The 57,671-nt window shown below is 47.8% G+C and carries 54 protein-coding genes, 2 tRNA genes and 2 pseudogenes (1 of these 58 running past the window's edge); 36 read left to right on the forward strand and 22 right to left on the reverse strand.

Translation table 11 applies throughout. From position 1 onward, the window contains the following. The 10 genes from MCJ35_RS23465 to MCJ35_RS23510 all read right to left on the reverse strand — a co-directional run. On the reverse strand, positions 1-578 hold the 5' portion of the coding sequence (locus MCJ35_RS23465; protein ID WP_008720830.1) for a V-type ATP synthase subunit D. Its footprint begins 40 nt before the window's first position; only the first 578 of its 618 coding nucleotides appear in the window; its start codon is at positions 576-578; the stop codon falls past the left edge of the window. A 25-nt stretch (positions 579-603) separates the two neighbouring features. Beyond that, positions 604-1,986 (reverse strand): V-type ATP synthase subunit B, encoded by a 1,383-nt coding sequence (locus MCJ35_RS23470; RefSeq protein WP_025485010.1) that lies wholly within the window; start codon positions 1,984-1,986, stop codon positions 604-606. A gap of 14 nt (positions 1,987-2,000) precedes the next feature. Further along, complete coding sequence (locus tag MCJ35_RS23475; protein WP_025485009.1) at positions 2,001-3,767, reverse strand: V-type ATP synthase subunit A; 1,767 nt, start codon at positions 3,765-3,767, stop codon at positions 2,001-2,003. A gap of 1 nt (position 3,768) precedes the next feature. Next, a complete protein-coding gene (locus tag MCJ35_RS23480; RefSeq protein WP_008720833.1) occupies positions 3,769-4,350 on the reverse strand; it encodes a V-type ATP synthase subunit E in 582 nt (193 codons plus the stop codon). Positions 4,351-4,404: 54 nt separating this feature from the next. Continuing rightward, entirely contained in the window at positions 4,405-4,713 is a 309-nt protein-coding gene (locus MCJ35_RS23485) for a V-type ATP synthase subunit F (RefSeq protein ID WP_008720834.1), read from the reverse strand. 4 nt (positions 4,714-4,717) lie between these two features. After that, a complete protein-coding gene (locus tag MCJ35_RS23490; protein ID WP_025485008.1) occupies positions 4,718-5,152 on the reverse strand; it encodes an ATP synthase subunit C in 435 nt (144 codons plus the stop codon). Between the two features lie 68 nt (positions 5,153-5,220). Further along, positions 5,221-7,161 carry a V-type ATP synthase subunit I gene (locus tag MCJ35_RS23495; protein WP_008720836.1) on the reverse strand — a complete coding sequence of 647 codons (1,941 nt, stop codon included), beginning with the start codon at positions 7,159-7,161 and terminating at the stop codon, positions 5,221-5,223. Between the two features lie 17 nt (positions 7,162-7,178). Then, positions 7,179-8,198: a V0D/AC39 family V-type ATPase subunit gene (locus MCJ35_RS23500; RefSeq protein WP_025485007.1), complete on the reverse strand. Its 1,020-nt coding sequence runs from the start codon at positions 8,196-8,198 to the stop codon at positions 7,179-7,181. Positions 8,199-8,202: 4 nt separating this feature from the next. Further along, positions 8,203-8,514 carry a hypothetical protein gene (locus MCJ35_RS23505; RefSeq protein WP_008720838.1) on the reverse strand — a complete coding sequence of 104 codons (312 nt, stop codon included), beginning with the start codon at positions 8,512-8,514 and terminating at the stop codon, positions 8,203-8,205. 250 nt (positions 8,515-8,764) lie between these two features. Next, positions 8,765-9,766 carry an SH3 domain-containing protein gene (locus MCJ35_RS23510; RefSeq protein WP_025485006.1) on the reverse strand — a complete coding sequence of 334 codons (1,002 nt, stop codon included), beginning with the start codon at positions 9,764-9,766 and terminating at the stop codon, positions 8,765-8,767. 199 nt (positions 9,767-9,965) lie between these two features. On the opposite strand from MCJ35_RS23510, the gene trmB reads away from it, so the two are divergent. From trmB to MCJ35_RS23550, 9 genes and pseudogenes are all read left to right on the forward strand, one after another. Beyond that, positions 9,966-10,610, forward strand: coding sequence for a tRNA (guanosine(46)-N7)-methyltransferase TrmB (trmB, locus tag MCJ35_RS23515; RefSeq protein WP_025485005.1), 645 nt, complete (start codon positions 9,966-9,968; stop codon positions 10,608-10,610). Positions 10,611-10,617: 7 nt separating this feature from the next. Then, positions 10,618-10,857, forward strand: a pseudogene (locus tag MCJ35_RS32325) (DUF6783 domain-containing protein). 27 nt (positions 10,858-10,884) lie between these two features. Further along, positions 10,885-11,037, forward strand: a complete 153-nt coding sequence (locus MCJ35_RS23520) for a hypothetical protein (protein WP_008720841.1) — start codon at positions 10,885-10,887, stop codon at positions 11,035-11,037. A gap of 90 nt (positions 11,038-11,127) precedes the next feature. Then, a tRNA-Lys gene (locus tag MCJ35_RS23525) sits at positions 11,128-11,200 on the forward strand. Between the two features lie 202 nt (positions 11,201-11,402). After that, positions 11,403-11,475 (forward strand) — tRNA-Lys (locus MCJ35_RS23530). A gap of 123 nt (positions 11,476-11,598) precedes the next feature. Next, a complete protein-coding gene (locus MCJ35_RS23535) occupies positions 11,599-12,294 on the forward strand; it encodes a TIGR01906 family membrane protein (protein ID WP_025485004.1) in 696 nt (231 codons plus the stop codon). A 78-nt stretch (positions 12,295-12,372) separates the two neighbouring features. Next, a complete protein-coding gene (locus tag MCJ35_RS23540; protein WP_025485003.1) occupies positions 12,373-13,947 on the forward strand; it encodes a D-alanyl-D-alanine carboxypeptidase family protein in 1,575 nt (524 codons plus the stop codon). Positions 13,948-14,032: 85 nt separating this feature from the next. Then, positions 14,033-15,142, forward strand: a complete 1,110-nt coding sequence (locus MCJ35_RS23545) for a sensor histidine kinase (RefSeq protein WP_025485002.1) — start codon at positions 14,033-14,035, stop codon at positions 15,140-15,142. A gap of 3 nt (positions 15,143-15,145) precedes the next feature. Further along, on the forward strand, positions 15,146-15,835 hold the full coding sequence (locus MCJ35_RS23550) for a response regulator (RefSeq protein WP_008720849.1): 690 nt from the start codon (positions 15,146-15,148) through the stop codon (positions 15,833-15,835). A gap of 448 nt (positions 15,836-16,283) precedes the next feature. Here MCJ35_RS23550 and MCJ35_RS23555 read toward each other — a convergent pair whose 3' ends face one another. Further along, the gene (locus tag MCJ35_RS23555; protein ID WP_025485001.1) at positions 16,284-17,231 is read right to left on the reverse strand and encodes a 3'-5' exonuclease; all 948 of its coding nucleotides are present in this window, start codon (positions 17,229-17,231) and stop codon (positions 16,284-16,286) included. Between the two features lie 217 nt (positions 17,232-17,448). Between MCJ35_RS23555 and MCJ35_RS23560 the strand changes: the two genes are divergently transcribed. The 4 genes from MCJ35_RS23560 to MCJ35_RS23575 all read left to right on the forward strand — a co-directional run bounded on the left by MCJ35_RS23560 (position 17,449) and on the right by MCJ35_RS23575 (position 21,338). Continuing rightward, positions 17,449-18,150, forward strand: a complete 702-nt coding sequence (locus MCJ35_RS23560; protein WP_025485000.1) for a hypothetical protein — start codon at positions 17,449-17,451, stop codon at positions 18,148-18,150. A 13-nt stretch (positions 18,151-18,163) separates the two neighbouring features. After that, a complete protein-coding gene (locus MCJ35_RS23565; RefSeq protein WP_025484999.1) occupies positions 18,164-18,721 on the forward strand; it encodes a biotin transporter BioY in 558 nt (185 codons plus the stop codon). 8 nt (positions 18,722-18,729) lie between these two features. Then, positions 18,730-19,863, forward strand: a complete 1,134-nt coding sequence (locus MCJ35_RS23570; RefSeq protein WP_025484998.1) for a thiolase family protein — start codon at positions 18,730-18,732, stop codon at positions 19,861-19,863. A gap of 155 nt (positions 19,864-20,018) precedes the next feature. Then, complete coding sequence (locus tag MCJ35_RS23575) at positions 20,019-21,338, forward strand: AMP-binding protein (protein WP_025484997.1); 1,320 nt, start codon at positions 20,019-20,021, stop codon at positions 21,336-21,338. Here MCJ35_RS23575 and MCJ35_RS23580 read toward each other — a convergent pair whose 3' ends face one another. The 4 genes from MCJ35_RS23580 to MCJ35_RS23595 all read right to left on the reverse strand — a co-directional run bounded on the left by MCJ35_RS23580 (position 21,339) and on the right by MCJ35_RS23595 (position 24,411). Next, the gene (locus MCJ35_RS23580) at positions 21,339-22,427 is read right to left on the reverse strand and encodes a linear amide C-N hydrolase (protein WP_025484996.1); all 1,089 of its coding nucleotides are present in this window, start codon (positions 22,425-22,427) and stop codon (positions 21,339-21,341) included. It abuts the gene before it with no gap. 87 nt (positions 22,428-22,514) lie between these two features. Then, the gene (locus MCJ35_RS23585; RefSeq protein ID WP_008720863.1) at positions 22,515-22,889 is read right to left on the reverse strand and encodes a MerR family transcriptional regulator; all 375 of its coding nucleotides are present in this window, start codon (positions 22,887-22,889) and stop codon (positions 22,515-22,517) included. 97 nt (positions 22,890-22,986) lie between these two features. Then, entirely contained in the window at positions 22,987-23,859 is an 873-nt protein-coding gene (locus MCJ35_RS23590) for a DUF362 domain-containing protein (RefSeq protein ID WP_025484994.1), read from the reverse strand. A gap of 12 nt (positions 23,860-23,871) precedes the next feature. Continuing rightward, positions 23,872-24,411, reverse strand: a complete 540-nt coding sequence (locus MCJ35_RS23595; protein ID WP_025484993.1) for a flavodoxin family protein — start codon at positions 24,409-24,411, stop codon at positions 23,872-23,874. Positions 24,412-24,648: 237 nt separating this feature from the next. Here MCJ35_RS23595 and MCJ35_RS23605 point away from each other — a divergent pair. Then, a pseudogene (locus MCJ35_RS23605) lies at positions 24,649-25,989 on the forward strand (IS30 family transposase). Positions 25,990-26,364: 375 nt separating this feature from the next. On the opposite strand, the gene MCJ35_RS23610 reads toward MCJ35_RS23605, so the two are convergent. From MCJ35_RS23610 to MCJ35_RS23630, 5 genes are all read right to left on the reverse strand, one after another. Further along, the gene (locus MCJ35_RS23610; protein ID WP_081739161.1) at positions 26,365-27,528 is read right to left on the reverse strand and encodes a M20 family metallopeptidase; all 1,164 of its coding nucleotides are present in this window, start codon (positions 27,526-27,528) and stop codon (positions 26,365-26,367) included. Positions 27,529-27,537: 9 nt separating this feature from the next. After that, positions 27,538-29,946: a beta-mannosidase gene (locus tag MCJ35_RS23615; RefSeq protein ID WP_025484990.1), complete on the reverse strand. Its 2,409-nt coding sequence runs from the start codon at positions 29,944-29,946 to the stop codon at positions 27,538-27,540. A gap of 9 nt (positions 29,947-29,955) precedes the next feature. After that, a complete protein-coding gene (locus MCJ35_RS23620) occupies positions 29,956-30,789 on the reverse strand; it encodes a carbohydrate ABC transporter permease (RefSeq protein WP_025484989.1) in 834 nt (277 codons plus the stop codon). Further along, positions 30,782-31,672: a carbohydrate ABC transporter permease gene (locus tag MCJ35_RS23625; RefSeq protein ID WP_025484988.1), complete on the reverse strand. Its 891-nt coding sequence runs from the start codon at positions 31,670-31,672 to the stop codon at positions 30,782-30,784. Before MCJ35_RS23625 ends, MCJ35_RS23620 begins: the two co-directional genes overlap by 8 nt. A 95-nt stretch (positions 31,673-31,767) precedes the next feature. After that, the gene (locus MCJ35_RS23630; RefSeq protein WP_025484987.1) at positions 31,768-33,183 is read right to left on the reverse strand and encodes an extracellular solute-binding protein; all 1,416 of its coding nucleotides are present in this window, start codon (positions 33,181-33,183) and stop codon (positions 31,768-31,770) included. A gap of 222 nt (positions 33,184-33,405) precedes the next feature. Here MCJ35_RS23630 and MCJ35_RS23635 point away from each other — a divergent pair, with 222 nt between their 5' ends. The 20 genes from MCJ35_RS23635 to MCJ35_RS23730 all read left to right on the forward strand — a co-directional run bounded on the left by MCJ35_RS23635 (position 33,406) and on the right by MCJ35_RS23730 (position 55,113). After that, the gene (locus MCJ35_RS23635) at positions 33,406-35,142 is read left to right on the forward strand and encodes a sensor histidine kinase (RefSeq protein WP_025484986.1); all 1,737 of its coding nucleotides are present in this window, start codon (positions 33,406-33,408) and stop codon (positions 35,140-35,142) included. Then, on the forward strand, positions 35,120-36,631 hold the full coding sequence (locus MCJ35_RS23640; protein WP_025484984.1) for a response regulator: 1,512 nt from the start codon (positions 35,120-35,122) through the stop codon (positions 36,629-36,631). Before MCJ35_RS23635 ends, MCJ35_RS23640 begins: the two co-directional genes overlap by 23 nt. Positions 36,632-36,979: 348 nt before the next feature. After that, positions 36,980-38,179 (forward strand): MarR family transcriptional regulator, encoded by a 1,200-nt coding sequence (locus tag MCJ35_RS23645; protein WP_025484982.1) that lies wholly within the window; start codon positions 36,980-36,982, stop codon positions 38,177-38,179. 12 nt (positions 38,180-38,191) lie between these two features. Beyond that, the gene (locus MCJ35_RS23650) at positions 38,192-38,743 is read left to right on the forward strand and encodes a hypothetical protein (RefSeq protein ID WP_025484981.1); all 552 of its coding nucleotides are present in this window, start codon (positions 38,192-38,194) and stop codon (positions 38,741-38,743) included. A gap of 213 nt (positions 38,744-38,956) precedes the next feature. Then, a complete protein-coding gene (locus MCJ35_RS23655) occupies positions 38,957-39,367 on the forward strand; it encodes a hypothetical protein (RefSeq protein WP_025484980.1) in 411 nt (136 codons plus the stop codon). An 11-nt stretch (positions 39,368-39,378) separates the two neighbouring features. Then, positions 39,379-39,687: a hypothetical protein gene (locus tag MCJ35_RS23660; protein WP_025484979.1), complete on the forward strand. Its 309-nt coding sequence runs from the start codon at positions 39,379-39,381 to the stop codon at positions 39,685-39,687. Positions 39,688-39,709: 22 nt separating this feature from the next. After that, positions 39,710-40,420 carry a hypothetical protein gene (locus MCJ35_RS23665; RefSeq protein ID WP_025484977.1) on the forward strand — a complete coding sequence of 237 codons (711 nt, stop codon included), beginning with the start codon at positions 39,710-39,712 and terminating at the stop codon, positions 40,418-40,420. A gap of 13 nt (positions 40,421-40,433) precedes the next feature. Further along, positions 40,434-41,330 carry a hypothetical protein gene (locus MCJ35_RS23670; protein ID WP_025484976.1) on the forward strand — a complete coding sequence of 299 codons (897 nt, stop codon included), beginning with the start codon at positions 40,434-40,436 and terminating at the stop codon, positions 41,328-41,330. Continuing rightward, complete coding sequence (locus tag MCJ35_RS23675) at positions 41,327-42,538, forward strand: C40 family peptidase (protein WP_025484974.1); 1,212 nt, start codon at positions 41,327-41,329, stop codon at positions 42,536-42,538. Before MCJ35_RS23670 ends, MCJ35_RS23675 begins: the two co-directional genes overlap by 4 nt. Positions 42,539-42,573: 35 nt before the next feature. Beyond that, positions 42,574-45,561 carry a VirB4 family type IV secretion system protein gene (locus tag MCJ35_RS23680; RefSeq protein ID WP_025484973.1) on the forward strand — a complete coding sequence of 996 codons (2,988 nt, stop codon included), beginning with the start codon at positions 42,574-42,576 and terminating at the stop codon, positions 45,559-45,561. Between the two features lie 130 nt (positions 45,562-45,691). Next, positions 45,692-46,231: a DUF5697 family protein gene (locus MCJ35_RS23685; RefSeq protein WP_025484971.1), complete on the forward strand. Its 540-nt coding sequence runs from the start codon at positions 45,692-45,694 to the stop codon at positions 46,229-46,231. Further along, positions 46,224-46,889 carry a DUF6100 family protein gene (locus MCJ35_RS23690; RefSeq protein ID WP_025484969.1) on the forward strand — a complete coding sequence of 222 codons (666 nt, stop codon included), beginning with the start codon at positions 46,224-46,226 and terminating at the stop codon, positions 46,887-46,889. The genes MCJ35_RS23685 and MCJ35_RS23690 overlap by 8 nt, the downstream gene beginning before the upstream one ends. Before the next feature lie 134 nt (positions 46,890-47,023). Further along, positions 47,024-48,127: a hypothetical protein gene (locus MCJ35_RS23695; protein WP_240299670.1), complete on the forward strand. Its 1,104-nt coding sequence runs from the start codon at positions 47,024-47,026 to the stop codon at positions 48,125-48,127. Between the two features lie 26 nt (positions 48,128-48,153). Continuing rightward, the gene (locus MCJ35_RS23700; protein WP_034577268.1) at positions 48,154-50,061 is read left to right on the forward strand and encodes a VirD4-like conjugal transfer protein, CD1115 family; all 1,908 of its coding nucleotides are present in this window, start codon (positions 48,154-48,156) and stop codon (positions 50,059-50,061) included. A 29-nt stretch (positions 50,062-50,090) separates the two neighbouring features. Beyond that, on the forward strand, positions 50,091-51,155 hold the full coding sequence (locus MCJ35_RS23705; protein WP_025484964.1) for a S1 RNA-binding domain-containing protein: 1,065 nt from the start codon (positions 50,091-50,093) through the stop codon (positions 51,153-51,155). Between the two features lie 168 nt (positions 51,156-51,323). After that, positions 51,324-51,662, forward strand: coding sequence for a hypothetical protein (locus MCJ35_RS23710; protein ID WP_025484963.1), 339 nt, complete (start codon positions 51,324-51,326; stop codon positions 51,660-51,662). Positions 51,663-51,679: 17 nt separating this feature from the next. After that, a complete protein-coding gene (locus MCJ35_RS23715) occupies positions 51,680-52,264 on the forward strand; it encodes a CD3072 family TudS-related putative desulfidase (protein ID WP_025484962.1) in 585 nt (194 codons plus the stop codon). Next, entirely contained in the window at positions 52,182-53,681 is a 1,500-nt protein-coding gene (locus MCJ35_RS23720; RefSeq protein ID WP_034577266.1) for a Y-family DNA polymerase, read from the forward strand. The genes MCJ35_RS23715 and MCJ35_RS23720 overlap by 83 nt, the downstream gene beginning before the upstream one ends. Positions 53,682-53,704: 23 nt before the next feature. Then, a complete protein-coding gene (locus tag MCJ35_RS23725; protein ID WP_025484960.1) occupies positions 53,705-54,157 on the forward strand; it encodes a YolD-like family protein in 453 nt (150 codons plus the stop codon). A gap of 107 nt (positions 54,158-54,264) precedes the next feature. Then, positions 54,265-55,113, forward strand: coding sequence for a MerR family transcriptional regulator (locus MCJ35_RS23730; protein ID WP_025484957.1), 849 nt, complete (start codon positions 54,265-54,267; stop codon positions 55,111-55,113). A gap of 110 nt (positions 55,114-55,223) precedes the next feature. Here MCJ35_RS23730 and MCJ35_RS23735 read toward each other — a convergent pair whose 3' ends face one another. After that, positions 55,224-56,372: a DUF2812 domain-containing protein gene (locus tag MCJ35_RS23735; RefSeq protein ID WP_025484956.1), complete on the reverse strand. Its 1,149-nt coding sequence runs from the start codon at positions 56,370-56,372 to the stop codon at positions 55,224-55,226. Between the two features lie 183 nt (positions 56,373-56,555). Next, entirely contained in the window at positions 56,556-56,861 is a 306-nt protein-coding gene (locus MCJ35_RS23740) for a DUF6506 family protein (RefSeq protein WP_025484955.1), read from the reverse strand. A 231-nt stretch (positions 56,862-57,092) separates the two neighbouring features. Between MCJ35_RS23740 and MCJ35_RS23745 the strand changes: the two genes are divergently transcribed. Together MCJ35_RS23745 and MCJ35_RS23750 are read left to right on the forward strand one after the other, a co-directional pair. After that, on the forward strand, positions 57,093-57,425 hold the full coding sequence (locus tag MCJ35_RS23745; protein WP_025484954.1) for a hypothetical protein: 333 nt from the start codon (positions 57,093-57,095) through the stop codon (positions 57,423-57,425). Positions 57,426-57,437: 12 nt separating this feature from the next. After that, complete coding sequence (locus tag MCJ35_RS23750) at positions 57,438-57,629, forward strand: helix-turn-helix transcriptional regulator (protein WP_025484953.1); 192 nt, start codon at positions 57,438-57,440, stop codon at positions 57,627-57,629. Positions 57,630-57,671: the final 42 nt, after the last annotated feature.

The raw sequence follows: 57,671 nt of genomic DNA on the forward strand, positions 1-57,671 counted from the left end.
AACTCCTCCCTCTCCTTCTCTTCCAGCGCATCCGAGATGGATTTGCTCAGATCGGTATAGTGGGGAATGGTGATATTCTTAAGGGCATTGGCCCTTTTCTGTGTCTTCTTAATGGAGTTAGCCAGGCGGTAAGCGGAATTTTCCACCATGGACAGCTTGATGGTCAGTTCCTTCACCTTTTCAAAATGGTATCTGGCCTCGTCCAGGGACTCGGTGGTGTTATAAAACCCGTAAGTCAGGGCCAGAGGCTTCACCTCATGCTGCACCAGCGGGATTTCCGTTCCCATGATGCTCCTGGCCTTAATCTTCACCCTGTCATCCACCGGCACGGATGCGCCGATTTCCTGGACATAGTTGATTCCCAGCTCGATGTTGGCCTTCTGCAGCGCGGCATAGGCGGCCCGGAACGTGGAATCAATTTCGGACTGGATGCCCTTTGCCTCGTCAATCAGGCCCATAAGCTCACGGATAAGGATATTCCTCTTCTTATCCATAAGCCCATAGCCCATGTTTGCCAGGTTCAGTGAGTTCTTGGCCGCAATCAGATTACCTTTTGTGGGAAATGTATTTGGATCCATTTACATCACTCCTTATGCTGCCATGTCATTTTTCCTCTGGCTTATAAAACTGGTCAAGTATCTTAGTGTCAATACGGTCAAGCTCTTCCCTGGGCAGCATGCCAAGGAGCTTCCAGCCAATGTCCAGTGTCTCCAGTATGGTCCTGTTCTCATGGCGCTCCTGGCCCACGAAATTCTCTTCAAACTCCCTGCCGAACACAAGATACTTCTTGTCCGTGGGAGACAATTCATCCTCGCCGATAACCGATGCAAGGGCCCTGGCGTCCCCCACCTTTGCATAGCAGGAGAACAGCTGGTTGGCCACGTCCTGATGGTCGGCCCTTGTATACCCCTCGCCGATACCGTCCTTCATCAGACGCGACAGGGAGGGCAGCACATTGATGGGCGGATAGATGGACTGCCCGTTTAACTGGCGGTCCAGTACGATCTGCCCCTCCGTGATGTATCCGGTCAGGTCAGGGATGGGATGGGTGATATCGTCATTGGGCATGGTAAGGATTGGAATCTGGGTAACAGATCCCGGCCGTCCCGCCACAATCCCGGCCCTCTCATAAAGGGAGGCCAGGTCACTGTACAGATACCCCGGGAATCCCTTCCTGGAAGGAATCTCACCCTTGGATGATGAAACCTCACGCAGCGCCTCTGCATAGCTTGTCATGTCGGTCAGTATGACCAGTATATGCATACCCTTTTCAAAGGCAAGGTACTCCGCCAGCGTCAGGGCAATCTTGGGCGTGATCAGACGCTCCACCACCGGGTCATTGGCCAGGTTGATGAACATGGCCACATGCTCGGACACGCCGCTCTCCTCAAAGGTGCGGCGGAAGAAATCAGCCACGTCATATTTAACGCCCATGGCCCCGAACACAATGGCAAACTTCTCATCTGAATTATCCCCCAGGGATGCCTGCTGCACAATCTGGGCAGCCAGCTGGTCATGGGGCAGTCCGTTGCCAGAGAATATGGGCAGCTTCTGTCCCCTTATAAGCGTTGTAAGCCCGTCAATGGCGGAGATACCCGTGCGGATATAGTTCCTGGGGTACTCACGTGTAACCGGGTTTAAAGGCTTTCCGTTGATATCCAGCTTCACATCGGATATGATGTCGCCCAATCCGTCAATGGGCTGCCCGATACCGTTAAAGGTACGCCCCAGCATTTCCTCGGAAACTTCAATCTCCATGGGATGTCCGGTCAGCCTTGTATGGGTGTTGCGCAGGGCCATGCCCTCGGTGCCCTCAAAGACCTGGATGATTGCCTTGTCCCCGTAAATCTCAATGATACGTCCGATCTTGTGGGTACTGCCGTTTACCGTCATCTCCACGATTTCATCGAAAGCCGCATTCTGAACGCCCTCAAGGACGACCAGCGGGCCATTGATTTCACTTAAACCTAAATATTCAATTGCCATATGTCCGTCCTCCTTTACGCGTTCCTCTCCATTACCCTGTCATAGAACGCGTCAATCTGCTGTTTATAATCGTCAAACATATCCAGGCGGTCGTTGGGGACATCATACTTAATGGATATGATCTTATCAAAAATATTCTCTTCCTTTAACACGGAAACAGGCATGCCCATGGAAATCAGCGCCCTGCACTTCTTATTCAGGTACAGGATGATTTCCATCATTTTGAACTGCTTAATCAGGGGCACGGACGTGTCTTCTTTATGGAACGCATTCTGCTGCAGGAAGCCCAGGCGGATTACCCTTGCAATCTCAAGCACCAGCTTCTGATCGTCCGGCAGCACGTCCGCCCCAATCAGCTTTACAATCTCCATCAGGCTGCTCTCCTGGGTCAGAAGCGCCATCAGACGGTTGCGGTAATCCACAAACTTCTTATCCACATTGTCCATGTACCAGGACGCCAGGTCGTTGATGTACTCGGAATAGCTGGTCAGCCAGTGGATGGCCGGGAAATGTCTGGCATAGGCCAGGGATTTATCCAGTCCCCAGAAACAGCGCACGAAACGCTTGGTGTTCATGGTCACAGGCTCTGAGAAGTCACCGCCCTGTGGTGAAACAGCGCCGATGATGGTCACGGAGCCTTCGGTTCCGTTTAAGTTCTGCATCATGCCCGCCCTCTCATAGAACGCGGACAGACGGGACGCCAGATATGCCGGGAAACCTTCCTCTGCCGGCATTTCCTCCAGACGGCCCGAAAGCTCACGCAGCGCCTCCGCCCACCTGGAAGTGGAGTCTGCCATGATGGCCACATGATATCCCATGTCCCTGTAGTATTCCGCCAGGGTCAGGCCGGAATACAGGCTGGCCTCACGGGCAGCCACAGGCATGTTGGATGTATTGGCAATCAGCGTGGTCCTGTCCATCAGGGGATTGCCTGTCTTGGGATCGATCAGCTCCGAGAACTCCTCCAGCACCTGGGTCATCTCGTTGCCGCGCTCCCCGCAGCCGATGTAGATGATCACATCCGCGTCCGACCACTTGGCAACCTGGTGCTGGGTCATGGTCTTGCCCGTGCCGAAACCGCCCGGAATGGCAGCCGTTCCGCCCTTTGCCAGCGGGAACATGGTATCCAGGATACGCTGTCCCGTAATCAGCGGCTTTACGGCAGGGAAACGCTTGGCGGACGGCCTTGGGATACGGATGGGCCACTTCTGGGTCATGGTAAGCTTTTTCTCCGTCCCGTCCATCAGCTGTACGGTGAGCAGCGTCTCCTCAATGGTATACGGTCCGTCCGGCATGACCTCAAGGACATAGCCCTCCACATCCGGCGGCACCATCACCTTATGGGTAATGGCCCTTGTCTCAGGCACCTCGGCGATAATGGTCCCAGGCATCAGGCGGTCGCCCTTCTTTACCACCATGTGTGTCTCCCATTTTTTAGAAGTATCCAGGCTGTCCACGGAGATACCGCGGCTGATATAATATCCGCTGCCCTTGGCAATCTCGCTTAAGGGCCTTTCAATACCGTCAAAAATATTGCTCAGGATTCCGGGGGCCAGTGTAACGGACACGGGCGCGCCCGTACCGGTCACGGTTTCTCCCGGTTTGATGCCGCTGGTTTCCTCGTACACCTGAACCGTTGTTTTTTCTGAAGTAAGTCCGATGACCTCGCCCACCAGGTTCTCCGCTCCCACATAAACCATTTCATTCATCTGGAATCCCGGATCGCCCAGCAAGGAAACGACAGGACCATTAATGCCGTGTATCACACCTGTCTTAGCCACTTTACTTACCTCCTAAATCGAATTTGAACTCATGACGCGCTTCATTTAACTTAGTCTCAAATGAATTGTCAATCAGTATATGTTTACCCGGGATCACGGCCCTGGTACCGCCGTCAAAGGAATATTCGCTGATCTTGATGGATGCGTTGTGATGCAGGGCAATCCTCTGCACCTTATCCACATCAGACGGATCCATATACACAATCAGCTCCTCGTTTCCCGCAAACTCCTTTACCGCCTTCACCTGGCGGTCCAGAAGGCGCTGGTATTCCTGAGTCTCCATGAAATTAGCCAGCTTATCCCTAAGCTCCACAAACAGCTTATCCTTAAGTTCCTCCTGCCTGCGGCTGAATTCCCTCTTAAGGTCCAGCTGTCCGATGGAAAGCCGTTTATTGATCTCACGTTCCAGCTTCTCTGTTTCTGCCTCCACCTGCATGTCGGCCCGCCGTCTTGCGTCAGCGGTATGCTCCTCATAGGCGCTCTCCAGGGCGTTCATATAATCGTCCAGCATCCTGGCGCTGCGCTCCCTGGCATCCTCCATACAGATATCCTGGAAATGCTTCAGCTTCTCCTCTGTTGTCAAGCTGCCTCACCTGCTTTCTCTATTCTTGTCCGTTCAGATATGTCTGAACCCTGCTTACAGTTTCAGTCCAATGGCCTCGTTCACATAGGAGGTGATAAAGTCCGGCTTGCGGCCGGTTCCATGGCGGTCCGGTATCTCGATGATCAGCGGGAGTTTCCGCTCCAGCTTCACGTCATCGATTATCTCCGGGAACTCCCTGCCGAACTTCTCTGTCAGCAGGATGATGCCAATGGATTTATCGGCCAAAACCTTATCCAGCTCATTCTTAAGCTCTTCCCTCTCATGGACCACAGCGCCCTCCACACCTGCCAGGCGCATCCCGGTCAGGGTGTCCACATTGTCGCTGATAAGGTACATCTTCATAGACTTACAGCTTGCCCAGGATCATAAAGGAAATGATCAGGCCATACAGACACACACCTTCGGCAAGACCTACGAAGATTAATGATTTACCAAGAATGGAGCTGTCCTCACTGATTGCCCCAAGGGCAGCGCTGGCAGCAGCGGATACCGCGATGCCGCCGCCCAGGCAGGAAAGCCCGGTTGAAAGGGCGGCTGAAAGATATCCCATGCCTGCCGCGGAGGATCCTGCTGCCTGGGCCCCTGCCTCTGCCGCCTGGGCATTGCCGGAAAACATGACAACCGCTGCAAAGACCATGGTGCCAAAGAACAGGAACATATTGGCTGCCAGCGCCGTCTTATAGCGTCCCTTTGTCTTTTCCCCTGCTGCAAATGCCCCAAATGGTACTGCGATGCTCAAAATCAGTGCTGCGCCCAGTGTAATCTTAACTAATAAACTCATATCTCATTTCTCCTTTTTAATCCCCGGTCCCTCTGGCAGACGCCAGTGTCCGGCAGTATTTTTTATGTTTACTGCTCTCCGGCAGCTTTTCCATATGGTTCAAAGGCCCGGCCGCTGCCGCGGTAGAACCGGCTGAACAGCTCATAATATTCCAGACGGAGTACCTGGATCCCTACAATCAGGCCCTCCATGCCGCACACAAACAGGTTGCCGCCGATGACCACGGCCCAGTTGGTGCTTCCTCCTGCCTCCGCGCCTGCAAGCATCAGCACCACCTGCATCATGGCGGCGTGGCTCACTGCAAATGCGCCCACACGGACAAAGGAAAGTGTGTTGGAAAAATAGCTTAAAAGCACTTCAAACAGTTCAAATATCCCCTGGGTAATGAACATACCCATACCGCCCTCTATCCGTTCCGACTTCTTCTCCACAATGGCCGTAAGAGGTTCCTTGAAGAACATGATGATCAGCGGTATCAAAAACATGACAACCAGTATGAACGTGGCAGGAAGCGCATTGCCCGTCATATAAAGGACCAGCACAACGGTCAGGGCAAGATAAAACACAAACCCGGCCACGCCGTTGGTATCAAAGTAAATCTTCTCCATATCATGGGAACGGACGCTGTTGATGATGTTAAGCACCATACACATCAGGATGATTCCCATACCGATGGCCACAGCCACCACGAACACGGTGTTCAGCTTGCCGATGAAGGGAAGGTTCACCATGGCTTCCTGGGGCCTGAGCCAGACAGCGTCGATGATATCCTCGAACCCGAAGATACTGCCAAACAGGAAACCGAATATGGTGGAGAACACACCGCAGCAGGAAATGATGCCTGCCAGGCGCACCTTCCTGAAACGGTACAGCAGGTATCCCCCGATAAGCAGGCACAATCCCTGTCCCGCATCCCCGAACATGAACCCGAACAGGATGGAGTAGGTGATGCCGATCAGGATGGTGGGATCCAGTTCATTATAGGACGGAAGCCCGTACATCTCCACATACATCTCAAATGGCTTGAACAGCCCGGGATTCTTCATCTTGGTAGGAGGATTGCTCATGATATTATTATGGTCATCCTCAATGATACAGAACGTATCATCATCCCGTTCAATCTCCTTCTGGAAGGCCGCCGCATCCTTCTGGGTCATCCACCCGCACAGGATATAGAAGTTATGGCGGTCATGCTTGGTAACCGCCGCCATCTTGCGCACATCGAAATTAGTGGAAAATGTCCGCACCGTGAAATAGGCGGCAACCAATTCATCCTTCCTGCTGCTGATGGCCTCCACGATTTCCTTGTCAATCCCGTCAATCTCCTTCTGGAAGGCGCTGATACGGTCGTCCAGGATATGTCCGGCCTCCACCGGCGTGCCCTCATATTCATCCGGAAGGTAACAGCGCTCAAAATGCATGGATGCATAGATGGCGTCTATCTTATCAGCCAGCTTTTCAGGCACGAAGTATACCACCCACACATACTCGTCATTTTCCTCACACTTAAACATCACGGTGTCAATGCTGTCATACACATAGGCGTAGAATTTTTCATAATATTCCCTGGAAATGCGGCCGAACCGGAACTTCATGAACCGGAATCCAAGTATCTTCTTCACATCATAATTAAGCCCGTTAAACGGAGCCACCTTGTCCCTGGATGCCTGCAGTTCATCCCTCTGTCCCACAAGCCCGCTTTTTTTATCGGTCAGCTCCTTAAGCTCGCTGTCCAGGGCGTGGATCAGGTCCACCGCCTCCTCCAGTTTAAGCTTCCGGTCCGTGTGTTCAGGCAGCAGCTCATGGTAGCTTTCCACCAGCTCGCCCGCCTTTGCAAGCTCCTCCTTATAAGGATTGGACTCAATATAGGGCCGCAGGTCCTTAACCGTCTTGAGTTCCGACAAGGCGTTCTCCAGGTGGATCTCATATCTGGAAAGATAGGTGTACACCACCCGGTCAATATCTGCCTTGGGACCGGTAATACTCAGGAATTTCATTTTCTCAATCACATCTTAACCCCCTTTAGTCAATTTGCCGCCAGGCCATACCGTATCTTCTCAATGGTATTGATGATATGTGCAATCTCCCTCTCCTTGAAGTAAAGATAGGAGTTGAGTATGGCGATGGAGTATGGGTCTTTTCTTCTGGTCATCTGGTAAATCCTGTCAATAATCTCAAACGTCAGATGGTCCAGATCCGGTTCCTCTGACTGGCGGATGACATCCAGCTTCCCATACCAGCTTCCCCGTATCAGCTCATAGAGCTGTGAAAGGTTCTCGGCCTCAGCCATCTTATTGATTTCCGCCTTGGTCAGATGAAGCTGTATGGGAATCAGCATGGCATATATCTCTCCCGGGGAAAGCTGGTAAAACTTCTTGGAGCGGCACAGCCACTCAAGGTTCAGCATATCCATCCTGGTCCCAAAGCACTGGGACAGGATCCTGCGCTCCTCCTTGGACAGATACTTATCCTTTATCTTCCACATGGTCCTGAAATAAAGCATATCCAGGGCCGTCTCACAGGCCGGCAGGCTGGCCTTGCCGTTCTCAAGCATGAGATTTAACGGGCTGTAATACGGCGACCCTTTCAGGTTGCCCACAAACTCCGCCATTGAACCGGACTGGGACAGAAGAATCAGGTCAATGCTGGAATGGCGCTCGAAAAAGTCCTTAAACATGGACAGGTCCTGGCGCTGTTCCCTGTGTCCCACCGCGTTCCTTAAACAGGTCTTTATGATGCTTATCTCATAGTGCATGAAATACAGGTCCAGGAAACGTCTCTGCTTCAGGTTTGCGAACTTATACAGCTTTGCAAAATCCCTGTACTGTGAAAGGTTCAGGCGCTGCTCAATGCTGCCCCTGTGCATGTCCTTTTCCTCCACCTCTTCGAATATCTCCCTGTAAGGCAGGAAGCGGCGCAGGTAATCCACTGCTTCAGGCACGCTTTCCAACGCGGCCATCTCTTCAAACTGTTCATCCTTAATGCGCCAACGCTCCATGGCTTTCACCTTGGTCGCAATGCCGCTGTAGGTAATCAGGCTGCCCATACGCTCACTCCTTTATCATCTTCTGGAACAGGGCATCTGCATACGCTGTGTGATAACGGTTATAATTATCTTCCAACTGTTTAAGAAGTGTCTCAAAATCCGATTTCTGCCGGGCAAGCATGGCTTCCATATCTGCTTCCATCTTATGCCCGATATCAGCAATCCTGTGGGCTGTTTCCTGTTCAAGGCCGGCATCAAAAGAGGCAGTCTTGTCTTCCATCTCTTTGGCAAATGCTTTCTTGCGCACATTGGCCTCGTCCGCAATCGCACCGGCTGCTTCCTCTATCTCCCATAACTTGTTGATTACAGTATCCATAGAGCTCCTCCTTTATAAATTCATATCACTTCATGATACTACTTTTTTCGAAAAAAACCAGAGGTTTTTTAGAATTAGAATAAAATTTTAACAATTTCCTTATGGCAAAATGCCAAAAAGAGAAAGGATATTTTTTATCCTTCCTCTTTTTACCAGCATATATTCCAATATTTCCTATACAACTTCTACAAATTCCATATTATGGGACATTTCCAGCTTCTGACAGTCCCGTCCGGCTCCTGTCCGGCCCCTACTGTCCGCCTGTCTCCCCGCCCTCAGTTGGCGCCACCTCGGTTTCGGCGACCGGCTCCACTTTTTCCAGGAACCTGCTGGACACATACGCTTCCTGTCCCTCGTAGTTAATCACATCCCAGTCATTGCTGTAGCGCTTAACATAATCCACCTCATAACCGTTGGTAAGCTGGACCAGGATACGGCTGTCCGTGGACGGCTCCTTGCGGACATTCACGCTGTTGCCCTTAATCCGGTAAACCACTGCCGGCGGCTCTGTCTCCGGTTCAGTCTCGGGTTCCGGCGGCGGCGTGGGCGCAGGTTCAGTGGCAGCCGTGGTAACGGTAGGCGCCGTGGTGGTCTTATCCTTATCCTTGCCTCCCTTGGACCCCAAGGTCTGTATGACAACAATCAGCAGCACCACCGCAAGCACGGGAATCAGAAGTCTCCAGATATAATATACGGGGGACACCCGTCTGCGTTTTTTCTTCCTGGGCGCTCCCTGGCGGGAACCTCCTGAACCGGAAGGACGTCCCTGGCTTCTGCCTCCGCCCTGTCCGCCCCTTGAACCGGAACCTGACCGCCCCCCGGAACCGGATGTCCTCACAGGCTGGCGGGAAGAACCTCCTCTGGATGCCTGTGACGGCCTGGATGACCGCCCCCCCGAAAACTCGTTGGCAAACACATAGACCTCCTGGGTCAGCAGCTGGTATGCCTGATTGGCATCATACGCGGCATCATCCCCTTCATGGACAGCCTTGTTGCCCAGGATACGGATGGTATGGTAATTATCCTTGGTTGCCTTATTAATCCACTGGCCCTCATAGAGCTGGTCAATGGTATCCGACAGATCCCCTTCCACCAGGCACGCGCGTTCCGCCATGCACCGCACCATATACTCCAGGACCTGCCTTGCCTTAACCATCACAAGATTATATTCTTTTCGTACAATTAAACGTTCTGCCTCTTTCACGCCCAGTTGAATCTGCTGCCAGCTGGTCGTCCGCTCCATATTCGACATAGCCTTCCTCCTTAGTATCGCAGATATCCGCCTATTATGTATAGTATAATCGATTTTTGGCAATTTTGCACTATTAATTATAAAAAATCAGAAAAATAAGAAAAAAGTAAATTTTGTTGCAAATAGGCACTTCCAATGATAAAATAAGGCCTGCGGTTACTCAATAATAGTACTGTTTTGGAAAGAAAGGAAAAATAACATGCGATTACGCCATATCCGCGGTGCAGAAGAGTCCATTGCATCCAGTCCCTATGTAATCCAGGAGCCGGAGACAAGGCGCGGGAACTGGAACCAGGTCTTCTGCAACAGCAATCCCATCGAGATAGAGGTGGGGATGGGAAAAGGACGCTTCATCATGGAGCTGGCACAGACCCATCCCGATATCAATTATATAGGCATAGAACGCTATTCCAGCGTGCTTTTGAGAGGATTGGAGAAACGTTCACAGCTGGAGCTTGACAACATCTACTTCATGTGCATCGATGCCAAAACCCTGCCCGACATTTTTGCCCCCGGCGAGGTCAGCCGCATCTACCTGAACTTCTCAGATCCCTGGCCCAAGGACCGCCATGCCAAGCGCAGGCTGACTTCCCCTGCCTTCATGGGCGTGTACGGCAGGATCCTGGCCCCCGGCGGCACCGTGGAGTTTAAAACGGACAACCGGGAATTGTTTGAATATTCCCTGGAATCCATTCCCGCCTCAGGCTGGAACATCCTGGCCCATACATTTGACCTGCACGGCAGCCCCATGGCTGAAGGCAACGTGATGACTGAATATGAAATGAAATTCGCAGGAGAGGGCAAACCCATCTGCAAACTGATTGCCTCAAAACCCCAGCCTTAGAGCGTGTTTGAAAATTGCTTTCCGTTGGCTGTGCGTCCCACTTTGTGGGAGATTTGGTCCCGATGATGGAGGCGTAGCGGGCTACGCTGACTGAATCGGGGCCAAATATACCGCGAAGTGGGGCGTGCAGACGGCGGGAATGAATTTTCAAACACGCTCTAGGGAGCGCCGGGGGATGCATGTCCAGACAGGCCCGGTGACGCGGTGTCTGCACCAACTGACAGGGCGCGTCATATACTGTTACTAACAGAACCTTCTGCCGGAGGCGGTTTATATGGCATTGCCACCAGGAATCACAAAAAAGCTGTTACAGGCAACCAGTGACAAAACAGATTTAAACAAGCAGGCGCTCCGCCTGAGCCGTTCCTTTAAGGAAGTGAATAAAATCATTGGTCCTGGTTCCAAAGCAAAGAAAAAAGAAAAATAATTTTTTTGGCGAAAATGGTTGACATTTAACTTTCAAAGAGATATAATGTCGTTCGTGTCACCCGCAAGGGTTGAATGAAAACACGGGCATGCGCCTTTAGCTCAGTTGGTAGAGCAGTAGACTCTTAATCTATTTGTCCAGGGTTCGAGTCCCTGAAGGCGCACTTAAAAGGTCTGATTTTGCAGATATCGGAAGCTGCGGGGTCGGACTTTTTTGTGGCTTTTTTGTGGCATGGAAGCGGCACAGGACGGAACGGGATTTGAAAGAATCTGAAAAATAAATTTTTTCTTAAAATATTCTTGACATTTTCTATGCATGGATATATAATAGTGGACGTGTCACTTAAAGAAACAAAATAAACATATGCGCCTTTAGCTCAGTTGGTAGAGCAGTAGACTCTTAATCTATTTGTCCAGGGTTCGAGTCCCTGAAGGCGCACTAAAAGGTCTGACTTTGCAGATACATGAAGCTGCGGGGTCGGGCTTTTCTTTGTTACGGACAAGTTTTCCTGTTACAGACAAATTTTATTTTAACCAGACTTTATTTTAATTAGGAGGCCTTATGAAATATTTACACAGACTTGCCGGGATTGCGGCCGCATTCTGCATCATGATTGTCCTGTTCATCACTTCTGTGGAGGCAGTGGTCTACTGGACACCTGGATATTTTGAAAAAGAATACACCAAATACAACGTGCTGGACAGCCTTCCGGCCATGACCATGGACGACCTTCTCCATGTGACGGACGAGATGATGGATTACCTGCGCGGGGACCGGGAAGACCTGCATGTGGAAACCACCATGGGCGGACAGCAGCGGGAGTTCTTCAATGAGCGGGAAATCGCCCATATGGAAGACGTGCAGGTGCTTTTCCTGAAGGCCATGTCCATCCGCACGGCCTGCCTCGTGCTCACGGTCCTGCTCCTGGCATTCATGGCAGCCACAAAGGCGCGGATGAGGAAGGTCCTGCCTCCTTCCCTCTGCATGGGCACAGGCCTGTTCTTTGGCCTTATAACGGCCCTGGGGCTTATCATATCCACGGACTTTTCCAGGTATTTCATCATGTTCCACCATATTTTCTTTACCAATGACCTGTGGATCTTAGACCCGTCCACGGATATGCTGATCAACATTGTCCCGGAAGGATTTTTCATGGACACGGCCGCCCGTATTGCCCTTCTCTTCGGCTCATTATCCCTGATCCTCTTCGGTATATGCCTGTTCCTTACCATAAAAAACCAGAAAAAAGCCGCTTAATCCCCATCCAGCCTTTACTTAAATCCAGAAATCTTTTATACTGTACAATAGGCTATTTATATGATTGGAGATTGTTGGATGAAGCGATTATTCTCACTGTTCCTCTGTCTCTGTCTGTCCATTGGTGTTTTTACCATACGTGCGCTGGCTGCGCCGGAGTGGCCCTCCGATGTTTCCATTCAGGCGGACGGCGGTATTGTCATGGACGCGGACACGGGAACCGTACTATACGGAAAGAATATGGACCAGCAGTATTATCCGGCCAGTATCACCAAGATACTGACTGCCTTGATTGTGCTGGAACGATGTGACCTGGATGAAATGGTATCTTTTTCCCATGATGATGTGTATAACGTAGAAGCCGGCAGCAGCAGCGCGGGCATTGACGAAGGCGACGTGCTGACGGTCCGGGACTGTCTCTACGCCCTCATGCTGGCTTCTGCCAATGAAAGCGCCAATGCCCTGGCCTGCCATGTAAGCGGCTCCCGGGAGGAATTTGCAAAGCTGATGAACGAAAAGGCGGCAAGCCTTGGCTGTACCGGAAGCCATTTTGCCAACCCCAGCGGCCTTAATGATGAAAACCATTATACCACGGCCCATGACATGGCCCTGATTGCCAGGGAGGCCATCAAGAATCCTGAATTCCTGGCCATCAACGGCACCCGCAGCTACAAACTGGCCCCCACCAAGCGGACGCCGGAAGGCGGGTACGTGGCCAACCACCACAAGATGCTCAACAAGAATGAATCCGTCTACTATCCAGGCGCATTCGCAGGCAAGACAGGCTATACGTCCCTGGCCGGCAACACCCTTGTGACCTGCGCCAAAAAAGACGGTATGACGCTGATTGCAGTGGTCCTTAACGGACACCAGTCACACTATTCTGACACAAAGGCCATGTTTGACTTCGCCTTCCGCAACTTCCAGTCTTTAAAGGCAGTGGACTATGAGACCCAGTACAGGTCCGTGGAAAATGACATGACCATCGCGGGCATGACGGCCCGGGACAGCATTTCCCTTGAACTGGACAAGAACGGGCGGGTGGTGATTCCCAAATCCGGGGATTTTGCGGATGTTAAGTCCACCCTCACCTATGACCTGGACAGCCAGAGTCCTTCGGACGCAGTGGCCTGCATCCGCTATACTTACAATGAACGCCCTGTTGGCTTCGTATACCTCTGTTCCGCCGGAATCAGGTCTGATACCCGGACCGCCACACCGGCGGACGCAGGCGGGATTGGCGGACCGGTTCCGGACGGCGCCCACACGCCGTCACAGGACGGGGCTGGTAATCCTTCCCCGGCTGCCAATCCGGCCTCCCGGGACCAGACCCCGGCAGCGCCCACACGCCAGGACATCACCACCAAGGAAGGCACTGCCTCCAGTATACGCATACCGGCCAACACGCTGACCATACTGGGAATCGTCTTTTCCCTGTGCGTCATCATAGCAATCGTGGCCGCCGTGAAAATACATGTAAAGCGCAAGGAAGAGGCCGACCTTCTGTTACGGCGGCAGCGGAGGCTTGAGCGTCTGGAGGACATCGGCTATTCCTCCTCTGAGTTTGACCGGCTTCTGGCTGAGCGCAGGGTATCATCCCCATCCACACGCAAAACCAGAAGAAGCCGGCGCAAAAAATCTATTTTCCGTTGAACTTGCCATACCCATAGGTTATAATGTAGGGGGTTATCTGTAACGCCTACTTTAAAAGGAACCGCAGTTTGCAGGGGAGTGTGCAATGAAAATCTTCCATAAGGAAAAGAGTGACCTGAAGGCTGCTGTCATGAACCTGGTTAGGAATCTTCCTATTACCATAGAGTATATGGCCGCAGCCACTTTAGTCTCTACCGTGTTTTTTTATTTCAGCACAAATGTAACCAATATTTCCATCATTTACACCCTGGCCATCATCCTGATTGCCCGTGCAACAAGCTGTTACGGAGCCGGCATACTTGCATCGCTGTTCGGGGTCTTCTGGGTGAATTTTGCATTTACCTATCCTTATATGACCCTTAATTTTACCATGTCAGGATATCCGATCACATTTGTGGGCATGATGCTGATTTCCTGCCTTGCCAGCAGTATATGCATCATGATTACCAAGCAGAACGTACAGCTCCAGGAAAAGGACCGTATGCTGCTGAATGCGGAAAAGGAGACCATGAAGGCCAACCTCATGCGCGCCATGTCCCATGACCTGCGCACCCCGCTTACCACAATCATCGGTTCCAGTTCCACCTATCTGAACCAGGAAGGTTCCATGTCCGCCGAAGAAAAGCGTAAGCTGGTGCAGAACATAGAAGAAGATGCCCAGTGGCTTCTCACCATGGTGGAGAACCTGCTGTCCGTTACCAGGATCCAGGACGAGCGCGGCGTGGCCACTGTAATTAAGACAGAGGAATCCCTGGAGGAGGTCATTTCCTCAGCCGTGGAGCGGTTCCGCAAACGGTTTCCGGATGTCCACGTCCACGTCTCCATACCGGAAAGCTTTATCATGGTCCCCATGGACCCCACCCTCATCGAGCAGGTCATCAACAATCTTCTGGAAAATGCATACTTCCATTCCGGAAGCCATGGACCCATTGACCTGCTGGCGGCAGCGGACGGTCCCTATGCGTCCATCACCATCCGTGACTATGGCAACGGCATCCGGCCGGAACTGTTAGACACCCTGTTTGACGGCGGAGGCGTCTCCGGCAACCAGACCGGTGACAGCCACAAGGGGATGGGAATCGGCCTTACGCTCTGTAAAACCATCATAAATGCCCACGGAGGCCACATAGAGGCCAGCAATTACGAAAAAGGCGCCCTATTTACTTTTACCTTACCAGATTGGAGGGAATATTAGCTTATGAACACAAGAGCCAGTATTATCATCATTGAGGACGAAAAGAACATCTGCAATTTCATAGAAACAGTCCTGACCCCGCAGAACTATCAGGTGACCTGTGCATATACGGGTACGGATGGACTGAAACTAATCAACACCCACAAACCGGATGTGGTCCTGCTGGACCTGGGCCTTCCCGACATGGACGGCCTGGAGATCATACAGGAGGTCAGGGCCTACAGCTCTGTGCCCATCATCGTGATTTCCGCCAGGACCATGGAGCGCAGCAAGGTGGCTGCCCTGGACATGGGCGCTGACGATTACCTTACCAAGCCGTTCGGCACAGCGGAGCTTCTGGCCCGCATCCGCACGGCCCTGCGCCACAGCCAGCGCAATGTCAGCGAAAACTCCAAATACGACGTGGGCGGCCTGCTGATTGACTTCGAGCGCCGTCTTGTCAAGGTGAACGACCAGGAAGTGCATCTGACGCAGATTGAATACAAGCTGGTATCCCTGCTGGCCCAGAACGCAGGCAGGGTGCTGACCTATGAAACCATCATTTCCAAGATATGGGGGCCATTTGCGGACAGCGATAACCAGATACTCCGCGTGAACATGGCGCATATACGCAGGAAACTGGAAGAGAACCCAGCCGAGCCAAAGTATATTTTTACAGAGATTGGGGTTGGGTATAGGATGAGGGAGGAGTAAGGGGGAAAATTGGATTTGACGAGGCAGGGGATTGCGGGGGTACGCAACCTCTGCCTTGTTTTGTTCCCGGAGACAGGGGCGGGAGGCGGACGGGGGTGGGATTCCTGGTTCCGGAAGCCTGGCCTGCTAACTCAAAAAGACGGCAAAAACAGGGCACCGCGCCAACTCCCGAAGAAATCTTGATGATTTTTCGTCCGTGGGCGCTCTGCGCTCGGGCTTGGAAGCCCTCGCTCGACCCTGTTTTTGCCGCCTTTTTGAGTAAGCAGACCGGGCTTCCTCCACAAGGAATCCCACCCCCGCCCGCCTCCCGCCCCTGCCTCCTGCTAAGGTTGTGAAGAGGTTGCTGTGGCTTCCGGGCGCTGCCTGTGAAATATCAATGGATGGAAGATTGATAGTTAAAATTGATAGCTAAGATTCATAGCTAAGATTCATAGCTAATAGGGGTTGCTTAGTGTTTGGCGTTGCGGCGTCTGCGGCCGTCTTCTTTGCGCTGTGTGAGAAGTTCCACATCTTCTTCTCCGGCCATTTTGGTGGTCTTGATTACGTAGTATCTGTCGTCTTCTGATTTTTTGACGCGGATCTTTCCTTTGACATATCCGTGTTCGGGACAGACGGCCAGGCAGAAGTAGAATCTTTGGCTGTAGGGGAACCAGCGGATTTTCTTGCGGAGCATGCGCCTGCATTTCAGACATACCATGTCTGTGATGTTCTTGTCTTTCATGATGTCTTCCCTGGAGTTGAATTCCCTGGATACGAATTTCGTGTATTCGGGGAAAAACAGCCTGTACTCGTTTTCTTTTGTCTCCGGCAGCCCATAATAGTCTACGGATACGTATACACCGTACTTCTCCATGTCCAGCACGGATAGTATTTTCCCGGTGTAATATGCATCGTCCAGCGCCCGGTGGAAGGGCCGGTCCTCCGCCATGCCCTGTAGCTGCACAGCCTGGTCAAGGGACACCTTATTCTTGCCGTCCCCGTACTGGAGGCAGTACAGCTTCTGGATGTCATAATATAAAAGCGGACGGGGAAATGGTATCTCCATCTTGTGGTATATCATGTTCCTCTGCAGCTCCGTCAGATCCATGGACCCCCATGTGCAGAAACGGAAGTCCCCTTCCCCGCACCAGTCCAGGAATTCCTGCATCACTGCCTTGAAGGGCTGACCCTCCTGGCATAGCTTTTTCATGTCCATATGTGTTACTTCTGATATTTTAAAATGCATCTTTTTATATACCTGGGGCTTTATCAGTTTATGGAATTCCCCTGCGGCCCGGAACTGATGGTCCAGCATCACCGCGCCTATCTCAATAATCTCAAAGGGAAGATGCTCTACGGAGTCTTCCTTTCCGTTGGGACTCTGATTCCACTCAAGGTCTAATACAATGTAATTCATATTTTCATCCTGTCACTCTATAATCTCGATTTACCTTCCTATCTTACCATACCGAAAAGAATATGGAAAGGGGCTATCTTCATACATCCGTGTGGTGTCCTTTCCTCCTGGTCCGCGGGCGGATTGTTAACCATATAAGTTTTCGAGTTGACAAATAGGCTGTGCGGCCCTATAATAAATAAAATGTAAACCACATTTTATGAATAGGATGACAATTATGATGCAGATGATACATGCGGCATGTGCCCATGGACAGCGCCAGTTTGATGGGTGGGTGATAGGAAAGGCTTTTTATGGGAAATATGATGGCCAGGAACCTGTGTCCTTTGAGACGCAGACGCAAAGGATGCGGCAGGGTTATGCCAGACTGTCTGCCAAAGGATATGGCAAAGGACGCAATGTCGTACAGAGCCTGGAACTGGTGATGGTCCGGCCGTCTTGCGCGGATGGGGATGCACGGGGGAATGCGTGTGCCGGCGCATTTCCCGGCAGGCATGGATGCAGGCTTTTGCGGGACAGGCTTGAGGCCGGGGACGGCATAAGGGCTGCTGCTGAAGACTCCCATGGATGCCTCTTATCTGGCGCGCCTCATTTCAGGCCCGATGTGCTCACATTCTCTTCAGAGGGTTTAAAACGGTTCTTAAAGGATTCCGGCGATACCAACCCTATTCATTATGGAGAAACAGCTGTTGTGCCGGGATTGTGGATTCTGGAGCGTTTACAGGGCCTTTGGGAATGTAAGGCGGCGCAGGGCGCGGATGCGGCACCAGGCCGTCATGATCTGCCCCAGGGATTCCATATCCGTTTTTTCCATCCGGTATATACAGGACAGCCAATCCGGCTGGTATGCTCTGAAAACACAATCACCGGGGTATGCGGCGGGCTTACTTATTTTCTTTTGCGGACAAACAACTTATGATGTGGAGGTAATCATGAATACAAAATCGAGATTCAATACAATGGAACTGACAAAAATGGGGCTGCTCACCGCCCTGATCTGTGTATCTGCCTATATTGTAATCCCTCTTCCGTTTTCCCCTGCCAGCCTGACTGCCCAGACCCTGGTGGTCAATCTGATTGCCCTTTTGCTGACCCCCAGGCAGGCGGCATTTACCATTATTGTATACATACTACTTGGACTTACCGGGCTTCCCGTCTTCTCAGGCGGCGTGGGCGGCCCAGGCAAACTGTTCGGCCCTACCGGGGGCTATATAATGGCATGGCTTATTGCTGTTATCTTAATGTCGTGGCTGAAAGGGCAGCGCTATAGTTTTGCGCGGTACTGCCTTGTCACTGTGTGCGTAGGAATGCCAATCATCTATCTGCTGGGAAGCGTCTACATGAAGTTCGTGACTGGCATGGACTGGATTTCTACATTTACAGTTGCCGTTCTCCCCTTTATCCCGCTGGACCTGTTTAAATGCGCTGCTGCAGCCCTGATTGCAAAACCTGTCCAGGAAAGCCTTTCAAGGGCCAGATCCGTCATATAGGAGAAGCCATGGACAATGTATATGTATTAGGCGGACTGCGGAGCTATATCGGAATAAGGAACAGCGCCTACCGGCATGTCCCGGCGGAACAGCTGGGCGCTGCCGTGCTGAGGGAACTGGCAGCGCGATATCCATTTGATAAGGCAGATATGATAATTGGCGGGAACAGCGTTGGCTGCGGAGGCAACATCACCCGCCTGGCGGCGCTTAACGCCGGACTGCCTTCTTCCATCCCGTCCCTTACCATTGACCAGCAGTGCGCTTCCTCCCTTGCCGCCATTATCACGGCTGCCGCCATGATTGAAAGCGGACTGTCCGGTCTTGTCATCGCAGGCGGATTTGAAAGTACATCCACCCAGCCCCTGCGTATGCACCATCCGAACCATCCTGATTGTACGGAGGATTCCCGCCCCTACACCACTGCCAGGTTCATACCAGGCCCCCAGCAAGAGGATGTAATGCTTCAGGGGGCTGAACGCACCATATGCCATCATCATATCTCTAAGGAAGAACTGGACAGCTGGACGCTGATAAGCCACCAGAGGGCCCTGCGCGCCCGTGAGGACGGGGTATTAAAGGATGTGGTATGCCCTGTATGGGGCCTGGAGATGGACGAGGGCATCCGTCCGCGGATGAGCCAGAAGCTGCTTGATAAACTTCCCCCTGTCCTGAAGGACGGCAGATATCTAAATGCAGCCAATGCCTGCACCATGAACGACGGCGCCGCCTTCCTCCTTCTTTGCTCCGGACGGTATCTTAAGGACCACGGCCTGACCCCCCGCTGCCGTCTGACCGGCGCCCTCAGTACGGGAGCCGACCCTCTTATGAGTCCTGTATCTGCTGTGGGGTCCATACGGCAGCTTCTGGAACAAGCCCATACCTCCATGGACGATATCGGCTGTGTTGAATGCAATGAGGCGTTTGCTGCCATTGATGTACTTTTTCAAAGGGCATATCCTGATAAATGCAGCCGCTATAACATGTTTGGAGGCGCCCTTGCCTATGGCCACCCGTATGGCGCATCCGGCGCAATTATTTTCCTGCATCTCATGAAGGCCATGGAACTGACTGAAAGCAGGAAAGGAATCTGTTCCGTGGCCGCTGCCGGGGGAATCGGCACCGCGGTGCTTCTGGAACGCTGATTTAGGACGCTGGCCCGGGACGCTGACCTGGGACGCTGACCTGGGATGCTGGCCCGGGACGCTGACCTGGAACGCTGATTTGGGACGCTGGCCCCGGGTCAGCAATCCTGAATACCGCCCATGATATCACGCAATGAACGGACAAGGAGTAACACATGAATTATCTTGAAATGCTGCGGGCTGTCCCGCCCCACCGGACAGCCCTTATTGAAGATTCCAGACAATATACCTACGGGGAAATGGTCATGGATGCCCAACGGTGTTCCGATGAACTTCTATCCCATCAGAAAACGGATAAGGATGGGACAGCAAAAAAGCAGTCCACCGCAGCCGCAGCCGTATCATACCAGGCTGGTCTTCCCCTGCTGGCATGGATTAAATCCCCTTCTGTCTACACACAGCTTATCTGCTTCCTCGCCTGCGGACAGATTGGGCGGATTCCGGTCATCCTGCCCCCTGATATGAGACATCCTCCCTCCATCCCTTCTGGTTCATCCATTCCTGACAGGGCCTGTATGGGCGTCCTGACTTCAGGCACCACCGGGAATCCCAGGCTGCTGTTCCGTACGTTTGAAAGCTGGCACGGCTTTTTCCCTGTCCAGAACAGCATCTTTGGTGTGGACAGGAATACCAGGATGTTTGTGCACGGCAGCCTTGCATTTACAGGAAACCTGAACATGTACCTGGCCCTGCTGTCCGAGGGCGCTGCTCTTATCACATGTTCCGCGGTCCATCCCCCTGCGTGGAACGGCAGCATTTCCCTGAACCAGGCAAATGCCATCTATCTCATCCCCTCCAAGCTGCGCCTCCTGTCCAGGACCTCCCCCGGGCCTGCGGATTACGTAAAAGCCATCCTGACCGGCTCCCAGAGCATGGATTTAAAGGATATGCATGGGCTGAAGCAGGCATTTCCACAAAGCAGATGTATCCTGTATTACGGCGCCAGTGAACTCAGCTATGTGTCATATCTCTGCGGCAATGAAATGACCGGCAATCCCGCCTGTGTGGGCCGCCCTTTTCCCGGCGTCCATATCACCATACAGGATGGGGAAATCATGGCTGACACCCCTTACCGCGCCCTGGGGGTACGGACTCCCGCAAGCGCCGGGGACATAGGATACCTGGACAGCCACGGGTTCCTGTATCTTCTGGGACGCCGGGATAATGTATACAATATCCATGGCAGAAAAATCCCTGCCGCATTGGTAGAACACGCCCTCACTGACCTGGATGAAATCAGCGAGGCCGCCGTTGTACTGGAACATGGTTCACTGACCGCTTATGTGGTCCTCAACCCAGCATTCCATTCCATGGACGCCCCAAAACCTTCCCCGGACCTCAGCCGCCGTCTAATGGGAAGGCTTCAGGAAACCCTGGAATATTACCAGCTGCCCCGCAGGATACGGTTCCTTGATGCAATTCCAAAAAACAGCAGCGGAAAGCCGATCCTGTCATTGCTTTCCGCTGCTGAGTGATTATTGTGTTAAGCTGAATGTATGGGCCGGCTTATCATACTGACGTCCGGTCACCACCTTTGCCGTAAGGTCGGTGCAATTAAAGACAATGGACCACTGGGTCGCATTTAACCGCCCGGAGGTCTCCGACACATGCCAGTCCTTTGACGCTGCCTGCAGCAGATCCATACCGGCCTGCTCATCCTTTACGACACCGCCGCAGCGGTTCAGGGACGATTCCAGGATTTCATACCGGTCCTGTCCGTTTCCGAAATTGAATTTCTTATCCGAAAGCAGGAAATTGGTCGCCATCTGATATCCCTCGTCCGCCTTCAGGACCACAAATTCATTATCGATGTATTCCACCACCGCGCTGTCCCCTGCCGCGTCTGCAAGCTGGAAATGGTAGCAGCTTCCTGCGGAGGAATGCATGTCGTACTGCTCCAGAAGGCTCACCGCCTCATCCACCGTGGCCGCCTTATCAAGCATCAGCCGGATGGCCGTGGTCGTGGTAATATCCGTCTTCCCCGTATCCTGGTCCGTGGGCTCATCCGCAATGCGGAGCACCGCCACCGCCAGTCCCTTTTCATTTATCCCGTCCAGAGGCGCATAAGGCGCTGCCAGTGTGATAAGCTTCTGCTTCCATGTATCCGGCAGCTTATCCTCCCCAAACCCCAGGAAGGCAAGATTGACCGTGGATATGGAGCGGTATCCGTTATCCGGCGCCGTCTCCACCACCAGGGCCGGCGAGTAGGTAAGGTCAAAATTCCTGCCGAATATACGGTCCCCATCCTCCGTCCAGGCGCTGAACGTGGAACAGCCCAGATCCGGAATGGAAAACTCCAGCGGCAGGCCCCTTAACAGCCTGTCCGTCACAAACCTGACCAGCTCCCCATCGGTGCTGGCGCCTGTGAGCAGGAAATCATCAAAACCATAATCCCCGTCATACTTCATGGTATAAAGCACATTGTCATCTATCTTCTCAAGCGTTGCAAGTGTCTTCAGCTCATGTCTGAACAGAAAGGCGCCTGCCAGGACCGCGGCCAATACAATGCCTGCCGCCCAGACAGCCGCCCATAGCAGCCGTTTTTTCCATCGTGTCTGTGTCATGATTTTCCCCTTGTCCATAGTCCCTGCTTTACAGCAGAATATCCTTAAAATCATAACACCATGTACGGGAAATGTCAAATACACGCCTTACCTTAAATTCTCCTCACACTTAATCATCCGTTCCTCATACCCGTCTAATTTCCAGTCCAGCCTTGCCAGAACAGCCTGAAGCTCCTCAATCCGGGCGGCAATCTGTTCCCGCTGTTCCAGAAGCAGGTTCTTCCTTGCCTGTATGGTTTCATTTCCCTGATAGAATAAGGCCACATACTCCACCAATGTCTCAACAGACACCCCTGCGCTTCTCATACATTTTATATATTCCACCCAGCGGCAGTCCTCCTCCGAATAATTGCGGATACCGCCGGAGGTACGGCCAATGCTTGGCAGAAGGCCCACGCGTTCATAATAGCGCAGCGTATCCGCGGATATATCATAGGCCCTGCTTACTTCTGCGATTGTCATATCACCATCTCCTGATTATCTGCTTTTTATTTTATTGTAACCATATTCATCCACGGAGGCAAGGAAATAAATACATATCAATGAATGTCCGCAGAAATTAACCGATTTTTACCAGTTCATAATCGCGGCTTCCAAGCCCAAGGGCATGCGCCGCCTCCACGGTATGGATTCCATGGCGTGATTCCATCCTTTCAATCAGCGCCGCCTTGCCTGTATCCAGGGAACTGTATACCGCATCCACACACGCCTGGTCCAGTGAAACAGGATCCGTGGATGCAAAAATGCCGATATCGCCCATTTCCGGGTCATGGGGATGGGCGTCACAGTCGCAGTCCACCGAAAGCCGGTTCGCCACATTAATGTAAACAATCTTGCCGCGTCCCACAAAATCCATCACTGATTTATCCGCATCGGCCATGGACTCCAAAAATGAATCATGGTCTGCCGTGAAAGCATCCTCAAACCGTTCACTGGTGGCAGACGTATGGATCCACACCTTGCCCCGTGAAGAAGCAAGGCCGATGGACATATTCTTTAATGCCCCTCCGAATCCTCCCATTGCATGCCCTTTAAAATGGGACAGCATAAGTATGGAATCATAATCCGTCAAATGGCTTCCCACATAATTCTCGCGAAGATGGTACCCGCCTTCCACAGGAATTGCCATGTCCCCGTCCTCATCCAGTATATCGCATGGGGCAATGGCCGCAAATCCATGGTCGCGGATGGTCTGCCAATGGGCCTGCGTGGTATTGCGGCGGCCTTCATAGGCCGTGTTACATTCAACAATTGTGCCGTTCAGCCTGTTAACCAGATCCTTAATCAGATCTGGCTGTAAAAAATTATGCCCGCCAGGTTCACCTGTCGAAATCTTAACCGCCACCCGGCCCGGCAGTGTTACGCCCATTGCTTCATAGATACGCACCAGGCTTTCCGCGGTAATACTGTCTGTCATATATACCTTTGTCATGTTAAATACCTCCTATATCCGTTTTCCCATCTCATACGCCTGCTTCATCGCCGGGCTGCTCTCGATATCTCCCACCTGCCAGGCGCCTGTTCCATAAATAATCCCTTTTTCACGCGCCCCCGGCAGGCAATCCTGGGTGAACCCGCGGAACCCTTCAATGGTGCGTTCCATCATGGACGCCTGCGTATCAGCTGCCGCTACAATGAAATAAAAATCCTTGTCCCTGATTTCCCCATAACGCGGCACCGTGCGGTCAATCAACGTCTTCATCTGCCCATCCATTGTATAAAAATACACAGGCGTTGCCATGACAATCACATCTGCATTTACCATCTTCTCAAGGATGGACGCCATATCGTCATTCTGGACGCACTTATGGGTGCTGTTACAGACACCACAGCCTAAACAATAATGAATCTTACAATCCCTCAGGAACACCTTTTCCGCCTCGTTCCCGCCATCCACGGCCCCTCTCATGAACTCATCACATAACGTATCCGAGTTTCCCTTCCTTCTGGGGCTGCCTGAAAGTATTAAAACTTTTTTATCCACTATAATCTTCCTTTCTTTCTGTTGGTAAAGCCTGTTTTGTAAGTTTTTGTTTTGCATAACTATAGCCTACTACCTGGAGTCGGCTCCAAGTCAACAACTAAATTCATTTTTTTCCGTAAAATGTAATATTAATTTCGTGTTTCACCAACTAAATTCGTGATTGACGATTTTAGTGTTACACTTATCATGGTATGATTATCCTGGTAAGTGGATTCCTCCGTCCAAGGAGGATTATTTATGCCTAAGAAAAAAAGATATGATCACAAACACCTTTCTACAAGCCAGCGCATCTACATCGAAAAAGGATTGAATGATGACCTGTCCTTTGCTGCCATTGCAAGAAAACTAGATAAGCATCCCAGCACCATTGCAAAGGAAGTAAAGAAATACCGTACGTTTCAGCCTCGTGAGAAAGACCCGAAGAAACCGGCCAGATGTGCGCTCTTCAAAGAATGTACCCTGCGTTTCCTCTGTGATGAAAAGGGCTGTGTGAAGATGTGCAAGAGCTGCTATGATGTTAGGCTGCAGGTCTCAAAATGCAGTTATCTGTGTCCTGAATACCGGGAGCCTCAGTGTGCATCCATATCCAAAGCCCCTTTTGTGTGTAATCATTGCGCAAGACAGCGGACCTGAAATAAGAACAAAGCCTACTACATTGCCCAGAATGCAGATAAATCCTCTCAGGAGCTGCTTGTATCATGCAGGCAGGGGATTAACCAGGCTCCTGTAGATATCGCAATGCTTGATAAGCTTATCTCTCCACTGCTTGCTCAGGGGCAGTCACTGGCACACATTTATGCCTTTCACGGACACGAGGTTCCCTGTTCCAGGAAGACACTCTACAATTATATAGACCAGGGCGTTTTTACTGCTAAGAACATCGACCTGCGCCGTAAGGTACGTTACAAATGCAAGCCAAGAAAGACCGGTACAAGGGTCAGCCTGGCTGCAAAGGAATTCCGTATAGGACGGACCTACGAGGATTTTCAAAAATTCATTCAAAAGAATCCTGACATTCCTGTTGTCGAACTCGATACGGTCGAAGGCGGACGGGATAACAGTACCCAGGCCTTCCTTACCCTCTTTTTCCGTAACTGTTCCCTCATGCTTATTTTTGTGCTGCAGGAGAAATCACAGGACCAGGTCATTAAAATTTTCGATTATTTGACAGAAAAACTCGGAATTGGGGTATTTCAGGAACTGTTCCCTGTCATCCTGACCGATAATGGTGTGGAATTTCAATTTCCAGAACGGTTGGAATGTGATAAAAATGGCGGGATCCGCACAAAGATCTTTTACTGCAATCCGAACTCTTCCTGGCAAAAAGGACGGATTGAGAAAAATCATGAATACATCCGGTATGTGATCCCCAAAGGTCAGAGTCTGGATAACTATAAGCAGGGAGATGCCTGCGTACTTATGAATCATATCAACAGTGAAGCCAGGGACAGCCTGAACGGCTGCACTCCATTCAGGCTGTCTAAGATGCTTTTAAATAACAGGTTACACAGACTTTTATGTCTTCAGGAAATACCTGCAGACCAAGTCAATTTAAAACCATCGTTACTTAAAAAATAGAATTAGAATCAAGACGGAATCCACTGCCGAATTTAATCTTACAAAAATTTGGCATGTGGAATTTAGTCCTGCACACTGACCCAGATGCCTGTTTACCATGCTTGTACTCATGAAAACAGGCTCCTGTAAGGTCATTATAGCTCTATTTTTGTCACACGTAAACCGAAATGAGGTGAATTAAGTGCTGCAAAATCAATGTTTTGTAGAAATCACGAATTCACTTTGAAATTTTACCAATTCATTTTTTTCCGTAAAATGTAATATTAAATTCATCTTTTCATTTTTTACTGTTTTATTTATACTGTAGCATAAGCAGCAATACAGCAGGACATGCCTGTATTTTAGCTGTCCTGCTATATATAGATATTGCATAGTCTATGATTTTGGCGTGAACATAAGCATTCCGTAAATTGCTGTCCCCTGTACCAAATCCTCAATGGATATGTACTCGTTTACAGTGTGGGCCTGTTTAATATCACCCGGTCCAAAGGTAATTGCCGGAGTCCCCAGGTATTGGGTCAACAGCCCCGCCTCCCCAGATGCGTCAAAAGCTTTCAGCACTGCTTCCTTCCCTGTAACTGATTTCACGCATTCTTTTATGCGTCCAATCCTCTCATGTGCTTCACTGCACAGTCCAGGAGGGCAATAAGTAGTAACATCCATCCGGCACCCGCACCCGCTCTCCTGCTCCACCTCCTTGAGCAGCCGGTTCAGCTCTCTTTGTACGCTTACATCATCCTCTCCGTCAGTCAGTCTCCTGTCAATCATGACCTGGCAGGTTTCCGGAATCATATTCACCTTCCTACCTGCCTGAATCATGGTTATTTCCATGGAACTCCTACCCTGGTATTTCACATTTCTCCCATCCAGTATGGTTTGGTATCCATCCACCTTTTTCTGTAAAAGGGCGGCTGCGCGTATGGGGTTTATCCCATAATCGGGCTGTGCTGCATGGGCGCTCTTTCCCACAATCTCCACCCTGAAAGCCATGACTCCCCTGTGGCCCATAGCCAGTTCCAGTGAGGTGGGTTCCCCCACAATAATAAAATCCGAAACAATCGGATCTGTTAAAAAAGTCCGGACTCCCAGATTATGATTCTCCTCATCTATATCGAAAAACAGAAGTAGGTTCTCCAGGGGTACTATTTTTCCCTTTGCCGCCAGTTCTGCCAGATACAGCATGCATCCGATGCTTCCCTTCATGTCTGCACTACCTCTTCCATACAGCCGTCCCTTGCGGATCTGCGGCTCGTAGGGAGGTGAATCCCATCCATCCGTTCCAGCAGGCACCACATCCAAATGACCGCAATACATGATTTCCTGTTTCTCGATTCCGGGAATCCTGGCTAGTACATTGAACCTTCCATCCCCACAATCCTGTTTCCACGGTTTCAGCCCCAAATCATTCAGAAAACCATACACATACTGCGACATGCATTCATCACTTCCCGTAGGCACCTCACTTGGGCATGAGATACAGTCCGAAACAATTTGAACCAGTCTCTCCCTGTCAATCAAATTAATTATGCCATTCCTCATCCTTATCACCTAGCGGATATCGTAAACACTTCTCACCTTCAGGTGTTTTGCATTCCCTTCCAGTACAGTAAGTGTTACCGTCCCGGCCTCCATATCAAAAAAGTTATCACTCAGGACAAAATCTTCTATATGGGAATAAATTTCAACGGATTTTGCATACGCCTCTGCCTTAACAGTCACCTGATTCCCATCTAAAGTTACGGAGAGCATGGGATTCTGGAAATAATAATGTTTCGGTGCTGTAAATAACACGGTTCCCGATGAAAGGACATTCCCGCCAACAACAAACTCAAAATATAGATGATTTCTCCTGTAATCCATGTCACCAAAATCCATCTGCTCCAGCCACTCGCTGCTGAATGCTTCCACCTCTACTTCCTTCGCACCCTCCATCACAACTTTGCTATCAGGAGTCATTAATTTCCATCTGACTTCGCCAGATACAGCATTCCATGTTTCATTCGCAACACAGAGCCTTGCAGTATTTACCACTGCTCCCGGTTCCATGACAACAGAAGTCCTGGCTGTTGTCTCACATACCTCCTCACAGGATATCATCACCGGCGCAAAGAAACGGCGGGCGCAATAGTGCAGCGCCTTCAGTCTTCCAAAGTAATCTACCGATGACCAGGAAGCCACCGGCCATATATCGTTCAGCTGCCAATAGATGGCTCCCATGCACCGTCCCCTATTCCGTCTCCAATGCTCTACCCCATACCGGATGGCATCTGCCTGAAGGAGCTGCGAGGTATAAAGGAGGGTTTCAAAATCATTGGGATACAGATAGGTTTTGGACAGGTATTGAAGGATTTTTCCATTGGCCCCCTCATTTCTCTGGTGCATTTCCATTACTCTGGAGAAAATATTTCTGTCCGACTGCAATGTAAAGGATTCAACTGTCTTTAATGATGGAAAAGACTGAAAACCAAATTCAGACGCATATCTGAAAAAGTATTTCCGATACTCTGAAAAAGGAACCCCGCCATGCCATACTTCCCAGTAATGTACATCCCCGCGGTCAGGCGCATTGGGTTCATCAAAGGAACCGCCTGAGGAAGGGGAAGCCGGCCAGTAAAATGTATTTGGATCTTCTCGTTTCAGTATATGAGGTATGATATGCTCATACATACGGATATAAAATCCCCTTGTGATGTCATTTCCATCGTATTCTCCAACTTTTGCGAACATTTCCATCTCATTATTGCCGCACCATAACCCCAAAGAAGCATGATGCCTGATTCTGCGGATGTTATCCTCAAGCTCTCTGGTAATATTCTCTTCAAATGTGTCCGTAAGATGATAATTGGCGCAGCAGAACATAAAATCCTGCCAAACCACCAGCCCCAGTTCATCACAGATATCAAAGAACTCATCTGACGGATAATTTCCGCCTCCCCATACCCGGATGGCATTAAAATTTGCAAATTTGCATTTTTCCAAAAGCTTTCTTGTACGCTCCGGCGTAATCCGCTGAAATAGATTATCCTCAGGAATATAGTCAGCTCCCATTGCAAAGAACGTCTGTCCATTGACACAGTGTGCAAAACTCTCGCCCCACTGGTCCTTTTCCCGAACCACAGTCATGGTCCTCAGCCCGATTCTTCTAACCATGCTATCCACAACTACATCTTCCTGAAGCAGTTCTATAGTAACCTCATACAAAGGCTGGCTTCCCAGTCCATTGGGCCACCATAGCTGCGGATTCTCTATAGCAACCTCCGTCCTTCCGCCCTCATATATGATTTCCCCTTTCGGATTCTTGATTGTTACCTTTATATCTGCTTCTCCCGTATGTCTGATTCTGAATGACAGCCCTACTTCATCCCGTCCATGCTGCTGCTCAATATAGACATCCTGCAGGCGCGCATCTTCAAATGCCAGGATATTAATCTGATTCCATATCCCGGCATCAGGAAGTCTGGGACCCCAGTCCCATCCAAACATGCAGTGAGGTTTTCTCAGATGGGGAAATCCCCTCATTGCATGGCGTGATCCCCCCAAATGATAAGCCTTATCCTGCTCCTTAATATAATTGATCGGAGATGATATATGGATGACAAGTTCATTCCCATCCTCCCTAATCATATCCTTTATATCGAACTCCCATATCCTGTGGAAGTTATCTGCACTCCCGATTTTTGTTCCATTCAGATAAAGCTCACATAGGGTGTCAAGCCCATCACAATGCAGCAGGACATGGCTGCTCCTGCAGATTGTTTCCGGAACTTTAAACTTTTTCTTAAACATAAAATCCTGTTTCATGATTTCCAATGCACTTAATTCATTATCCCGGTAATATGGGTCTTCCATATATCCATTTTCAAGAAGAGCGGAATATACGGAACCGGGAACTGTGGCGGTCATATCGTGACCATCGGCATAGACCTGCCATATTCCTGCTAAACTGTAACTTTCCATTATAATCTCCTAACCTTTCACGGCACCAGACATCATGCCTTTGATGATATTCTTGCTAAATAACATATAGGTTACCAATGCCGGTGCGATTGCAATTGCCATTGCAGCCATCAGCATTGGGTAGTTGGTGGTATAAGAACCCTTAAATAGCGCCAGCCCCAAGGGAAGTGTCCTAAGCGTTTCCCTGGTAGTAAGAATCAATGCAAAGCTGAACTCGTTCCAGCAATAAAAAAATGCAATGATACCAGCCGCGGTCATAACCGGTTTCGCCATTGGCAGAACAATCCTGAACAGCCTCATATCAAAGGATGCACCGTCAATCGCTGCTGCCTCCTCCATTTCCCTGGGTATGCTGTGAATGTAATTCTCCATCAGATAAAGGGCAATGGGCATCTGAAAGGCCAGATAGGGGATTACCAAGGTAAACCTGTGGTCGTTGATGTGAAGCTTGGAAAAAATAATATAGATAGGTACCATCAGGGAATGGATGGGAATCAGCATTCCTATGAGGAATCCCCCATAAATCAGGTTTCTGAACCTGAAATCATACCTGGCCAGGAAATATCCAATCACAAAGCTGGTAACCAGAATAAGCATGACTGTTATCACGGAAATCATGACTGAGTTGAGCATATACTTAGGCATTGAACTTACTGTCAGCACCTTTTTGTAGTTATCCAGGGTGGGATTTACCGGCAATGCAATCACATTTGTGTCAAACTCCGCAGAAGTCTTGAGGGTAGAATATATGAGCCATATAATAGGAAAGACACAGGTAAAGGATATCAATATCACGAACAGATTCGCCGCTGCCTTCTTTAAGGCGGACAATACTTTATACACCGCTCTTTTCCCCCTTTCCACCTGCTATCCTCCTGCTGAGCAGGGTAATTAACAGGCTGATGATCAGGATTCCTATGGAAATGGCACTGCCATACCCCATTTTATATCTTACAAAAGAATTCTGATACGCATACAAAGACATTACCATGGTGGAGATGCCCGGTCCTCCTCCTGTCATTACATAAATATGGTCAAAGGTCTTCAGGTTTCCGGAAATACAAAGGGTAAGACACACAATCAATGTTCCGCGGATTAATGGAAGTGTAATGTATCTGGCCCGCTGAAATCCAGTGGCCCCGTCAATTTCAGCCATCTCTAAAACGCCCGGGTCAATGGATGATAGGCCGGACAGGATAATGACCAGGTAATAGCCTATGTACTGCCATATGAGCGGCAGCGACACCAGAAACAGCGCCAGCTTCCTGTTGCTGAGCCAGGCCTGCTGTAAACTCTCCATGCCAAACACGCCAAGCAGCGTATTCAGCAATCCGTAATTGTAATCATAAATCATGGACCAGATAAAACCTATGACCACTGCTGAAAGCGTAACAGGAAAATAGCTTACCACCCTGTGGAACTGCTTCATCTTTACATATCTGGTATTCAGCAGCATTGCCATCAGAAAAGCGATTCCAATCTGTCCTACAATACAGATCATGGTAAGGACCAGATTATTCTTTAACGCCTGCCAAAACGTCTCATCATGGAGCAAGGTGACATAGTTTTGCAGACCCGCAAATGTTTTTTTAGGCCCGCCCATCCAATCAAACATACTGTAATACAGGGCGCCCAGCACGGGTACAAACACGGCAAATACATACAGCAATATACCTGGCAGCAAATATATGGCAAATTTAAACTTAGGAGGTCTTAAATTATTCATACCATCCTCTCCTTCCTTTATTTGAATGCTGCCCTAAGTCATGAAACCTGCGTAATCCGGCAGGTTTCATGCATTTGTTTCTGATGTTTAAATGCTCAGTTTGCATATTGGGCACATATGGTTTCATATTCCTGCTGAATCTTCCCAGCAGCAGTCTCTGGGTCTGTGGAGCCGCTCAGCAGTTCCACAAACTGGTCATTCATGGTAGCTATGACCGAGGCATTAATCCTTGCATCGTAAATCACGCATGTGTTCTCTGCATTTGCTACAAAATCCAGATATTTCTGATTGATGGTGCTGAATGTTGAGGGATCCTTTGCCACAGTGTCACAAGTACTTACCAGCCCCACATCTGTCATTCTCTGTGATAAGGCCGGGCCGGACATATACATTGCCAGGTCTAAGGCCTTCTCAAGGGCCTCTCCCTCCAGTTTGCTGTTTACTCCTACAAACCAGCCGCAGCCGGCTGCAACCGCGTCAGGCTGTCCCTTTCCACCTTCCACTGCAGGTAATACTGCCAGTTCTATCTTATCCAGCATCTCCTGGTCTGCATTTGATGCCGTATACTCCACATTCCAGTATCCGTCAATGGTGGTGGCTGCCTTGCCTGACAAAAGCATGGCGGATGCCTCCTGGTTCCCAATGCTTTCATAATCAGGATTCAAGGCATTGGAATCTCCTATTTTACTGGTAAGTTCCAAAAATTTAACAAAATCCTCATCCGTAAAGCTGGCGGTCCCATCCATATCGATGATTGACTGGGTCCAATCAGATCCCGTATAGCGGTCTGCCAACGCCGAACACCAGGATGAATTGTACTGCCATTTGTCAAGATTTCCTAATGCAATGGTCTGTACGCCCATTTCCTGGAACTTGGGAACTGCTGCCAGAAGTTCATCCCAGGTTGCAGGGAAGCTGTCATACCCTGCCTGTTTCCATAAATCCTTATTGTAATACACAATAGTTGTGGCAGAATACTGCATGGGAGCGCCAATAATCTTCCCATCTTTTGTTGTCACACCATCAAACAGATAAAATTTATACTGGTCTTTCCATTGGCAGTTATTAACCGCATCCGTCATATCTGCCAGCAGGCCGCTGGCATTAAAATTTTCAACCCAGGACCCCTTCATGGTGAATACATCCGGAAGATCATCCGCTGCTGCCAGTGCCTGAAGTTTTGTCTCATAGTCATCATGCTGTACCTCGGTCACTTCCACCTGAACAGAATCCTTGTTATTTTCCGCCCACTCGAGAACTGTTTCCCTTGGCATTTTTCTTGTATTATCACCGCTGTCCGCCTCTTCTTTGGTGTATGCATGCATTATGGATAATTTTACCTTTTCCCCTCTTTCTGTCTTTTCTGCCGGCTCTTCTGTCTTTGCTGCAGCCACTGTGCCGGCAGCTGTTGTGTCAGCAGCTGTTGCCGATGTCCCGGCAGAACTTCCGCAAGCCGTTAAAAGCATTGCAACCGACAGTAAAGCAGCATACATTCTGAATGATTTCTTCATTTCCATAACCCTCCTTGTTTTTCAGTACTTATGATTGATATATCCATAGTAACAAAATAATCCTGGATATAAAACCGTGCTTTTTGTATGATTTATCTAATTATTTTATTGATTTTGTTGATTTTTAAATAGAATAGACGAAAGTAATATCCTGTTTTTTTGACTTTATCCTGCTTTTTTGTTATACTTATATGAATATACAAAGAAGGGACAGGATGCCGCATGAAATTAAATATCCGCCTGAAGCTGATTTTGATTTTTATTGTCATCTTCACCATCCCCATGGTAATCTCACAGATTGTGTTTGCCCGGTATGCTAAGAATTTTGCAAAAGACAGCACCACCACCCTGAATATACAGAACATACACTCCATTGGCATATCCTGTGATCAGACATTTAATTCCCTGTATGACTTTGGCCTATATGCCACTTTTGAAACCAATATCACCGGTTTTCTCACAACACCTCTGGACTCACCCGATTTTAACCAGAAAAAGATTAACGTACAGAATACCCTGGCTCTTCTCCCCTATTCAAATGAAAATATTGAAGGAATTGCAGTATGGGGCAAGGATGGCCAATATGTGAGAAGCGGGGAGCGTATCTACCTATCAGAAGATGAAATTGATACCTTAAATCAGAACAAAGGATATCCCCTATGGAATTTTGAATCAGATTCCAATGGAAACACCCAGATATATTTTGGGAGGCTCCTCAGGATTCCCACCAACCTGAAAGCTGAGATTGGGTATTTAAAAATCCGAATGAATATAAAAGCGCTGGATACCCTCTTTCCCCAAAAAGAACCCATTGATACAAATTACTATATCATGGACAGACATGGAAATCTGATATACCAGAATGGGGACACAGTACAGAAAGCAACAGATGTCTTAAACACCATGACCGCTGACCTGCTGGATACCTATAATGGAAGCTGCCTTTACCTGAAGGATTATGACTGCTATATAACGCCTTACTCACTATCCAATGCAGGCTGGTATCTGTTTGGCATCAGCAGCAATGGCTTTGAGAATTCGGTTCTGAACAGCCTGAATGCTACTTGGGGAATCTTTACCCTGTGCTGTACTGCAATCTGTCTTTTTCTGTCCTACGCATTTACTGCACTAATCGTATCCCCCTTAAAAAAGCTTGGGAATTCCATGGAACGCATTACCACAACCGAAGATTTTTCTACCCGGGCTGAAGTAACGGGACATGATGAAATTGCAACACTTGCCCTCCAGTTTAATGAGATGTGTGAAAAGCTTCAGATTTCTTATAATGAGGTGTATCTTAAAAATATGAAACTAAAGGATGCCCAGCTATCCATCCTCCAGTCACAGATTAATCCACACTTTTTATATAACACACTGGATACCATCTACTGGATGTCTGAGTTTAACATGACAAAAGATGTAAGCCAGATGGTATCCTCCCTGTCCAAACTCTTCCGCCTTTCCCTTGCCGGAGACGAAAATGACATGGTTCCCCTTTCATCGGAACTGGAGCATGTAAGTTGTTATCTCTACATACAGCAGGTACGACACCAGGAACAACTAAAATATGAAATTGATACCCAGGTAGAAGCATCCGACTATATGGTCATCAAATTAATTCTTCAGCCCCTTGTGGAAAATGCCATCCTGCACGGTATTGATGTGACCGGATCAGGCACCGTAAAAATCCACATTTTCTGCAGTAATGATTGTCTGATTTATGAAGTGCGGAATACCGGTACTGATGTTAATATTGATTCCATTCAGGAAATACTTAATAAGCCTATTTCCGCTGAGAAAGGAATCGGCATCCGCAACATTAATGACCGTATCCGTTTGAGACATGGCAATTCCTATGGAATCAGCTGCACAGTGGAATTTGGCGAGACCATCTTCAAGGTGACCATGCCCGTCATAAGAAAAGAGGAGGTGCCTTATGACAACACTGATGATTGTTGACGATGAAACCATTATACGAAGGGGAATCCACTTCCATATCAACTGGTCTTCCCATGATATCGAAGTTGTGGCAGAAGCTGTGAACGGTGAAGACGGACTACAAAAGGCCATCAAACATCATCCCGATATTATCATCTCTGATATCAGGATGCCGGTAATGAATGGCCTTATAATGGCAGAAAGAATCAAGGAACTGCTCCCTGATACAAAAATAATATTTATCAGCGGCTATGATGACAAAGAATACCTTCTGGGTGCCATCCGCAATGGTGCTGTGGATTTTGTGATGAAATCCGCTAATTCCAGCGATATCCTTCAGGCTGTTTTGAAATGCAAAGAGAAAATTGATACCGCCTTCCATGATGATGCAGTATCAGATACCTCTTCTTTGATGGAATACTGTTTCCAGAACATACGTGTCAATTTTATGGACGATATTATATCCGGTAAAATGGAAAGCGGACTGCTTCTTGAACAGGCCCAGCTTCTAGAGGTAAACCTGGCTGGTCCATACTACTTTCCTTTATTGCTTCATACAGAGAATGGAGAGGATGTAGACAGCTTGATTATGAGCCTGCTGTTTTCCTTTTCCGCCAGTTCTCCTTTTCTTGTGTGGAAAAAAGACGTGGGAATCATCGGAATCCTGAACCTTTCATCAAATTTAATTCCTTTAGACCAATGTGAGGCTGTCATGGATGGCTTTATCCAGAAACATGAAAAGGCCCAAATGCTTATTTCACATAGGGCTGGAACAATTGAAGATCTGCCTTATCTGCTGGGCCGCCTGGTCAGGTCAAAAGAACACCTATGCTGGCATGCAGGTGAAAAACTAATTTTGTTGAGTGAAGCTCCTCCCGAGAAGGTGAATCTGGACCTCCTCATGACGCTGGAACAGGAAATCTTACATTCCTTTTCAATACATAATTACATTGATGTATTTGGAAAACTGGAGCAATTTTTTTCCTTTTTCCAGCAGCGCCAAGTTCCCTTTTGCCAATACAGGGCATCCATGGAACGGATTACAATCGGTATATTCAGTGTATCAGGCAAATATGAACAGGCCCTTCCATATTTAAGTACTATCCGTGAGTGTAATGATGCAACCTTGATTTTTCAAAAGGTGAATGAGATGATTCAGAATTTCAGTCCGGAGATTCCCCATAATTCCATCGTAAAAATGGCCCTCCAATATATTGACACCCATTATAGTGAACAGATTTCCCTAAATGCAATTGCCCGGCACTGCTGTGTGACTCCTTCCTATATCAGCAAAATATTTAAGAACAATATCAACATCGGGATTGTACAATATATACACAACCTTCGTATAGAAAAGGCGAAGGAGCTGCTTCTCAACTCCGATTTAAAAGTCTCGGAGATTGCCTCCAAAGTAGGGTACATGGAGTATAAACGTTTTTCCTCCTATTTTCTAAAAATTACGGGTATGAGTCCAAGGGAATATAAGATATCCCAACAGAACCGCCTGTGAGTTTTGGCATCATATAGACTTGTTTCATCCTCTTATATTCATATATATATTGTACCATTTAATACTTAGGGGTAATTATATAAAACCAGATAAACAAAAAACCTCGGAAAATCAAAGTTTCCGAGGTTTAGATGAGAGGCGACGACCGGATTCGGACCGGTGGTGAGGGTGTTGCAGACCCACGCCATTCGCCTCGGCAAACATGCGATTTTTCAAGGGTTCCCAGCCATATTGAAAATTGCCATCCACCTTATGACCACCTTATTCAGCTGCCACCATTGTTTTTAGCCCAAATAAATTATATAGCTGTTTCAGCTGAAAGTCAAACATACCTTAATGGAGGTCAAAATGGAATATCAATTAGAACTTAAACAAATCGTGGACTATCCGCGCTGTCGGATCTACCGCCCCTTTATCCGCCGGCTGACGCAGGACGTCAATATCCGTACCTGCGGCAGTTCTTACCTGTATTATTACATTGTCCTTTGTTCCTTTGCAAACTACCGCTCATCCTACCGCCGCCTGGACAGTATTACCTATCTTATTGAACCGGGAGAATGGATATGTACCCCTTCTGAGCTGGCACAATGGTTTCGTACCAGGTTCCAACATCAGGCTATCTCCATTCTGGATCACCTGCAGCAACAACATTATGTCACATACACAAGGCTGGACCGGGGGCAACTCATAAAATTTCATATCAATAACTGGAAAGCCAACAATACTTCTCTGGAATATAATTATCCATGCCAGAAAGACGTTGGTTTTTTCTTTTTCCCAATTGCAGCCGTACACGAACTGGTCAGCATGGGACGGTGTTCTGAAATGGACATTATTTTGGATATGTGGATTCATGCAATCTACAATGATTCTCAAATACAGGGATCGGATGTCGGGCCGGTCGTATATTTCCGCAATCATACCAGCAACCCTTTAATAACCTGCCGCGATCTGGCCTCCCGATGGGGGATATCCAAATCCACGGTCAGCCGGCTGCTGAAAAAGCTGGAGGAACAACAGTATCTCACCTCTGTATCTTTTACCGGCACCCATGGAAGTGTCCTGTATTTACAGAGCTATCTATCTACAATGTTTAACATCAGCGATGTCATGATCGATAAAGAGGAAGTGTCACTGACTTTCCAGTTGCCCGTAATCATCAGTGAGGAGGAGTCTATGGAAACTACGGCATCAGGCACAGAAATTCCAGAATCTGTAATTAAAGACGAACAGATATACGTTTCAGATTCTGAAAATAGCGTCCCAGAATCGCACATTAAGAAGATGGTGCATAAAGTGGCTGGAATCCTTGCAGCGCAAGGGATTCCATGCTGTGAATGCAGCAAAAGCAACTATAAGTTATATAGGTTATCCGACAGCGGGGAAGGGATTTTAAGGTATTCTCTCAATATCAGCTGTGGGGGAAGCCCTGCCAGTTACCACTTTGAATTAAATATACAGGCGCAGGAAGGGAATCAGTCCCCCAAAGCGTCAAAAAACACTGTAATCCCAAGAGCATATGCCCAGCCAATGGCTGGAGAAGAATAGGAGGAATCGCATATGAACCGTTCAAAAGGGAAAAACCAGCCAGTAGATCAGGATAGCCCTGTCTACCATGATACCTGCAAACTCCTGAAAAATTACCGCGATGCCGTATGGAACCTGGAGCTGGATGTGCAGCATGTCCGACGGGAATTTGAGATTGAATACGGCAACAGCGTGGAGGAATTCCTGGATTCCATATACCTGGCAGGGGCAGATATATACGGGACGAAACTTGAAAATTACGCAAGGAGCATTGAACGAAGCAATAAAATGCTGTCCCTTCTTACATCTGCCGTTGATATCCTGCGGAGCAAGCACAAGTTTGGAGAACAATATTACTGGATTCTGTACTACACTTATCTCTCTCCCCAGCAGCTGCAGAACACGGATGAAATTATAGACAAGCTGCGCCCCCATATTGCCAATATCTCTTACCGGACCTATTACCGGAAGAAACCGCAGGCTATTGATGCTTTAAGCGGTATTCTGTGGGGCTATACTTCCAGGGACTGCCTGGGAGTCTTAGATAAATTCTTTCCAAAAGACACAGAATCAGAAAAGGAATGACCGTAAAATGGCATAAAATCAAGAAAAACTGGCACGTAAATGCGATTTACACTGCATTTTTGACATGCTATAATGGTCACGCTTAAAGCTATATCCAATGGCGTTTATGCCAGAACCAGACACCGGTTTATCCAGGTGTTATTTTTTTACCCGAAAGGGCCGGCAATTCGTTGAAAAGCCGGCCTTTTCTATTTCATTTACAGGAGGTAGAACGTGAAAAAAGAAAAGAGTATTCAGACACCCGCTGTACCTGCAGCAACCCGCCACCGTATATTGGGAGGCAGGAAAAAAATTGTTTTAGGAAAAGTCATGTACACAGCTGCAATCTCCGCCTATATCATAGCCCTCAATGTTCAGCCGGTTCTGGCCGCTGATATGTGGTCTCAGGCCGAAACCATTATGAAGGATGTCTACGGGAAAATCTTAGGTATTTCCACCATTGCTGCCATTGTGACCGCCTCTGTAGCGTTGCTGCTTATGAATTTCTCAAAATCCGGAAAAACCGTGGACGAATCGAGAGCATGGCTGAAACGCATCGCTATTTCATGGGTCATCCTGAACGGGTTAGGTTTCATCATGGCATATGTTACTCCATTTTTCTCGGATGGGAAATGGAACGGATAAAGGAGGAAGCAATGAACCTGAAGAAAACCCGCTGTCATCCATCACTTTATGCAAGCAATCCAGATGGGAGCTATTCCTATCTTGGTAACTGCAACATTCATGGAAACAGGAAGTCCGGCTACCTAATCCATATCTGCCCGGCCTTGGTAAGGAGAACTCCGGAAGCTATATTCCAACTCCGCTTTCCTGCCTCTTTTTCGCAGCACAACTATAAACGCCACCTGACAATCCTGCATCAAAATCACAAGATTCATACCGGTATCCAGGAGAAGGTTTCATACATGGCCTTTTTACCGAAATCTCGGATATCATGCACCTAAACACGAAGGGAGGAAAGATTGCATGGGCATTTTAGATGGGATTGTCGAATGGCTGGCCGAACAGGTCATGAATGGCCTTGATTTAATCACAACTTCCGTATTAGGGGCTTTGGGCTGCAGCATGGATACCTTTCTGCGCTATTTCCCGGCAGCTGATACCATGTACCGGATATTTGTTGCGACGGGAATTGGTCTTATCCTGCTCAACTGGGTCTGGCAGCTGTTTAAAAATTTTGGATTAATTGCTGGCGTCGAGGCTGAAGATCCCTTTAAGCTGAGCATCCGTTCTGTGCTGTTCATCTTGCTTGTATATTACTGCAGAGATATCACGGACATTCTTCTGGAGGTAGGCGGTACTCCCTATAAATGGATTCTTACCTCGGAACTCCCACCTATCAGCTTCGCAGATTTCAATTCTGTCATGCTGACGATCCTCGGCGTCTGTGCAAGCGGTTCCGTTGCCTTAATTGCCCTAATCCTTGTCTTAATGCTGGCATGGAACTACATTAAACTTTTGTTTGAGGCGGCAGAACGTTATATCCTGCTTGGGGTCCTGGTCTTTACCGCGCCAATGGCATTTGCCACCGGTTCTTCCCAGACAACCTCCAATATCTTCAAAAGCTGGTGCCGAATGTTTGGCGGACAGCTTTTTTTACTGGTTATGAATGCCTGGTGCCTGCGCCTGTTTACATCTATGGTTGGAAATTTCATTGCCAGCCCATTATCGCTTTAGGAGGTGCTCGAAGATGAAAAAACTTAAAACCGCTGTCAGTATGCTGCTTCTTTCACTTTCTCTGACCTTCATGCAGGCAATGCCGGTACTGGCTGTCACAGAAGACGAAGTAGCCGCCAATGGAAAAGAGGAAACAGCCGGCAGTATTTTTATCTGGTTTTTATGTGCTATCGCTTTCCTGAAAGTCAGCCAGAAGATTGACAGCTTCATGAGCAGCCTTGGTATTAACGTCGGGCATACCGGCGGTTCCATGGTAGGCGAGCTGATGGTCGCTGCAAAAGGCCTTACTACGGCCAAAAATATATCTACCGGAGGAAGTTTTCGAGGTTGCTCCGTAAGGGGCGGATCTACGATGAACCATGCTTCCGTACTATCCGGCGGTCTGGCTGGAGCGGTTGGCCGGCAGTTTTCACAAAGCGCCATTAACACTGTAACCGGCCAATCCAGTAACCCCATCAGCCGGAGGGCTTTTGAGACCTCTGTAAAGAAAGGGGGAGAATTTGCCAACAGTGTCACCGGAGCCGTCGCCCAGGGAAACATCAGCTACACTGGTTCCATGACCGGGCCACAGGCAGCACAGGCCCTGACCTCCTATATGGGGCAGACTGGAATCCCCGATGCCCCGGATTACTCTGGCGTGGAAATCGGCGGCGGCCGTATTATGGGGATGGAAACAGGTATTGAGCATCCAAATGGCTCCTCTTTTGCCATGTACCATACGGATCAGTATATGGCTCCGGAAGGCAGTTATGATACGGTAACTACTGCTGATAACGCCACATGGTACCGCCAGTATGCGACCGACACTGTGGAACGGACACCATACATGACAGAGAAAGGGCAGATAGCCTACCACGAGAGTATTGTGCAAAAGCTTCCAAACATGCCTAAAAGAAAGGATCGTGTATGAGTGGTAAAACCAGTGAGGACTCCCCAATCCTGCAGATGGCTAAGACTGCAGGCGCGATAAAGGGGGCTGTTAAAACAGGGAAAGCCATTGCAGGCCTCTCCAAAGGAGCGGCCGCCGGCCCTTATGGAATGGCTGCCGCCGGGTTATGGGAAAGCCGGCATTTAGTGGCAAAAGTCATTACTGTCATGATAGCCCTGTTTTTGCTGCCGGTCATGTTTATTCTGATGCTCCCGTCACTGATTTTCGGCAGCAAAGGACTGAATGAAGTGCCTGCCAACGTGCTGAATGATAATACTGTCATCATGTCGAATATCTCTGAGGTTGAAATGGGGATTGAGGCCATCCTGCGTGAAAAGCATGATGCGCTCCTAAAGCAGATTGAAAAGGCTGCGGCCAATCTTGGTTCTAACTGTGACTACAGTATTACCGATGATTTTTCAGACTGCATTATATATGAAAGCGCTCTGATTATTTCCCAGTTTTGTGCTTCACAGGCAGATTATCAGGAAGTGAATCTTGCAAAACTTGAGCAGATTTTACGGGCGGGTACAGATGGTATCTTTTCCTATACCGTTGATATTACCAGCCACGAAGAAACGGATCCGGATACCGGCGAAAAAGAAACCTATTACCATTATGAATATATTGTCCAATATGCCGGTGACGGTTACTTTGCCGATCATGTATTCCATTTGACTGAGGAGCAGGCAGAGACCGCTACACTCTATGCGTCCAACCTGCATTTGTTCTTATTTGATACGGTTTATAACGTGGAAATCAATCCGGACTTAATCCCCGGCGAGACCGGAAATGCTGCAGTTGACATGGCTCTCACCAAATTGGGGACACCATATAGCCAGGATTTGCGGAACCAGGAAGGATATTTTGACTGCAGCTCATTTACCTATTGGGTATATAAGCAGCTAGGGGTCTCCCTCCTATACGAAGGTTCCAACACAGCCGCCGCCCAAGGACGCTATATTGCAGAGAACCACCTGGCTATCGCCTATGAGGACCTGGCCCCTGGGGATTTGATTTTCTATTCCTTTGAAGTGAACAACCGCTATTTAAACATCAGCCATATTGCGATCTATGCCGGCGACGGTTACGTGGTGGATGCCTCCTCTTCTAAAAAGAAGGTTGTCTACCGTCCGATTTACAGTATCAACAACATTGTATTATGTGGAAGGCCATATGCCTCGCCCTGACCGGCCGGCAGATGGCCTTTTTTAGGAGGTGCATTATGTCCATGCGACAGGAAGAAACAGATATCTATGTGATACCACCCAATTTTATTGAAACAGGCACGATATTCGGCGGAACGGTTAAATTCCGTAATGCGGTTGAGGCTCTGTTGATTGCTCTGGCTATTGGGATTCCGGAATTCAGGCTTCCGGTGACTCTCACTACAAAAATTATCATTGCCTGCCTGACAGTGCTGCCCTTGTCACTGTTTGCCATTATCGGTATTAACGGGGAGAGCTTGTCCTCTTTCGTCATTAACTTCTTTCTTTATTTAAAGAACAGACGCATTATTGGCAAAATAGAAGAATCAGAAACAGAACCATTATCGGACAGCAAGAAAAATCCCCGGGAACATCCAATCAAAAAAAGGGAACGTAAAGCCAAAACGGCTAAAGAAGATTTCCCAGAGGAATTCGGCAGTTTTCAGGAACGGAGAGCTTCCAAAAAGAAAAAGCCGGAAAAAGAAACCAAAAAGGCTAATAAAAAGAAGCCAAAAAAATCTGTGGCTGCCCCTAAAGACACCGCAGCACTTTTAAACCCTACGGCAGAGTATCTTCCTATCCAAAAGATTGAAAATGGCATTATCTATACCAAGAATCACCGCTATGTAAAAATCATTGAAATTGTGCCTATTAATTTTTTGCTGCGAAGTGCCAGAGAGCAGAAAAACATTATTTATTCCTTTGTCTCTTATCTGAAAATCAGCCCGGTCAAACTGCAATTTAAAGTCCTGACCCGGCGGGCCGACATTAACCGGCATCTGGAAACCATACGGGAAGAAATGAGGGAGGAAACTGATGAGCGCTGTATTGCCCTGCAGAAAGACTATGAGCTGCTGATCCAACGCATCGGCTCCAGGGAGGCCATCACCCGGCGCTTTTTTATTATTTTTGAATATGAACCATTTGCCGGGAGCCGCAACAGCGATGAATCAGAAGCACGTTCAGCCCTGCTTACTGCCGTGCAAACCGCGAAAACCTATCTGCAGCAATGCGGAAATGAACTTCTGGTTCCGGATAATGAAGACGAGATGGCTACCGATGTCATCTATAATCTGCTGAACCGTAAGACCAGTGCCACAAAGCCGTTATCCGTCCGGGTAAACGAGGTAATCGGACAGTATATCAATGCCGGAAGGAACAATCAGCTGGAACACATCCCCGCCTCCGAATTTTTCTCCCCGGAAAGTATTGACTTTACCCATGGGAACTATTGTGTCATGGATGGAATCTATCATACCTATCTTCTGATTCCATCAAGCGGCTATCGTACACAGGTCTGTGCCGGCTGGCTTTCCCTGCTTGTAAACGCCGGCGAAGGAATTGACGTGGATATTTTCTTTGACCGGCAGCCGAAAGACCGTATCCAACAGAAGCTGGGACAGCAGCTCAGGATCAACCGTTCCAAAATCAAGGATACCTCTGATACCAACTCTGACTTTGATGATTTGGACAGTGCAATCCGTTCCGGCTATTTCCTGAAAGAAGGACTGGCTAACAATGAGGATTTCTATTATATGAATATCCTCGTCACCATCACGGCAGACAGTCTGGAGGAATTGGAATGGAGGACAAACGAGATGAAAAAGCTTCTGCTATCTCAGGATATGGAGGCTGTAACCTGCCATTTCCGCGAGGAACAGGCCCTTCTCTCCGCGCTTCCGCTTGTATCCTTGGACAAAAAGCTGTTTGAGCGGTCAAAGCGTAACGTACTGACTACCAGTGTGGCAAGCTGCTATCCGTTTACCAGCTTTGAAATGTGTGATGATAATGGAATCCTGCTCGGTGTAAACAAGCATAACAATTCCCTGATTATTGTGGATATCTTTAATTCCAGGGTGTACAAAAACGCTAACATTGCTCTGCTCGGAACTTCAGGCGCTGGAAAAACCTTTACCATGCAGCTGATGGCTTTAAGGATGCGGAGAAAAAACATCCAGGTATTTATTATCGCTCCCCTGAAGGGGCATGAATTCCATCGGGCCTGCCGCAATATCGGCGGTGAATTCATTCAGATATCCCCTGCATCAAAAAACTGTATCAATGTCATGGAAATCCGTAAAATAGATACTTCCGCCAATGACCTGTTGGATGGCCCGCAGACAGAGAAATCCGAACTGGCAGCCAAAATTCAGCGGCTCCACATTTTCTTTTCCCTCCTGATACCGGATATGAACCATGAGGAACGGCAGCTATTGGATGAGGCCCTCATACAGACTTATAGACGCAAGGGTATTACCCATAACAATGAAAGCCTGTATGATCCGAAGTGTCCGGGACAATACCGGGAAATGCCGATTTTGGAAGATGTCTATAATATTCTGAAAGAAAATGCGGATACCAGGAGGCTGGCAAATATTATGAACCGGCTGGTTCATGGCTCCGCTTCCACCTTTAATCAGCAGACTAATGTTAACCTGGAGAATAAATATACGGTTCTGGATATTTCAGAGCTGACAGGTGACTTGCTTACCGTAGGGATGTTCGTGGCTTTAGACTTCGTGTGGGATAAGGCAAAGGAAGACCGGACGGTGGAAAAAGCAATTTTCATCGATGAGACATGGCAGCTGATTGGGGCTTCCTCCAACCGCCTTGCAGCTGAATTTGTTCTTGAGATTTTTAAAATCATCCGGGGTTATGGGGGATCGGCAATTTGTGCTACCCAGGACTTAAATGACTTCTTCGCTTTAGAGGATGGAAAATACGGAAAAGGAATCATAAACAACTCCAAGACCAAAATCATTCTGAACCTGGAAGATGAGGAGGCCATGCGCGTACAGTCAATCCTGCATCTGTCCGAGGCTGAAACTATGGCAATTACCCATTTTGAACGCGGTAATGCCCTGATATCAACAAACAACAATAACGTGACCGTTGAGTTCAAAGCCTCTGACCTGGAAAAAGACCTGATTACAACAGACCGGGAGGAGCTAAAGAAAATCCTGGCACGGGAGAAACATCAGCAGGCCATGGCGGAAGCAGGCTGATATCCACATATTTGCGCAAACTTTACCCATTTACCTGTGTTCCGTGTTTGGCGCCGCTTTTCTCTATGCGTAAAGAATACGCAGGATTGCGCAAACAAGCCATGTTTCTATGAATATTAAGGAGGCGCTTATGATTTATCCCAACCAAGCTGACAATGACCGGAAGGAAATTATCCGTGTACTGTCTCTTTATCACTGTTTGGAATTGAGACAGCTCATTGGTTTGTTTCCCTCCATCCCGGTACCATCCCTTCTTTCTCTGCTGAGACGCCTGCAAAAACAAGGCAGGATTCTATTACAGGACGATGCAGTGAAATGCCTTCCGGAAAAAGAACCTGTGGACTGCATGTCGAAGGCCATTGATGTGCTTTTAGACTTTTTTCCGGAAGTCACCTACCACTCTCCCGGCGAATTTCCAGTGACATTGACTTTTTTTGCCAGGGAGGAGGGCTATGAGGTTATCAGCCTGCCGGAAGGAAAAGAACTCCTGGTTATCCACGCCCTTTCCCTGCAGCACCGGCCGGTGGATGGTTGTCAGCGCCTGGTTGTCCTGGCCGATCAAAGGCAATTGGATAAAGCCTGCCGTCTGCCGGACATTGCGGCCTTCTGCCTGGTATCGGACGGACAGGTTCAGTATTTAAAAAAACAGCAAGGAGGAATCCATGGATAGAAACACCCTAAATGCCCGTACCCAGAAAATACAGGCTGAAATACCAAAACTGACTAATACCTTATATGCGCTGGATTTAACGGACAGCAAAGACTATCCCCAGAATTATGAGGAACTGAGTACCGACGCGGCCCTGCGGGCGGAACACATTGCATGCTCCCTTCGGAATCTGATCTACGCGGCCAATCTGGTACCCAAACCGGTGCTGATGAAGAAAGCGGCCGCTATACAGGGTATTACCATCACCCAGACATCGAATATGGTTATGATCACCCTGCCGGGGCTGATGCCCAAAAAATACCGGCACAGCAACCCGTCATTCGTTACCGAACCGCTTTACCAGTGCCTTTCAGACTATGCAGACGGGCATGAACTTCTCCACTTTCATGAATGTGTAGTCTGCTTTTCCCACCAGTATGACCGAAACCTCTCCTCACGAAGGGTGCGGGACTATGACAATCTGGAGTGCAAACAGATTCTGGACACGGCCGCCGCATTCCTGATGAAGGATGACACCGGTCTCCTATGCGATGTCTACCATTGTACCCGCCTGGGAACCGAAGACTGCACAGTTCTTACGGTTATGGAAAAAAACTGCTTTCCGGACTGGCTGAAATCCCATCAGTACAGCCTGGATGAGGTATCGGATTTTTCTTAAAAATACCATTATATTTTCCGACTACGGTTAAATCCCGGCTGTCCAGGCGTAGTTCCTGGAAATTTGCCTCTGGATACCGCGCCTGTTTTACCGGAGTTTCAGTCGGATACGGTTAAATTTGGAGGTGATTTATTTTGGACACATCAACATCAGCTTACCGCTTCTTAGAACTGGTTGCTCTTTCCGGAGAGTTCCCGGCCGATAACCTGCACCGGATGGGGATAGGGGAAAATTACGGGGAAAAGCTGGTTACGAAACTGAAGGAAGAAAAACTGCTCAAAACACACTACAAAGATAAATTGCGCGGATACCGGCTTACTTCAAGGGGGAAGAAAATGCTGCTTGCCCAGAATCCTTCCCGGTTCTCCTTTTATCTGACCGGAAGCAGTGACACCAATCAGCCGCGAAGCGATTATGCCAGGAGGCTCCGGCTCCACCAGGCATCCCGGACCTACTGCCTGCTTCTCAATTCAGGCATTACCCTGTTCCGGGATGTTAAACCGGCCATATTTTCCGGTATCCCCCCGGATGAGCAAGCCCCTTTCCCCACCCCGGTTTTCTATCACTCCAGGGAAATCAAGGAACTGGGGACTGAAACTACGAAAATTAATAACTCCCGCTGTATCGGCGTACTGTTTGCGGACCGCTGTATCTACGTCATTTTCCATACCGGGGATTCTGTGCTGAAATGGGAATATAAAACAGAAATCCGTGTGAAAGCATTCTTATCCTACCATGCGAGCCAGGGAATCTTAAAATCCTGGTACCGCCACGACACTCCCATCCACGCCCTGCTGATTGGAAAAAGTATGGATATTGGTATCCGACTTATGACCAGCACAGGCGGACTCCGGCACAGCCTCTTTACCCTGGATACCAGCTTTGAATATTTCCATTTTGTTCCTGACAGCCGTGCCGGTGAAATCATCTTGACTGTTCTGTGCCGTCCCGGATTCTCCAAACAGTTTTCCGCTTTGCTGCTCTCGGATTTGGAGGCGCCGGATGAAAAGTTAGGGTTTGAACATGATGCCGTAAAGAACGGGAATCCGGTATTGCTGGCCTATGATTTTGATATGCTTCGGATATCCCGTTTTATTACCAGCCTGAAGCTCCACCAATGCAGCGGCCATTTGATTTGTTTTGACTTCCAGAAGGAAGCTCTGCTTTTTTACTGCGGAGACACTGTTACCATATCCACGATTGATCTCACTAAATTTGAGAGGAGGTTTTTCCCATAGTACAGAAAAAACCATCCTGGAAGGTACTGGCTGTCCTTCCTGTGTTACTTGCTACTCTGCTCTATGCCGGCGGGTATCTGGCCCAATTCCTGATTAATTACCATGTGTGGTCCGAAGCCGGCAATACACCCGGGAATGGTTCCGGTCCTCTATTCCCATCCGGTTCCCTGTCCGCCTGCCTGTCCGCCTTAACTGTTTTTCCATACAGCATGTATGGAATTTTTTTATGCCTTGGAATCTTTGGCGTCCTGATTTTCATGATTATGAGGATGGGATTTGGAAACAAAGGGGTCTATGACAGGGAACGGAATCTAATATATTCGGATAAGGGAACCTATGGAACCTCCGGATTTATGACCGAAGAAGAAATGAACCAGGTTTTGGAACTGGTTCCGGATGTAAGAAAAACTAAGGGCGTTATTCTCGGAAAATTAAATGGGAAGGCAGTCTGCCTTCCGGAAAATACCCGGATGAACCGCAATGTTGCCGTGTACGGGGCCAGTGGTTCGATGAAAAGCAGGGCTTATGCCAGAAATGTGATTTTTCAATGTGTAGCCCGTGGGGAAAGCCTGATAATCAACGATCCAAAATCAGAATTGTATGAAGACATGGCGGAGTATCTTGAGGGATATGGGTATACAGTGCGGGTATTCAATTTGGTAAACCCGGAAAACTCCGACAGTTGGAACTGCCTGAAGGAAATAGAGGGGCAGGAAATTATGGCGCAGCTGACAGCCGATGTTATCATCAAAAACACCGGAGCTGGAAAAGGGGATCACTTCTGGGATAACGCAGAACTCAACCTGCTAAAGGCATTAATCCTATATGTGGAACGAGGCTTTCCGGAGGAAGGGAAAAATATCGGGCAGGTTTATCAGCTTCTGACGATGTGCTCCGAAAAAGAGCTGAACGGGCTGTTCGACCTGATTCCAATCACACACCCTGCAAAGGCGCCTTACAATATATTCAGCCAGGCTTCGGATACCGTGCGGACCGGCGTTATCATTGGTCTTGGCTCCCGGCTACAAATCTTTCAGAATAAGCAGATCCGCCAGATTACCAGTTACGATGAAATCAACCTGACACGTCCGGGATATGAAAAATGCGCCTTTTTTTGTGTGTCCTCGGATCAGGATTCCACCTTCGACTTTCTATCCTCCCTGTTTATGAGCTTCGTATTCATTAAACTGGTAAGGTATGCGGACAAATATGGGGAAGGCGGTAAGCTGCCGGTCCCAGTACACATACTGGCGGATGAGCTGGCGAACGGCGGCGTGATTTTGGACCTCACCAAAAAAATCAGTACCATCCGTAGCCGCTCTCTGTCGATCAGCTGCCTGTTCCAAAACCTGCCGCAAATGCAAAACCGATACCCGGATAATCAGTATCAGGAAATTATCGGAAATTGTGACACGCAGCTCTTCCTCGGCTGCACAGATGAGGTGACTGCCAGGTTTATTTCAGACCGATCCGGAGAAGTCAGCATAGCCGTAGAAAGCCAGGCTAAACAGCTGAATACCTGGAGAGTGTCCAATTATACCCCGGAATACCGGGAAACCAGCTCTGTCGGTAAACGGAAACTCCTCACCCCAGATGAGGTTCTCCGGCTTCCCCTGGATACTGCCCTTGTTATTTTAAGGGGCCAGAAAGTCCTTCAAGTGGAAAAATATGATTATACCCAACATCCGGAGAGCAAAAAAATGAAGCCCTGTAAAGCAGTGGAACATATACCGGCATGGAGAGGGCTTCCGGATGTAGAGGCTGACTTCATCAGCCCCATGAAGACAAAACCGGCTAAAAGGACAGGAAGTAAACCAAAACAAGACCCATCCTTTTTCCCTAAAGCTGCTCCCCCTAAACAGAATCCGGTTGCAGCGGATAACGATGCCGATTTTCAGATTGTCATAACGGATAAAGAATCCATTATGTCATAACATGCACATGATTGAAAGGAGAACACATTATGCCCAGAAAAACAGTAGAAACTATTTTAGATCAGGAAGACCGGACGATAGAAGCCCCCATCTCCCCGGAATCTCCAACAGAAACTTCTCCAACTTCGGAATTGGATGGAGAGGCGAACAAAATATCAGCCAGGAAAACAACTTCCAGCAGAAAACCTGCCCCATCTACGATACTGACCATTGATTCTGATGGGGAGGTAGAAACTCCGGAAAGTGTAGAGGATACCATCTGGCATGACCTGCAGAATGCTTACCGCACGAAAAAACTTCTTACCGGCCAGCTTGGCGGTGTGGAAAAGATGGAGGGCGGCGGAATCATTGCTGTCGTCTATTACAAGAAATTCCGTGTAGCCATCCCCTTATCAGAAATGATGATTAATCTTGTGGAGGACGAGCGCCACGATTATGGGGAACTCGCCCAGCGGCAGAATAAGATTGTCAGCAATATGCTTGGCTGCGAGATTGACTTTATTATTAAAGGCCTGGACAATTCCAGCCGGAGTGTTGTTGCCAGCCGCAAGGATGCCATGCTTAAAAAGCGGCAAATCTTTTATCTGCCCGACGCCGGCGGCAGCTCCCGGGTATGTGAAGACCGTATTGTACAGGCCAGAATTGTTGCTGTTGCCGAAAAGGTAATCCGGGTTGAAATCTTTGGCGTGGAAACATCCATTCTGGCCCGCGACCTTTCCTGGGACTGGCTGGGGAATGCCAATGAGATGTTCCATGTCGGGGAGCAGATTTTGGTCCGTATCTTAAATATCAAGGCCGAAGACATAAACCACATCTCTGTGAAGGCCGATGTCAAAAGCGTCAATGGCGACACCAGCAAAGCAAACTTAGGGAAATGCAAGATACAGGGAAAATATGCCGGGACCATTACCGATATCCATAAGGGAACCGTTTTTGTTCGGCTCTCCATCGGCGTCAATGCCATCGCCCACAGCTGCTATGATAACCGTACTCCTGGGAAAAAGGATGAAGTCAGCTTCGTTGTCACCAGGATTGACGAGGAACGGAACGTGGCGGTAGGGTTGATATCCCGGATTATTAAACAGCATATCTGACATATGTTGGCAGGCTGAACCTTAACCTTCAGCCTGTCATTCTTTATAGAACAATACTCTTGTCTGAACCGCCAAAATGTCCGGTATTATCCACTGTATATAACATGAATGTTTATAGTAATTCCCCTGTCCATATGATAAAATAAAGGCAAAAACGCGGAGGCAGCCATGGGTGTATCCAAGAAAGGGCGACGAAATATTGAGTATAACAATCAAACATATGTCTGGTGGGTTGGTAAGGACGACGACTCTTGTGACCAGGTATGGCTGAACATTGTTTCTGACGATAAGAGCATTGTCCTTTCCTACCGAGTGGGCGAGGGGGATTTCTTCATCATCAGTAAAGGGAAAATGTTTCAAGGGAAAGAAACTTCCGGTCACTGGGAATATTATGAATATCCGATGAAACGCCCTCCTTTTACCGTAACACCAAGCTTTGTTTATGATCTGATTGCATGGGCAGTAGACGGTAACAATGCAGTGCTTTTGAATGGATCTAAGATATAATTTGAGGGGAGAATTTTATGTTTGATGATGTAAGAAGTAAAAAAGTGGTTTTGATTGCTCATTGCTTTTTGAATCAAAATTCCATTTCTGACGGAACGGCAGTATATCCAGCTGCTTTTAAAAGCGTTATTAAAATTTTACTTGATGCCGATATTGGTATTTTTCAAATGCCATGCCCTGAACTTTGCTGTCTGGGACTTGACCGGGGAAATATTAATGGGATTGACAGTCCCGTTACGGTTGAAAATACACGGATCCGAATGGAGATGCAAAAAGGAAGTGCAAACGCAAACCTAACTCGTTTGGTTGATTATGTTATGCAGCAGATTATGGAGTATCATAAGAACGGGTTTGAACTCGTTGGAATCATAGAAGCAAACCGCTCGCCGAATTGCGGCATAGATACTACTTCAGACAATGATATAGAAGTGGAAGGCAAAGGTTTATTCATGGAAAAACTTGCTGAATGCCTTTTGAATGAGCATTTGACAATTCCAATGATAGGACTAAAAGGTTCGGATAATATCGAGAAAAAATTACGCTTCCGTCGAATGCAGAGAACGGCAGCTCAACCCTCTAACTACAAATTTAGTGGTAGCTGATGCAAGCCGCACAGAAAAAACAATCTGTCTTGCCGTATCACCGGCTTTGAAAGCCTATGGCATTCCTGGACGGCCAAGATTGTTTGAGGTAGTGCAGAAGGTACGGGAAGCGAATACAAAGCGACAAGATATGGCTCCCGGTAATACCTTTACCGGTTCTTCCTGGAATTCTGACGAACTGAAGACATCTCCAGAGCTTTCCATTTCATATATTACGGCCCCGCCACGAATGGCTTTTTATATGGAATACAGTACCCGGATCTATAATATTTACCTGAAGTATATTGCTCCGGAAGACATCCATGTCTATTCCATTGATGAAGTAATCATGGATGTCACGGATTATCTTGACACATACCAGCTTACTGCCCGTGAACTGACGCTAAAGATGATGGAGGATGTCCTCCAAACCACGGGAATTACAGCTACGGCGGGAATTGGCACAAATATGTATCTATGCAAGATTGCCATGGATATTGTTGCAAAGCGCATTGAACCGGACCAAAATGGAGCACGAATTGCCGAATTGGATGAAATGTCCTATCGCCGCCTCCTATGGAGCCATCGTCCGCTGACTGACTTCTGGCGTGTAGGCAGGGGATATTCAAAAAAGCTGGAAGAGCATGGAATGTATACCATGGGCGATGTGGCGCGGTGTTCCCTGGGAAAGCCCAACGAATATTATAATGAGGATCTGCTTTACAAACTGTTCGGAATCAATGCAGAACTGCTTATTGATCATGCCTGGGGATGGGAACCCTGCACCATGGCTGATATCAAAGCATATAAGCCATCGGCAAACAGTATCGGCTCCGGTCAAGTGCTTCAATGCCCTTACGATTATGAGAGAGCCAAACTGATTGTCCGGGAAATGACCGATCTGCTGGTGCTTGACCTGGTGGACAAGGGGCTTGTGACAGACCAGATGGTTCTCACTGTCGGATATGATATTGAAAATCTCACCAATCCGGAGATCCGGAAACTTTATAAAGGTGAAATTGTAACGGATCACTTTGGCCGTAAGATTCCCAAGCACGCTCATGGTACTGCCAATATCGGTCGGCTTACTTCTTCAACAATGTTGATTATGGATGCTGTCATAGGGTTATTTGACCGGATAATAGATAAAAACCTGCTGATTAGGCGGATTTATATTACGGCCTGCCATGTAATTGAGGAAAACACAGTCGTTGAAAAGCCAGCCTTTGAACAGCTCAATCTATTTACAGACTATGATGCATTAGAAAAAAGGAAGCAGGAAGAGGAAGCAAAGCTCAAACGTGAAAAGCAGCTGCAGCAAGCTATGCTGGGTATCCAGAAAAAATACGGCAAAAATGCGATTTTAAAAGGTACGGATCTTGAGGACGGAGCAATGACCCGTGAACGGAACCAGCAAATTGGTGGTCATAAGGCGTAGTTCAGGTATAAAAGGAGCAAGTAATGAATAAAAAGGACGCAGATACCCATAGTTATGATGATATCATCCATCTTCCCCATCATGTTTCGGCGGTTCACCCTCATATGCCGGTTTCTGACAGGGCGGCACAATTTTCCCCTTTTGCCGCTCTGACCGGTTATGATGCAGCTGTTAAAGAAACTGCCCGCCTGACAGATGAGAGAGCTGAATTGGATGAGAACGCCAAGGCAGTCTTAGATGAGAAGTTCAGGATGCTGCAGGAAGTGCTGTCCAGACATCCAAAAATAACCGTCACCTATTTCCAACAGGATGAGAAGAAATCTGGAGGCGCCTATGTCTCAGTCACGGAAAATGTTAAAAAGATTGATATATACGGACAATTTTTATTGATGGAAGACGGTATGAAGATTCCCTTAAAGGAAATATTTAATATGGAGGGTGAGATATTCGGATTTGTAGACGATAATTTGGAGTGATTGGATGAAATAAGAATCACAATAAATTTGCATTACATCAATATTCAGGTATTGACTCTCTCGTTGCGTAACGGTTTAAGATATACAACGAAAGGAGAATAACATCAATGAAAAGCGTAAGAGATGTAGCGGAAATTACAGGGCTAAGTATAAGGACATTGAGGTATTATGATGAAATTGGATTGCTGAAGCCTACTCAATTAACAGAAGCCGGTTACCGCTTGTATGACAACAAAGCATTGGAAACGTTACAGGAAATCATGTTCTTTAAGGAAATGGAGATTCCGCTGGTTGACATTAAGAAAATAATGGAAAATCCTGATTATGATAAGGAACAAGCCCTACTAACTCACAAAAAGTTCTTAATCAGTAAACGCAATCGTTTAAATGGAATTATTGAGTTAATAGATGATGTTATGAAAGGGGTCAATACTATGAGTTTTGAAGCATTTAATGATGAAGACATTAATAAAATTTTAGACCACGCGCTTAAACCCCTGGGGGATGATTCCGTTAGGGCAATTGTGGAGGAGTATGGAAGTGTGGAAGCCTTTCGAGAAAAATATGCGGAACATATGAAAGATGAAAAAATATGTACACACTATATTAAGTTATTTGGAAGTAAGGAAAAAATGTTAGAAACAAGTTTAAAGGAACCTTTAGATCAAGAATCTCTTAATAAGCTAAAAAATGAAAGCGTAGAAATTACCGAGCAGTTTGTAAAAGCCAAAGAATCTGGCAACGAAAATATAACTATGGATGCTGTGGCAAAATTAGCCAATAACACTAAACGCTTTATGCGAATTGATAATGCAAGATATTTACTTCTTAAAATAGCAGATCATTATTTACATCCACATGGCGATACCACAGCGATTGAGGCAATGGAGAAAAAATATGGGACAGGGATTACAGAATATATTGGCAGTGCTATAAAACGATATTATGGAGACTAAAAAGACTTATAAAACTCCTTCCCTGTCACCAGGTCATTATTATGCAGGCCCAGAAAAATATCAACTGTTAATTTTTTCTGGGCCTGCATATTTTAATAGATTATATAAACTTATGCCCACTTCTTCGCTACTGCCTGGAGGATAGAAATTAATTCTTCACGGCCATGGTCTGGATATGTCACTAAACAGACATAATCTCCTTTCACCGCAATGCATTCCAGCTGCCCAGATATCCATGCATGATCAAGTCCTGATATATCCACTTCAGTAAAATCTTCTATTGAATCCGTAAACACCCCATCCTTCATCAATGAATCCACCAATCGTGCAGTCATATCACTATTTTTCAAATGATAGACATCCTGTTGCATCCAGACTTCATTGCCAGTGACATCAACTACTTCATAGGTATTCCAATGCCCACTCAAAAGCGATTGTTCAAAAACAACTCTGCTGGTTCTATTTTTTATAAAGCTTTGCGTTCTTACTCCATTCACACCAATATCTGAAAGTACAAGATATGGTCCATCCGATTGCATCGGCATTTCATGATTGGAACGTCCTCCCCACTGGCCGACAGCTAATATACTAGAAAATAAGACGGCCAGAAACAATATCCGGTTAAAAAATTGCAAATACATGCTTCTGGATCGCAGACGATCAGCTGGTAAACCGGCTTTGATTTTAATGCATAGTTGTTTCAAATACCATATACTGCATAGGTCCTTAAATAAAAACCACAGAAAAATCAGCAATAAACAAATCGCTCCTGCAGTATCTTCAACCCAGCCACGATAAATAGAGGCTGTAAAATGACGCATTCCTCCGGCACTGCTGAGCAAGGCGCCTAATAGCAAAAAAAGAAAAAGGGATAGAGGAATCTGAAGCAATGAGTTGATATATCGTTTTTTTAGTTTCTTTATTGTTTCTTCCTGCTGATCTGGCGTTAAACATAATTCTGAAGCACCACTATTCTGAGGCGTCCGAAACACATATATAAAACCTTGTCCCGTTATAAATTCCCATCCACTATTTTCATATACAGCCATCTGTTCTGCCAAAAATGGCAGCCCCTCTGATGCGGCCGGCATTACAACTACAATACGATACTGCATTTCCCTTGGTTCTGCGCGATGAAAACGGCTTAAAAACACTCCTCGTTTTACAAGGTGCCACCCCCTCGCTGCCATCTTTGCATAAAAACGTTCTGATTCATTTACTGCCAACTCTTGGGGATGAAGTGCATATCTATAGCCCATCTTCTCAGTCCTCCGAATCCTTCCGACTCAAAAAAAGACAAAAAGCAACAGGTTGCGCCCCATTGCTCTCATTCGCTGTTTTATTTATTCTACTCTATGTATAAAAGAAAATCTTTAATAAATACTTAATTATGGATTACATATTTTCATAATTTACTTGGATACATTTTCCAATCTTTTGTTTTATTGAAACAATTCATCACCGCTCTTAAAATCAAACCCTGGATGATGGTCGAATTTTACTGCACCTACAGAGGCTTTGCCCCTAACTGCTTTGCTCACCATGGCGGTTCCCTCATTGCCGAATCCAGCACAAAGCTCAATGGCCTTTACACCCTGATCAGCCAGTTCTTTGGCGACCATGACGCCTTCCTCATAGTTTTTTACACCAACTACCGTTAAATGTACCACTGGGGTATCCACCACGGTACGGTGTTTTGTATAATCAACTTCCGGTGCTACAAAAATAAAGGCTGCATTTACTTTCATACAAATCCTCCTATCCTGCTTTCCGCAGATGAATTCCGTTTTATTATGGAATGGTTTAGGGTTATTTCGTGAAATATTTTCTGTTTGATTATACAACTCCTCAATAAAGGTGTCAATTCTCTTATATTTTATTTTTGCAAAAAGTAAAGAGCTCTTGACATTTCTGATTAATGTGTTACAATGAAAAAAGTAAAGAACTTTTAACATTTTCCATTGTGAGGAGGTATCACTATGAAACAGATGGATGAAATGGATAGAAATCTAAAGCTTCACTCTGAAGAGTTCGGATTTAAAACAGCGGTTCTGATCCTGGCCGTCTATACCCTTTTTGAAGGCTATAAAAACATTTTTAACTATGGCAGTTATAATCCCCTGCCCGGCTTTATCCTGATCACAGTTTTATGTGTACAGCGTTTTTCCGAAATGTCTATGAAAAGAAAGATGATTGCTGGCGATGATGAATATAAAGAGCCAAATAAGCTTTTGTGGAGCATTGTCATAGGTATTGCCGTTTTTACAGTGATTTTATCAATAGGTTCCTTTCTGCTTTTTAACCTTCACTAGGCAGGATACGGTATGAGAAATAATATAAAACAATTGAGGAAACAGGCTGGACTGCGGCAGGAGGATATGGCTACTCAACTGGGGGTAAGCCGGCAAACGATTATTGCCATTGAAAATGATAAATATAATCCCACTTTGGAATTGGCAATGAAGATTGCTAAATTGTTAAACTTGAAAGTGGAGGATATTTTCTTTTTAGACTAAACTATTACCGAGCTGGTTAAATCCAGGTTTATGAAGTCCGCC

The organism is Enterocloster sp. OA13, from assembly GCF_022440595.1.
GTDB classification, from domain to species: Bacteria; Bacillota; Clostridia; order Lachnospirales; family Lachnospiraceae; genus Enterocloster; species Enterocloster hominis.

What these genes read in the sequence shown, in the direction of transcription:
- MCJ35_RS23470 (WP_025485010.1), bottom strand. Translation starts at nt 1,986, where the DNA reads ATGGCAATTGAATATTTAGGTTTAAGTGAAATCAATGGCCCGCTGGTC.
- MCJ35_RS23485 (WP_008720834.1), bottom strand. Translation starts at nt 4,713, where the DNA reads ATGAAGATGTACCTTATCAGCGACAATGTGGACACCCTGACCGGGATG.
- MCJ35_RS23490 (WP_025485008.1), bottom strand. Translation starts at nt 5,152, where the DNA reads ATGAGTTTATTAGTTAAGATTACACTGGGCGCAGCACTGATTTTGAGC.
- MCJ35_RS23500 (WP_025485007.1), bottom strand. Translation starts at nt 8,198, where the DNA reads ATGGGCAGCCTGATTACCTACAGCGGCATTGCGACCAAGGTGAAAGCC.
- MCJ35_RS23505 (WP_008720838.1), bottom strand. Translation starts at nt 8,514, where the DNA reads ATGGATACTGTAATCAACAAGTTATGGGAGATAGAGGAAGCAGCCGGT.
- MCJ35_RS23510 (WP_025485006.1), bottom strand. Translation starts at nt 9,766, where the DNA reads ATGTCGAATATGGAGCGGACGACCAGCTGGCAGCAGATTCAACTGGGC.
- trmB (WP_025485005.1), top strand. Translation starts at nt 9,966, where the DNA reads ATGCGATTACGCCATATCCGCGGTGCAGAAGAGTCCATTGCATCCAGT.
- MCJ35_RS23520 (WP_008720841.1), top strand. Translation starts at nt 10,885, where the DNA reads ATGGCATTGCCACCAGGAATCACAAAAAAGCTGTTACAGGCAACCAGT.
- MCJ35_RS23535 (WP_025485004.1), top strand. Translation starts at nt 11,599, where the DNA reads ATGAAATATTTACACAGACTTGCCGGGATTGCGGCCGCATTCTGCATC.
- MCJ35_RS23540 (WP_025485003.1), top strand. Translation starts at nt 12,373, where the DNA reads ATGAAGCGATTATTCTCACTGTTCCTCTGTCTCTGTCTGTCCATTGGT.
- MCJ35_RS23545 (WP_025485002.1), top strand. Translation starts at nt 14,033, where the DNA reads ATGAAAATCTTCCATAAGGAAAAGAGTGACCTGAAGGCTGCTGTCATG.
- MCJ35_RS23550 (WP_008720849.1), top strand. Translation starts at nt 15,146, where the DNA reads ATGAACACAAGAGCCAGTATTATCATCATTGAGGACGAAAAGAACATC.
- MCJ35_RS23555 (WP_025485001.1), bottom strand. Translation starts at nt 17,231, where the DNA reads ATGAATTACATTGTATTAGACCTTGAGTGGAATCAGAGTCCCAACGGA.
- MCJ35_RS23560 (WP_025485000.1), top strand. Translation starts at nt 17,449, where the DNA reads ATGATGCAGATGATACATGCGGCATGTGCCCATGGACAGCGCCAGTTT.
- MCJ35_RS23565 (WP_025484999.1), top strand. Translation starts at nt 18,164, where the DNA reads ATGAATACAAAATCGAGATTCAATACAATGGAACTGACAAAAATGGGG.
- MCJ35_RS23570 (WP_025484998.1), top strand. Translation starts at nt 18,730, where the DNA reads ATGGACAATGTATATGTATTAGGCGGACTGCGGAGCTATATCGGAATA.
- MCJ35_RS23575 (WP_025484997.1), top strand. Translation starts at nt 20,019, where the DNA reads ATGAATTATCTTGAAATGCTGCGGGCTGTCCCGCCCCACCGGACAGCC.
- MCJ35_RS23580 (WP_025484996.1), bottom strand. Translation starts at nt 22,427, where the DNA reads ATGACACAGACACGATGGAAAAAACGGCTGCTATGGGCGGCTGTCTGG.
- MCJ35_RS23585 (WP_008720863.1), bottom strand. Translation starts at nt 22,889, where the DNA reads ATGACAATCGCAGAAGTAAGCAGGGCCTATGATATATCCGCGGATACG.
- MCJ35_RS23590 (WP_025484994.1), bottom strand. Translation starts at nt 23,859, where the DNA reads ATGACAAAGGTATATATGACAGACAGTATTACCGCGGAAAGCCTGGTG.
- MCJ35_RS23610 (WP_081739161.1), bottom strand. Translation starts at nt 27,528, where the DNA reads ATGAGGAATGGCATAATTAATTTGATTGACAGGGAGAGACTGGTTCAA.
- MCJ35_RS23615 (WP_025484990.1), bottom strand. Translation starts at nt 29,946, where the DNA reads ATGGAAAGTTACAGTTTAGCAGGAATATGGCAGGTCTATGCCGATGGT.
- MCJ35_RS23625 (WP_025484988.1), bottom strand. Translation starts at nt 31,672, where the DNA reads ATGAATAATTTAAGACCTCCTAAGTTTAAATTTGCCATATATTTGCTG.
- MCJ35_RS23630 (WP_025484987.1), bottom strand. Translation starts at nt 33,183, where the DNA reads ATGAAGAAATCATTCAGAATGTATGCTGCTTTACTGTCGGTTGCAATG.
- MCJ35_RS23635 (WP_025484986.1), top strand. Translation starts at nt 33,406, where the DNA reads ATGAAATTAAATATCCGCCTGAAGCTGATTTTGATTTTTATTGTCATC.
- MCJ35_RS23640 (WP_025484984.1), top strand. Translation starts at nt 35,120, where the DNA reads ATGACAACACTGATGATTGTTGACGATGAAACCATTATACGAAGGGGA.
- MCJ35_RS23645 (WP_025484982.1), top strand. Translation starts at nt 36,980, where the DNA reads ATGGAATATCAATTAGAACTTAAACAAATCGTGGACTATCCGCGCTGT.
- MCJ35_RS23650 (WP_025484981.1), top strand. Translation starts at nt 38,192, where the DNA reads ATGAACCGTTCAAAAGGGAAAAACCAGCCAGTAGATCAGGATAGCCCT.
- MCJ35_RS23660 (WP_025484979.1), top strand. Translation starts at nt 39,379, where the DNA reads ATGAACCTGAAGAAAACCCGCTGTCATCCATCACTTTATGCAAGCAAT.
- MCJ35_RS23665 (WP_025484977.1), top strand. Translation starts at nt 39,710, where the DNA reads ATGGGCATTTTAGATGGGATTGTCGAATGGCTGGCCGAACAGGTCATG.
- MCJ35_RS23670 (WP_025484976.1), top strand. Translation starts at nt 40,434, where the DNA reads ATGAAAAAACTTAAAACCGCTGTCAGTATGCTGCTTCTTTCACTTTCT.
- MCJ35_RS23675 (WP_025484974.1), top strand. Translation starts at nt 41,327, where the DNA reads ATGAGTGGTAAAACCAGTGAGGACTCCCCAATCCTGCAGATGGCTAAG.
- MCJ35_RS23680 (WP_025484973.1), top strand. Translation starts at nt 42,574, where the DNA reads ATGTCCATGCGACAGGAAGAAACAGATATCTATGTGATACCACCCAAT.
- MCJ35_RS23685 (WP_025484971.1), top strand. Translation starts at nt 45,692, where the DNA reads ATGATTTATCCCAACCAAGCTGACAATGACCGGAAGGAAATTATCCGT.
- MCJ35_RS23690 (WP_025484969.1), top strand. Translation starts at nt 46,224, where the DNA reads ATGGATAGAAACACCCTAAATGCCCGTACCCAGAAAATACAGGCTGAA.
- MCJ35_RS23705 (WP_025484964.1), top strand. Translation starts at nt 50,091, where the DNA reads ATGCCCAGAAAAACAGTAGAAACTATTTTAGATCAGGAAGACCGGACG.
- MCJ35_RS23710 (WP_025484963.1), top strand. Translation starts at nt 51,324, where the DNA reads ATGGGTGTATCCAAGAAAGGGCGACGAAATATTGAGTATAACAATCAA.
- MCJ35_RS23715 (WP_025484962.1), top strand. Translation starts at nt 51,680, where the DNA reads ATGTTTGATGATGTAAGAAGTAAAAAAGTGGTTTTGATTGCTCATTGC.
- MCJ35_RS23725 (WP_025484960.1), top strand. Translation starts at nt 53,705, where the DNA reads ATGAATAAAAAGGACGCAGATACCCATAGTTATGATGATATCATCCAT.
- MCJ35_RS23730 (WP_025484957.1), top strand. Translation starts at nt 54,265, where the DNA reads ATGAAAAGCGTAAGAGATGTAGCGGAAATTACAGGGCTAAGTATAAGG.
- MCJ35_RS23735 (WP_025484956.1), bottom strand. Translation starts at nt 56,372, where the DNA reads ATGGGCTATAGATATGCACTTCATCCCCAAGAGTTGGCAGTAAATGAA.
- MCJ35_RS23740 (WP_025484955.1), bottom strand. Translation starts at nt 56,861, where the DNA reads ATGAAAGTAAATGCAGCCTTTATTTTTGTAGCACCGGAAGTTGATTAT.
- MCJ35_RS23745 (WP_025484954.1), top strand. Translation starts at nt 57,093, where the DNA reads ATGAAACAGATGGATGAAATGGATAGAAATCTAAAGCTTCACTCTGAA.
- MCJ35_RS23750 (WP_025484953.1), top strand. Translation starts at nt 57,438, where the DNA reads ATGAGAAATAATATAAAACAATTGAGGAAACAGGCTGGACTGCGGCAG.